Source organism: Rhizobium aouanii, from assembly GCF_037002925.1.
GTDB lineage: Bacteria > Pseudomonadota > Alphaproteobacteria > Rhizobiales > Rhizobiaceae > Rhizobium > Rhizobium aouanii.
Genome location: NZ_JBAMYD010000032.1, coordinates 1 through 45,569, shown reverse-complemented (window position 1 = coordinate 45,569; position 45,569 = coordinate 1). Strand labels below are relative to the sequence as shown.

Below are 45,569 nucleotides of genomic sequence, written 5' to 3'. Positions count from 1 at the left end.
GACAAGCCCGAGCATGACGGAAGAGGGGTTGGCGCGTCCTCTCACACCTGTTGTTGGGTGTGCGGCATCCTCCAACGGCCCTCATCCTGAGGCGCGCAGCCCATAGGGCGGAGCCTCGAAGGACACGCCGCAACGCTGCTCCTTGCATCCATCCGACGCCGGCGCACCGAGAGACAAGAACGTTCGTGCTGTTGCATCGACCGATCGGTGTCGCTGGTTCACCGCGTGACGCGGGCTGCCGAGGTTGCGGAGTAGCGGTCGCCATGGATCTCGATGCCTGAGAAGACCGCGTCGATCTCGGTCAGTTCCTCCGATGTGAAAGCGATGTCGGCGGCAGCGATATTCTCTTCCAGCCGGTGCAGCTTGGTGGTGCCGGGAATGGGAACGATCCAGGGTTTGCGGGCCATCAGCCAGGCGATGGCGATCTGGGCTGCGGTGGCGTTTCTGCGGGCGGCGATCGCTTCGATCGCATCGACCACCGGCTGGTTCGCCTTGCGGTTTTCGGCCGAGAGGCGCGGATTGGTCTTGCGGTGGTCGTTGCCGCCTTCGAAACTGGTGTTCTCGTCCATCTTGCCGGTGAGGAACCCGCGGCCGAGCGGGCTATAGGGCACGAAGCCGATGCCGAGTTCTTCGACGATGGGCAGGATTTCCTTTTCCGGCTTGCGCCACCACAGCGAATATTCGCTTTGCAGGACGGTGACGGGCTGGACGGCATGGGCGCGACGGATGGCTTCGCTTCCTGCTTCGGAGAGGCCGAAATGCAGCACTTTGCCGGCGCCGATCAGATCCTTGACCGTGCCTGCCACCTCTTCGATCGGTACGGCAGGGTCGACCCGATGCTGGTAGAAGATATCGATGCGATCGGTGCGAAGTCGCTTGAGGGCTTCTTCGACGACCACACGGATGCGTTCCGGCCGGCTATCCAGGCCGACTTCCGGCCGGCCATCTTTGAAGCCGAATTTCGTCGCGATCACCACCTCATCACGGATCGGCGCCAGCGCCTCGCCGACGAGATCCTCGTTGGTGAACGGCCCGTAGGCCTCTGCCGTGTCGAAGAAGGTGACACCCCGGTCGTGGGCCGCCCGCAAGAGCGCAATGGCATCACCACGCTCCATCGCCGGCCCGCGATGGTAGTTCAGCCCCATGCAGCCGAAGCCGATCGCCGATACGTCAGGGCCTCTTTGGCCGAGCTTGCGCTTGATCATTTCAAGTCCTCCTTCCCAGGTTTGATCGCAAGATAGGGCAAAGCCCGGCGGCGATTAGCCGGAGATATCGGCACGAACTTATGAGGTCCGCTCATGAATTTCCCGGCTCGCTCTGAGAGGACAGGCCGGGATCGGGTGAGAGGATCCCGGCAATGTCTGCCGCTTGCGCCGAAAGCTGAGGGGCTTGCGTTATGACGCCAGGCGAACCATGCCGCTGCGCATAGCCTCGATCACCGTGCGCAACGTGTCTTCCCTGTCGTGCCCGTCCGTCGAGACGACATGTTGCTCGAACGGGCCCAGTGAGGAGAATTGCTGATGGAGTGCGGCAATAGGGCCGGGGTCGGTCAGCGTGTCGCCGCCACGCTCCCGGCAGCGCCGGATGGCGACATCGAGCGGCGGACGCAGAACCACGTAGTGGAGGGGTGCCGCGATTTTCCGAAACGGTTCCAGGAACCACGGCCCGACGATGCCGTCGACGACGACGAAGTAGCCGCCGCCGGCATAGCCTGCCGCCGCCTTCGTCAATATGTCGACGACAACGATATTCTGTTCATGCGCTTCCGGCAGATAGGGCGGGATCACGCCGTTCTTGATGAAGTGCCAGAAATCGTCGGAATGAAGATGGACCTTCGGCGAGCCGGGTTCGCGGGCGAGCGCCTCGGCCGTCGTGGTCTTTCCGGAGCCCGGTGGCCCGGTGAGAATGAGAACTTCGCCCGTGTGATCCATCGTGGCATTTTCGCACGAAGCAATCCAGTCGACAACGGGCAGCCAGCACGCGGCCGGCCGCAACCTCGGCATCTGCGGCAAGCCTGATGACGAACGTGTGATGTCGATGCGGTGGCCAAAAGAACAACTCTGAGGACCCGTCGGTTGCCGGTCGCAAGACGAAGACTCGGAGCACAGCGGGGCGGCTTTGTCTGTTTTTCCACCGCGGCGATTTCGACTATGATGGGACGCTGGAACGATCGGGAGGGCACGGCATGATCGATCATATCACCATCGCAGTGGGTGACCTGCAGAAGAGCAAATTGTTCTATGAGCGCGCTTTCGAACCTCTGGGTTATCGCCTCTCCTTCGGGAAGGAGGGCGTGTTCTGGGCCTTCGATGTCGGCGGCAGCCTGTTCGAGATCCAGCACACCGACGACAAGCCGCCTCTGACGCGTTTGCACGTTGCCTTCCGGGTTCGGAGCAGAACGGAGGTCGAGGCGTTTTATCGGGCCGCGCTCGAAGCAGGCGCTCGGGATAATGGCGCGCCCGGCCCGCGGCCGGAATATGAAGAGAACTATTATGCCTGCTTCGTTCTCGATCCCGACGGATACAATATCGAAGCGATGCTCAATGAGCCGGCGCCGCAAGGGTGAGGCGCAGGCTCCGCCCAACGATTGCAATCGAGGGGAGGTGGATATGTCGAGTTTCAGGAACGCCGTCGTCTCTTTGCCCGGCAAGGAGCGCGTGGCGAGCACGCCCTTCGGCGCGAGGATCGTCATCCATGCCACCGCCGCCGAGACAGACGGCGCGTTCGGGATGTGGGAAACCTTCACGCCGCCGGGTCATGGTCCGGCCCCGCACACGCACACCCGGGAGACGGAAGTCTTTCGGGTCATTCGCGGTATTTATCGATTCCAATGCGGCGACGAGGCGTTCGACGCGCCTGTGGGAACCGTCGTCGTTCTGCCGCCACATGTACCGCACAGTTGGCGAAACATAGGCGACGAACCCGGCCAGATGTTCGGCACGGTCACGCCGGGCGGCTGCGAGCAATTGTTCATCGATATCGAGGCTTTTGGTGCCGATACGCCCGAGAAAATCGCGGTGATCGAAGCGCGACTGGGGATCATCAACGACATCACGCTGGCCCTGGGATTGACAGGCCCGCAACCGCGCTGACCGATCATCACGATGTCAATCGGGTCTGTCTATTGTCGGCGTGATCGCTTTCGCGGCACGGCACTCTCTCAAGCGTCCTGTCGCTTGGAAATTCCGTATGTCCTAATCGCGCTGCGTCCATGTCACCGACGCGCGCATATGGTCTTGAGGAGGCACATTTGATGCTTACGATTGGGTCGATTGTCTGGGGTGTGAGGGATGTTGCGCGCGCCATCGAATTCTGGCGCGCGGCCTTGAATTATAAACCTTTGCGAGAGCCGTCGGAAGATTGGGCCATTCTTGTCCCGGTCACGGGCGAAGGACAGCAGATGGCGATCACGATCGTTTCATCCGACCCCACCACCCACCAGCGCCATCATCTCGATCTCTATGCATCCGATCAGCAAGCCGAGGTCGAGCGGCTGTTGTCTCTTGGAGCGCAGCGGGTGGATTGGCGCTATCCCGAAGGCGCGGACTATATCGTTCTGGCTGATCCTGATGGAAACAGGTTCTGCGTCGTTCAGAAGGAGATAGGGTCGCCCGGCGTCAGCAATCCACCCATGTGAACTTCCGACCTGATTGCAGTCGGCGGCGGCCTCGCTACTCCCACGCCATCGCGTGGCCGTTCGACGGAATCCGAGCTGGCCGGAAGCTAGAAATGACTTCATTGCCTGATGGGACTCTTGAAGCGGCAACCCGGTGGATTGGGAGTGAGATTGACCGCAATGGAGCTTATTGGTGCGACAACCTCCAACGCTCCCCATCCTGAGGCGCGCAGCCCATAGGGCGTAGCCTCGAAGGACATGCCGCAGCGCTGCTCCTTGCATCGACGTTGCCGCCACGCCGAGCACCCGCCTCGTCCTTCGAGGCCCCTGCGGGGCACCTCAGGATGAGCCTCTCGTGGACGCCGTCGCCCGCCACGCCGCCGGCGGGGTGGCGAAGGCGCGGGAGAAGGCGCGGTTGAAGGCGGCTTCGGTGGCATAGCCGGCGTCATAGGCGATCGCCGCGATCGGCTGACCCGATGTGGCGAGCGCCACGCTTGCGAGGTAGAGCCGCCAGTCCCTGATATAGCGGATCGGCGATGTCGCGAGCATCGCCTGGAAGCGTTCGGCCAGCGCGCTGCGCGACATTCCCGATGCCGCTGCCAGTTGCTCCAGCGACCAGTCGCGCCTGGAATCGTCGTGGATAAGGGAGAGGCAGCGCGATAGCGCCGGGTCGGCGAGTGCCGCCAGCCAGCCGATCGCATGCGGCTCGGCCATCATGATCTGGTGGCGCAGGATCTCGATGAAGAGGATTTCCGTCAGTCGCGGCAGCATCGAGACGCCGCCGGCGCGTGGCCTGTCGACCTCCTCGACCATCTGGCGGATGGTGGCGCGCAGCCAGTCACCGTCATTGGCGGTCCGCGTCCTGACATGGATAAGGCTCGGCAGGGACTGCCGAAGCGGCGCGAAGCTCAGCCCATCCCACTGCAGATAACCGCAGAGCAGCCGCACGCCTTGTGTCTCGTCGCCGTAACGCAGCACGGGAATCTCACGCCATGGCTTCTGCGGCAGGTCGCGGGTCGGCAGTACCAGCGTGCCGTCTCTGCCTGCACCGAGCTGATGGCCGGTGCCGAAGGGGAAGACCAGCACGTCGCCGGCCTCCAGCTCGGTCTCTTCGCCTTCCGTCTTCAGCCAGCAGCGGCCCTCCACGAGGATGTGAAACGGCATCGTGCCCGAGGCCTTGGCCGAAAGGCCTGCCAGCGACGGCGTGGCATCGGTCTGCCAGTCGCCGGTCGGCATGAAGCAGAATTGCAGCGATCCCGAAAGGCGGATCGTCGACAGCAGCGCCGACAGCACATCGTCACGCGCCACGCCGCCGGCATCGTCTGGATTTTCGGACAAGGCTTCACGCATCCCGGCCAAATACGCGCGCCGCGCGTCCTCCTATCATCGACACGTTCACTGCAACTCGATTGGGAGAATACTATGCAAACTCAATGCGACAAACTGGTCGTGCTCGTTACCAAGGGCATCGAATCCGAACTGTCCTCCGTCGCCTTCACCATTGCCAATGGCGGCATCACCGCCGGGCTGAAGGTCTCGGTATTCCTCACCAGCACCGGGATCGACCTGGTGCGCAAGGGCGGCCAGCGCATGACGCATGTGCCGCCGCTCGATCCGCTTGCGAGCCTGATCGAGAGTTTCCAGCAGCGCGGCGGCACGATCTGGGCCTGCCCGCCCTGTGTGACTTCCCGCGGCTACAACAAGGAAGACCTGCTCGACGGCGTCGTCATCGTCGGCGCCAGCGCCATGCATGCCGAGATAAAGGAGGGAGCTGCGACGCTGTCGTTTTGACTGGGGAAAGCCGGGTCGGGCGGGTGTTGAGGACACCGGCATCCTCAAACTTTCCTGATCTGCGGCATTCTTGCGCTCGGAAATATACTTGTGTGATTGGGTCGATATACATGCGATACTGCATGATGAGGGCGGCGCGGGGCTTTCGGGGGCTTTAATGACATGCGTGAAGGTCAATGAACTGCTATCGGTGGCGGGGCAGCCCGACGCCGCAGCCTTCGCCGCTTTCGCCGCAGACGGCTTTGCTGCCGTCATCAATGCCCGGCCTGATGGCGAGGAGCCGGGCCAGCCGGGCAATACGGCGGAAAAAGCTTCCGCCACGGCCGCCGGGCTTTCCTACAGCTTCGTGCCGGTGAAGGGGCACGAGATCACTGAGGCCGATATCTTCGCCTTCCAGGCGGCGATGGCGCAAGCGAAGGGGCCGGTCGTCGCCCATTGCAAGAGCGGCACGCGGGCGCTGACGCTCCATGCGCTGGGTGAGGTGCTCGACAGGCGAATGAAGCCCGGGGATGTCGAGGCCTTCGGTCAAAACCTCGGCTTCGATCTTGCCGGCGCGCGACGTTTTCTGGAGAAGCGGGCGGGGCAGGCGCCTCATGTAAAGGCCTTCTTCGAGCCCCGCACCTGCAGTGTGCAATATGTGGTTTCCGATTCGGCGACGAAACGCTGTGCCGTCATCGACCCGGTGCTCGATTTCGACGAGATGTCGGGGGCGACGGGGACGGCCAATGCCGATGCCATCCTCGCTCACATCGAAAGCGAAGGGCTGACGGTCGAGTGGATCCTCGACACCCATCCACATGCCGATCATTTCTCTGCCGCGCATTATCTGCATGAAAAGACCGGTGCGCCGACGGCGATCGGCACTCATGTCACCGATGTGCAGAAGCTCTGGAAGGAGATCTACAACTGGCCGGCGCTTAAAACCGACGGCTCGCAATGGGACCGGCTGTTTGCCGATGACGATACGTTCGAGATCGGTGCGCTTAAAGCCCGCGTGATGTTTTCGCCCGGGCACACACTCGCCTCGATCACTTATGTGATCGGTGATGCCGCCTTCGTGCACGACACGGTGTTCACGCCGGATTCCGGCACGGCACGCACGGATTTCCCGGGCGGCAGCGCTGCCGCCCTCTGGCAGTCGATCCAGACCATCCTGTCGCTACCCGAGGAGACCCGCCTCTTTTCCGGCCACGATTATCAGCCCGGCGGCCGGCACCCGCGCTGGGAAAGCACGGTGGCGGCGCAGAAGCGCGCCAATCCGCATATTGCAGGCATCGACGAGGCCGGCTTCGTGGCGCTGCGCCAGGCGCGCGACCGCACGCTGCCGAAGCCGAAGCTTATGCTGCACGCGCTGCAGGTGAATATCCGCGGCGGGCGGCTGCCCGAGCCGGAGGGGAATGGCAGGCGGTATTTGAAGATACCGCTGGATGCGTTGTAGGGGCGGCCGGTGCTGGCAACCGCCGCATCGTTCAAAGCGCGTTTTTTATATCGGTCTTAGCGAAGTCATCGCCCACAAATAGCAGCCCGCACCCATGTTCCCGAGCCACCTCGTAGGCGAAGCAGTCGCCGAAGTTCACGCTTGCGGGATGGGCGCCTTTGCCCCAGCTGCGGTAGGTTTCGGCGATGCGGCGGGCGGAGGCAGGGGTGACGGCGACGATTTCGAAGCCGAGGCCGTCGATCAGTTGTTCCATCTCGTCGCCGACGTTGCGACGGGCCGAGACGATCAAGGCTTCGGCGACCGTGCCGGCGGAGATCAGGAGATCGTCTTCGGCTTCGAGGACGGCAATCAGGGCATCGGCTTGCGGTTCGCCAAGCACGATCGCCATCAGGGCGGAGGTGTCGACGGCGATCATTCGGGCAGGCCGTCATCGCCATAGAGGAAATCCTGGCTGCGTGCGGCCGGCGGTCCGTCGGCGGCTTTGGCAATGGCGGAGGCCCGGACCGCTTCCATGAGCATCCGGCGGGATTTCCGATCGGGCGCTGCCCTCACTGGAACCAGCTTCACGGCGGCATGACCGTGCCGGGTGAGGATGACCTCGTCCCCGGCTTCGGCACGCCGGACCAACTCGGTCAATTGCCCCTTGGCATCCGTCACAGACACTCGCATCGTTCGCGCTCCCCAGGACCAGTGCGGCCCGGTTTCTTCTGGAAAATTAGACCATTCGCTGGACCATATCAACGGATAATTTCGCAGGTCGCGCTGGCGCGGGGACAGTTCGCGCACCGAACTGCGGCATGAAGCCATGCAAGCGTCGTCAGCATGGTGGGTTCGATCGGCTTCGTCGGCCTCGTCATCCCCATGCCGCCCGCTTCCTCGTCGGACCGGTGCATAGGCGGCTGCTGCCGGCAACGGCGCTCGGCGACGCGATCTAATGGTCGGCGCCGATATCATTTCGCGCATCATCATCGGCGCGCCCGAGGAGGTGCTGACCGAGGATATGATCGGCCGGGTCTTCGGCGTTCGCGCCCATGTCCAGAAATCGGCCGTGCACGGCCGGCATCATATCCAGTACGTCATGGATTGACGGATGGTCGGGAATTTCGATCTCAAGGAGGAGATCCGCGATTATCGGTCGAGACAGCCGGAGACCTTCGACCTCGCTTTCGGCCATAGGATCGCCAGCAGTCACGAGGCCGGCGCTGTCTTGGGCCCCTTTCTCTTCATGCATGCCGTCCTGCCAAAACCGCTGGGCATTTTCCGGCGACATGCGTGAGTACGAAGGTCTAAAGCGGCGGAAACCGCATCACCTCTCGCAGCAGCTCGATGGCCTCTGAGACCGAAGGCCCTCTGATCGGCGGCGGCACTGCGCGTTCGCAGAACTCGCGCCAGACAAACAGCGTCAGTTCTGCGCCATCCGTTGCGGTTTCCCCCGGTCCTCCTGCAAAATTCTCGAGCAGGCGATATCGAGCGTCGTTCCAGAACAACTCCTCCACCCAGTCATATATCGGGATCACATGGAAGTGGATCGGATAACCGGGCATATGCCCGTACCGGCCGATATAGACGCGCTGAGCATTCAATTGCCGTTTCAGCGTACTCTGAGCCCTTGCAAGCAACGGGCCGAATTCGGCCAAAGCGTCTTCAGGCAGATCCGACAGATCGTTGGTGTCGGTCTTGGAACTGATCATGAGGTAACCGGGAAGGGCGGAGTTCATGCGGTGGTTCACAAGCCATCCGGCCGTCTCGACAACGTGAAAGTGCTGAGGGATCTCCACGGACTGCCTCTTACTCCTGATGCACCCCTCAGAGGCTTCGATGAATCCACTAGAGGCGGGTATCTTGGCGACGTGCGAAAGGACGCTGTAACACATTGGATTGCTGCATCATTTTATTCTTAAATCGACTCCGATTTAAAGTATGGGTTGAGATGGCAGCCGGCAACGGTTATCTCAACCCGACCGGCAAGCGGATCCTCCGCGAACGACAAGGCGCATAGCTCCCATGATCCCCGATTTCCTCGTCACCCATTCCGGTGGCTTTCATGCCGACGAATTGCTGTCGAGCGTCATCCTGACCCGGCTTTTCCCGCAGGCTCGTATCGTTCGCAGCCGGGCGCCGGAGTGGATCACGCCGGGCGAAGACCGGATCATCTACGATGTCGGCGGAGCCTATGACCCTGCTGCCCGGATATTCGATCACCACCAGCGCGGCGCTCCGTTGCGCGACGATGGCCAGCCCTACAGCTCGTTCGGGCTGATCTGGAAGCATTACGGCCGTGATTATCTCGCAGTCTCCGAGCTTCCCGAAGCACATGTCGAGGCGATGCATGGCTCTTTCGACGCCGGCTTCGTGCTGCCGGTCGATCTGACTGATAATGGCGCGCTCAGCCCTTCGGGGCCGCTGGCCGGGCTGACGCTGCCGGCTCTGCTGGAAACCCTGAAGCCGGTTTTCGACGAAGCGGATCCTGAGGCCGATGATCGCGCCTTCCACGCGGCCCTTGCCATTGCCCGCAGTTTCGTCGAGGCCAGGATCGCCCAGAGTGCCGCAAAATTGCGAGCCGAGGCGATCGTGCATCGGGCAATCGAGGCTGCGGGGCAGGGGCATGTTCTGGAATTGCCGCGGGGCATGCCCTTCCGTCCCGCCATCGTCAAGGCGGGCGCCGATCACCTGCTGTTCGTCGTCCACCCGCGCGAAAAGGATTGGTGCGTGACCGGTATCCGCCGCGCAGAGGAGGGGTTCGAGCTCCGGGCCGACCTGCCGGCGGCCTGGGCGGGGCTCACCAATGACGCATTGGAGGCGGTTTGCGGCATAGAGGGCGCAAGCTTCTGCCACAACGGCCGCTTCATCGCCGCCGCCAGGACCCGCGAGGCCGCTCTCGCCATGGCCGAGCTGGCGGTAAAGGAGGCGCTTTCGATCGGGGCGCAGTCAAATGGCGGCGGCTGAGGTCGCATTGAAGGTCACCAGTCCGACATTGAATAATATTTCCCCACCTTCGCCGTCTGCGCGAATCTGCGGGCGCCCTACGGTGCGAGATCGACATGGTGGACGCCGTGCGGCAGCGGCACGCGGCCGAGCCGCTTAAGCGCCGGCCGGTCGCCTTTTGCGACGCGGAAGACCTCGAGCCCCGAGCCGGCCTCGGGCCTCGCCCCGTCATGGCCCTGAAACACGGTGGCGAGGAAGTGGTCTCCTGTCCGATCGAAGGCGCCGCCTTCCGGCAGGGAGCCCTCGAAGGGATAGTCAGCGAGCCTGGAGATGGCGCCGGTTGCCGGGTCGAAGCTTAAAAGCGTGACGCTGGCGTCGCGGTGGAAGCGGGCAGAGCCTGGCGGGAAGGCTGTGCCGCGCATGTTGACGGTGGCGACGAGCCGTCCGTCCGGGCTGATGGCGATGCCCTCGGAGGAGAGGCCGGTCTCGGCACCGCCGAGGAGATCGTGGCGAGCCGATTGTGGCGATGTCGCCGGATCGGCGAGCCTGATGACGCTGATCGTCGACGGTGTCTGCGGAATGCGGCCCTCCAGGCTCGTGGCGGTGAAGTTCCGGCCCCAGTTGGCGGTGAGATAATGGCGCCCGTCCGGTGTGAAACGGCCGACGAAGGGATCAGCGCCGACTTCCACGACATTGCCCCAGGGGCGCAGAATGGGCGCGTCGTCGGCTCCGGTGACTTCGAAGAAGGCGACCCGGTTTTGCGTATCGATATTGACTGCCAGGAAGCGGCCTGAGGGATGCCAGTGGACGTTGGTCGCGGTCACGCCGCCGCGTGGTGCCGGCTCCGATCCCGTCACCCCGAGGTCGGCGAGGTCGAACCGGGCAAGGCGGCTGAAGCGGCCATCGCGATAGGCGACGATCTGGACGAAGCTCGCCTCCGGCGTGTTCGAAACGACGGCGACACTCTCTCCATCAGGGCTGAGGGACAAGGCCTCGGGGAAGGCTTCGATCTCCACCGTGTCGGAGAGGCGGAGTGCTGCGCCGTCCGAGAGGTCGACCGCGAAGAGCCGCCGGCCCGGCGGCAGGTCGCTGATCCTGTTGCCGCCCTCCGGACGTTCGCCCAGCCTTTCCGTGACGAAGGCGGTTTGCCCGTCTTCGCTGAGGGCTAGGATTTCAGGCGCCGAGGTCACCGAATTGGAGACCGGTATCGAGCCGGTGACGATCTTGTCCCCGGCTGGCGACATGATCGTCAGCAGGTCGCGATAGCCGGCATTTTGCGGCGCAAGCTCAGCGGTGCCATAGGTCCGGGCGACAAAATCACCGTCGGAGATGACGGCGATCCGGCTCGCCGAGATGCGGCCGAGAATCTCGGACGCGGCTTGCGCGCCTTCGGCAGCCTGCATGCTCTGGGGCGCGGCGAGGCTGAAGGTGATGGCGAGCGTCGCGGCGGTGAGGACTGGTCCGTTCATGATCCTGCTCCCTTGTTGGCGGTCCTTTGAAAATGCCGCCGATGCTGATAACTTTCCAATCGTAATCCTGTCGCCTGTGATAGGTAGTTCGCATCAGGAGGCTGTCCTGGACATCCGCACGCTCGCCTGTTTCGTGGCCGTTGCCGAAGATCTGCATTTCCGCCGCGCGGCGGAACGGATGAACCTGACCCAGCCGGCGCTCAGCCAACGGATCCGGATGCTGGAAGGCGAGGTCGGGACCGATCTCTTCGAGCGCGACCGCCGCGGCGTGGCGCTGACGCCGGCGGGCGCGGCCTTCCTCGGCCCGGCCCGCGAGGCGGTGCTGCATGCCGGCATGGCGAAGGCCGAAGCCCTGCGGGCGGTGCGCGGCGAGGTCGGGCGCCTGCGGCTCGGCTTCACGCCGATCGCCTTTTACGGCGTCCTGCCGGAGGCAGTGCAGGCATTTCGTGCCCGCTACGCGCAAGTCGATGTCGATCTCATCGAGATGAGTTCGCCTTTGCTGGAAGCGGCCCTTGCATCGGGCGACATCGACCTCGGCGTGCTGCATCCACCGCTTTCGCGGGATCTGCTCTTCCACTCCCTGCCGGACGAGCCGTTCGTGCTGGCGCTTCCGGCGACGCACCGGCTGGCGGAGCAGCCGGTCATTCGTGTCGTTGATCTTGCCGGCGAGCCCTTGCTGGTTGCGCCGCGGGCGATCGGCCCCAGCATATACGACCGTGTGATCGCCCTTTTCAGGGATGAGGGCATCAGCCCCCGGATCGTCCAGGAGGTGACGCCGATGACGACGCTGGTTGGCCTCGTTGCGGCCGGAACCGGTCTCGGCTTCGTCACTTCGGGGATCGCGAGAGCCGCCCGGCCAGGGGTCGCCTACCGCCCCGTCCTGCCACCGCCGCCATCCCTTCCGACCGCCGCCGCATGGCGCCCGCCGGCTTTGTCGGCGAGCGGCGAGCGCTTCCTGGAGATCGTGACAGGGTTGGTCGGGCAGGGCGATTTGCCGGAGTGGACGTCATGAACGGCGGGAGGCGCGGCAGCGAAGACCCGTGCCGCAATTGCGGAAGCGATTGACTTGCACCCGCGAAGGACTAAGCTTTATGCCATAGCAACCACCACCCACACGCGAGAGATAGCGGAGGATGTGAGTGGCTGGCGACCTTGAGGAGGATGAGGTTTGCCGTGGATTACCGTGTTGTTCTGCTGATCGCCACAGCCGTCATTGCTCTTTCCCCTGCTAACGCCGGGGCGCAGGAGGGCGATGCGACGGCGGGTGCTGCCGTTTTCAAGAAATGCGCGACTTGTCATGTCGTCGATTCCGATACGAACAAGGTTGGTCCGTCACTGAACAAGCTGTTCGGCCGGAAGGCCGGTACGCATCCGGGTTTTGCCTATTCGGCCGGAATGAAGGCGGCCGGCGAAGGTGGTCTCGTCTGGGACGAGACGGTGTTGCGCGACTATCTGCACAATCCGCGAGCGAAGGTGAAGGGCACGAAGATGGCCTTTGTCGGGGTGAAGAACGAGCAGGAGATCACCGATCTCATCGCCTATCTCAAGCAATATTCCCAATGACGGACCCAAAATGACGCGCCGCGGTCTGCGTCGCATGGCTAAATTGCCGTAATTGCCGATATTTTCTATCTGTGCGATAATAAACACGGACTTTTTGCGGAATGCGGTTTCACGGTCGACCTGCTCGAGGAGGAGCGGACATGGCTGTCGTGCTGATCCTCGTCCTGATTGTCGTCGGCTCCGTGCTGTTCCATGTGCTGAGCCCGTGGTGGTGGACGCCGATCGCGTCCAACTGGACCTATATCGACACCACCCTCGTCATCACCTTCTGGATCACCGGTATCGTCTTCGTGGCGGTGGTTTCGTTCATGGCCTATTGCGTCTTCCGCTTCCGGCACAAGCCGGGCAACCGGGCACATTACGAGCCCGAGAACCGCAGGCTGGAATTGCTGCTGGGAGGGGGAACGGCGCTCGGCGTTGCGGCGATGCTGGCGCCCGGCCTCATCGTGTGGAACCAGTTCATCACGGTGCCTGCCGATGCCGCATCGGTCGAGGTCGTCAGCCAGCAGTGGCTGTGGAGTTTCCGGCTGCCCGGAGCCGACGGAAAGCTCGGCCGCGCCGAGACCGGCGACGTCACACCCGAAAACCCGCTCGGCCTTGATAAAAACGACGCAAGCGGCCTTGACGACGTCATCATCGAGGGCGGCGAACTGCATCTGCCGATCGGCAAGCCGGTGCACATCTTGCTGCGCTCGGTCGACGTGCTCCATGATTTCTACGTGCCGGAATTCCGCGCCAAGATGGACATGATACCCGGCATGATCACCTATTTCTGGTTCACGCCGACGCGGACAGGGACCTTCGACATCCTCTGCGCCGAACTCTGTGGCGTCGGCCATGGGCAAATGCGCGGCACCGTCGTTGTCGAGGAGGATGCGGACTACCAGACCTGGCTCGGGCAGCAGCAGACATTCACCCAGCTTACGGCGTCATCGGGAGAGATGCCGCCGGCAAACTGAACCCCCAGCGGTCGCAGACCGCTGGGAGACGAAGGGGAGAGAGATCATGGTCGAGATTCCATCCGACAGCGCAGGCGCCATCCCCTCTGCTGAAGTCGAGGATGTCGAGCTCTATCATCCGAAAAGCTGGTGGACAAAATATGTGTTCAGCCAGGATGCCAAGATCATCGCCGTCCAATATTCGCTGACGGCGATCGCAATCGGCCTGGTGGCGCTGGTGCTCTCCTGGCTGATGCGGATTCAGCTCGCCTTTCCCGGCTATTTCACCTTCATCGATGCCGATCATTATTATCAGTTCATCACCATGCACGGCATGATCATGGTGATCTATCTGCTGACCGCACTGTTCCTCGGCGGCTTCGGCAATTACCTCATTCCGCTGATGGTCGGCGCGCGCGATATGGTGTTTCCCTACGCCAACATGCTGAGCTATTGGATTTACCTGCTCGCAGTGCTGATCCTCGCCGCGGGCTTCTTCGTCCCCGGAGGCCCGACGGGGGCCGGTTGGACGCTCTATCCACCACAGGCCGTTCTCTCCGGCACGCCCGGCGGCAAGGACTGGGGTATCCTGCTGATGCTCTCCTCGCTGATCGTCTTCATCATCGGCTTCACCATGGGCGGGCTGAACTATGTGGTGACCGTACTGCAGGGGCGCGCTCGCGGCATGACACTGATGCGCATGCCGCTCACGGTCTGGGGCATCTTCACCGCGACCGTGATGGCGCTGCTCGCCTTTCCCGCGCTCTTCGTCGCCTGCGTCATGATGATGTTCGATCGCCTGCTCGGCACGAGCTTCTTCATGCCCGCCATCGTCGAAATGGGCACGCAGCTGCAGCATGGCGGCGGCAGCCCGATCCTCTTCCAGCACCTCTTCTGGTTCTTCGGGCATCCGGAGGTCTATATCGTCGCATTGCCGGCCTTCGGCATCGTCTCGGACCTGATCAGCACGCATGCGCGCAAGAACATCTTCGGCTACCGCATGATGGTCTGGGCGATCGTCATCATCGGCGCGCTCAGCTTCGTCGTCTGGGCGCACCACATGTATGTCAGCGGCATGAACCCGGCCTTCGGCTTCTTCTTCGCCACGACGACGCTGATCATCGCGGTGCCTACGGCGATCAAGGTCTATAACTGGGTGCTGACGCTGTGGCGCGGCGACATCCACCTGACGCTGCCGATGCTCTTTGCGCTCGCCTTCATCGTCACCTTCGTCAATGGCGGCCTGACGGGCCTGTTCCTCGGCAACGTCGTCGTCGACGTGCCACTGTCGGACACGATGTTCGTCGTCGCGCATTTCCACATGGTCATGGGGGTGGCGCCGATCCTCGTCATCTTCGGGGCGATCTATCACTGGTATCCGAAGGTGACGGGACGCATGCTGAACGACGTGCTCGGCCATATCCACTTCTGGATCACCTTCCTCGGCACCTATGCGATCTTCTTTCCGATGCACTATCTCGGCCTGCTCGGTGTACCGCGCCGCTACTTCGAGATGGGAGAGACGGCCTTCGTTCCGCCTTCGGCCCATACGCTGAACATCTTCATCACTGTCATGGCGCTGATCGTCGGGGCCGGGCAGATGGTCTTCCTGTTCAATCTGGTCTGGAGTCTTTTCCGAGGCAAGGAGTCCGGCGGCAATCCGTGGCGGGCAACGACGCTCGAATGGCAGACGCCGCAGACGCCGCCCGCCCACGGCAACTGGGGAAAGGATCTGCCTGTCGTCTACCGCTGGGCCTATGACTACAGCGTGCCCGGGGCGGCCGAGGACTTCATTCCGCAGACGGTGCCGTCAGGCGGCGGCGTCACACGGGAGGTCCACGCATGAACGTCATGCTGATCTTCCTTGCCGCAGTCGCCGCCATTATCTTCTGGTGGCTTTCCGGGCAGCGGTTGACCTCGAAGCCTTGGCTCGAAACCGGGTCGGTGCAGTTGCCGGGTCATGACGGTGCCGAGCGGCAAAGGCTGTCGGCGCCGGCGGTGAAAATCGGGCTCTTCGTGTTTCTCGGCGTCGTAGGCGCCGTCTTCAGCCTTGCCGTCAGCGCCTATTTCATGCGCATGGCGTCGACCGACTGGTGGGCGACGCCTGTTCCCCGGCTGCTCTGGGTGAATACTGCGGCACTGGCCTTGAGCAGCGCTGCCCTGCAATGGGCGAAAAGAGAAGCAGGGCATGGCCGCATGGAGGTGCTGCGACCGGCGCTTGCTGCAGGACTTGCGCTTGCCATCATCTTCCTCGTCGGACAAATCCAGGCATGGCGGGAGCTGACGGCGGCCGGGTACGTGCTTGATGATAACCCCTCCAACAGCTTTTTTTACATGCTGACGGGGTTGCACGGCCTGCATATCCTCGGCGGGCTTGCCGTGCTCGCGCACACGACGGTCAGGGCTTTTTCAACGGCTGTGGCGACGGACAGGCTGCGCCTCAGCGTCGATCTTTCCGCCATCTACTCGCATTTCATGCTCGCCGTCTGGCTCGCTCTCTTCGCGCTCTTTGCCGGATGGGCGAATGATTTCGTCGATCTCTGCCGCACACTGCTCAGTTAGGAGATTTGCAGATGGCACAGACTATCGAGACACACGGCGAGGCAGACCTCCGGCCGGCCGGCCTGCGCGGCGTCGCCGCCGATTTCAGCTCGGATCAGCGCGCCTTCAAGACCGCCTCCTGGGGCAAGGCGATGATGTGGATCTTTCTCTTGAGCGACACCTTCGTCTTCGGCTGTTTCCTGATCGCCTATATGACCGCCCGGATGTCGACGCCGGTCGCCTGGCCCAATCCGAGCGAGGTTTTCGCGTTGCATATCGGCGGCCAGAACGTGCCGCTGATCCTGATCGCGATCATGACTTTCGTGCTGATCTCGAGCAGTGGCACCATGGCGATGGCGGTCAATTTCGGCTATCGTCGCGACCGCCACAAGACTGCCATGCTGATGCTGCTCACGGCCCTTCTCGGCGCAGGCTTCGTCGGCATGCAGGCCTTCGAATGGACGAAGCTGATCACCGAAGGCGTGCGTCCCTGGGAGAACCCATGGGGGGCGGCACAGTTCGGATCGACCTTCTTCATGATCACCGGTTTTCACGGCACCCACGTCACGATCGGCGTCATCTTCCTGCTGATCGTCGCCCGCAAGGTCTGGCGAGGCGATTTCGACGTGGAACGGCGCGGCTTTTTCACCAGCCGGAAGGGCCGCTACGAGGCCGTCGAGATCATGGGTCTCTACTGGCACTTCGTCGACCTGGTCTGGGTCTTCATCTTCGCGTTTTTTTATCTGTGGTGAGGTCGTCATGAACGAGACAACGGCGCATGCACACATCCAGGGACAGCAGCCCCAAACCGGGCAGCAGCACCCGATCCGGCTCTATCTCTTCGTCTGGGGCCTGCTCTTTGTGCTCAGCGCCTTATCCTACATGGTCGACTATCTCGGCATCCAGGGTTATCTCAGGTGGACGCTGATCCTCATCTTCATGATGCTGAAGGCTGGGCTGATCGTCGCCGTCTTCATGCACATGGCCTGGGAACGGCTGGCGCTCGTCTACGCCATACTGCTGCCGCCGCTGCTGGTGCTGGTTTTCGTGGCGCTGATGGTCTCGGAAGCGGACTACACGATCTTCACCCGGCTGGCGTTCTTTGGGGCTGCGCCGTAGGCATCGGGTGGGATGACCTTTAAATAGATTCCTGGTCGTCCAACGAATCGTTAAAAGGCATCCGACAGAATGCAGTGGCTTCTCCAGCAGTTCGAAGATACCAGCAAGCTGGCCGAGGCGCTCGACCAGCTTGGAATCACCTACACATGGCACAAGGTCGTACCGTTTGTCGGCGAGCTCATCCCCAAGCCGGTCGTTGCGGATCCGGGTTCAGTGGTCATGTTCGGCTCCTACACGCTGTGGAGGAACGCCCAGGCGAACGGTTACCGGCCGGGTGTCTTCAAGCTGCGTCCTTTCGTTCGCGAACAGGTGTGGCATCCCTACCTCCTCAATGGCGCCGATGCGCTGTTCCTGACACTCCGGGATGTCCCCCAGCGTCTGGCGGATGACGGCAGGGACTGGTTCCTGCGCCCGGTCGACGACAGCAAGGAGGAACCCGGCAACGTCAAATCGACCGGCGAGATCATCCGTATGGCAGAGAGGGTGCTGGTGCTCGACGAACATGAAATCCCGAACGGATCGCTTCGTCACGACACGCTCCTGATGCTGACCGAGCCTGTTCGCATCCTTAGCGAATGGCGTCTCTGGGTGGTCGACGGTCGGATCGTCACCTATTCGCTCTACAAAGACGGATCACATGTCGTCCACCGCCACGAGATCGATGACGATGCGCTGCACTTCGGGCAGCGCATGGTCGACATTAACCCCGGCTACTCGCAAGCTTATGTCATCGATATCTGTCGGACCGAGGAGGGACTGAAGCTGCTCGAGACGAACTGTCTCAACGCCGCCGGGTTCTACGCCGCAGACCTCGTGAAGCTGGCGGCGGCGATCGACGGTCTGGGCCGCACCTGACGTCTTCCCGGCGAGGGGATGACGCTGTAGGGTTGCAGAATGTGCGCCCGACCATCCCGCCTGGAGGCTCCTTATGGCTGAGATCCTGTTGTTCCATCACGCGCAGGGGCTGACCCCAGGTGTGCGTTCGTTTGCCGACGATATCAGGGCAGCCGGTCACATCGTGCACACGCCTGATCTGTTTGACGGGCGCACGTTCCCAAGCATCGAAGCGGGGATCGCCTATATCGGCGAGATCGGATTCGACGCCATGCGGGAGCGCGGCGTGCGCCTCGCCGACGACTTGCCTGCCGGGCTCGTCTATGCCGGGTTCTCGTTCGGTGTGCTGCCGGCGCAGAAGCTGGCGCAGACACGGCCCGGCGCCCGCGGGGCACTGCTCTTCTACTCCTGCCTGCCGATCAGCGGCGAGTGGGCCTTCGGGCCTTGGCCGGCCGGCGTTCCGGTGCAGATTCACGGCATGGACAACGATCCGATTTTCGTCGGCGAGGGCGACATCGACGCCGCCCGCGAGATCGTGGAGAAGGTCGAGGACGCGGAGCTTTTCCTGTACCCAGGCGATCAGCACTACTTCGCCGACAGCTCGCTGCCGTCCTATGACGCGGACGCGACCGCGCTGCTCACCCTCCGCGTGCTCGAATTCCTGAATCGCGTCTGATCCAGACATTCCGTGGGAGATTCGGTTTGGCTCCGGTATAGCCGTCCTGAGATAGATGCCGTTCATCCTGCAGCGTGGCTTCGGCGCGGAGCGGACTATTCCGACACCACGCAGAAATTGTTGCCTTCGGGATCATTCAAGACCGTGTAGCCATCCGCTTCCCGGACGAAGCTCGCTCCGAGGGATAAGAGCCGTTCTACCTCCCTGGCCCGATCGGGGGTGGCAATATCGAGATGCAGTCGGTTGCGGGCGGGACGTTCCCCCTGGCGAAGTTGGAAGCAAAGGCGGGTTCCGGGACCTTCGACCATCACGGTCGGGTCAGTCTCGGGTGTCAATCCGAGAGCGGCAAGGCGGTCCAGTTCGTCGTCGTCATATGGCATCACGTCGTAGCCATCGAGCGCCTCCGCCCAGAACCGGGCGACACGCGAGGGAATGTCGCAATCGATGACGATTTCTTTCAGCCTTGCCATGGAATCCTTCAAGAATTGTTGGGCCGGCGACGGCAAACGCGTTCGACGAGCGCGCCACCGACGGCCGGCAGCAATGCGAAAAGTAAGAGCTGCGGTGTCTCCGTCAGCGCCAACAGGCCAGACATGAGGAAGGCGACCAATAATCCTGCCAGCACCCCGGCTGCATAGGGAAGATAATCTTTCAAGAAAGCCTCCGTCTTGTGCTGATCTCAAACAGAAGGGCATTATTGGCTTGAGATAGAGATCTTTGCGGTATCGGCAATGGCTGGTTGCGGCCGACCTCACGTCGTCCGATCGGTTTATGCGGACTGCCACCACGCTGGTTTACGCGACAGGTCGATCCAAACGACGTGAGCCGGTGCACGTGTTTTGCAGGAGACGACCGATTTCTTTCGCGCTATGAAGACTGACCGCATATCCCCGCTACATCCGACACCGAGGTCCTTCACATGGCTTTGAAAATCCTTTTCGTTGGCGGTACCGGCCAGATTTCATATCCATGCGTCGAGCGCGCCGTGGTTCAGGGCCACGATGTCAGCGTCTATAACCGCAGTTTGAGAGGCGACCCATTGCCTGCGGGGGTTACCTCGATCGTCGGCGATCTCGCGGCGCCCGCCTATGCGGACTTGGCCAAGGCCAATTATGACGTCGTGTGCCAGTTCATTGCCTTTACGCCCGATCAAGTCGCGCGTGACATCGATGTGTTTGCCGGGCACTGCGGCCAGTACATCTTCATCTCTTCGGCTTCGGTCTATGAAAAGCCGCCGCGCCATTATGTGATTACCGAGCAGACACCGGCGATCAACCCCTACTGGCGCTATAGCCAGGACAAGATTGCCTGCGAGACGCTGCTCAAGAATTCCGAGAATCTCGCCTGGACCATCGTCCGTCCCAGTCACACCGTTCGCACCGGCCTGCCGATCATGATGGGCGACAGCGATGTCATGGCGAGACGCATGCTGGACGGCGAGCCCACTATCGTAGCCGGCGATGGCCACACGCCCTGGACACTGACCCGCTCGGTTGATTTCGCGGTGCCCTTTGTCGGGCTTTTCGGCAAGCCGGCGGCGTTGAACGAGATCTTCCACATCACCTCCGACCGCGCCCACATCTGGAACTATATTCAAAAGACGATCGCCAGATTGCTTGATGTCGAGGCCAAGATCGTACACGTGCCGACGGACACCCTGGTCCGGTACAATCCGGAGTGGATTGGGCCCCTTCGGGGCGACAAGGCATGGTCGGCGATCTTTGACAATTCAAAGGTCAAAAGCGTGGCGGGCGACTTCACCTGCGCCGAGAGCCTTGATGAAATTCTGGCGGAACCGATCATGCATCTCAAGCAGCGCCTGGCCAAGAACCGTCCGCCAAGGGGCGATCTTGATGCTTTGGTCGATCGGATCTGCGCAGCACAAAGCGCTCTCGGCTAGAGCCTTTCCGGGCTAGATTGCAGCATTCTGTTGGCTCAAACGGAGTCGGATGGTCGACCGGCCGGCGCGTGTCGTAGCCAAGCTCTACGGCCAAGCCGGCCGGTCGATCAGCCGGCCCGTTTCAGCCAACCCGAAGGGCCGGGCATCTTTCCGCCAGGATCAGAGGCGATCGGCTCGGACGTACCAAGAGGTATGCCCGTCGCCGCCCTGACAAAAACCTGCTCCGGCAGAATGCTGCAATCTAACCCGGAAAGGCTCTAGGCAGGTCCTCGTAGCGCAACTTTCCGAAAGACACGGCGCAGGCGGTCGTGCCCGCGCTGATCACCCGGACTTGCGATGTCGCCGATCTCGACAGCCTGTCGGATTGGCTGGAAAACAACCATACCGACCTTAACGGCGGATTGAGACTTGTGGTCGGCGACCCAAAGGGTCGGACAAGGTATCACGGCATGCCGCTCACAAAAAATCCCAGCCTAAAACGCGTCCTAAAACATGATGGAGGTCGCGCCGGCTGAGGATCTCGGCAATGATGGCCGTCCATTCGCCACTCCGATCCTATCAGGCCATGCTGTTCATTCCGCTTCCCCTCGTCGTTGCCCTGCTGCTGCTCATCCTCTTCGTCACCGTCCTCAGGCGTGACGAGGAGGCGCAGCCCAACCTGCCGTTTCTGGCACTGATCCTGCTCGCCGTGCTGCAATCCGTCCTCTCCGGCCTGCGCTGGGGCTACGGGGTGCAGGCGGCAGGCGTGATCGCGCCTGTCACCGCGGCGATGGTGCCGCCGCTTGCCTATGCCGGGGTTTCCAGGCTGGTGAGGACGAGCCGGCGGCCGCTGCCGACGCGCATTGCACTGCATGCAGTGCCCGCCGCGGTCATCCTGCTTTTGATGGTGTTCCGGCGGGATGCGATCGATCTCGCGCTGGTGCTTGTTTTCGTCGGTTATGCCCTGGCGATCCTGCTTCTGATGCGGCCGGGCGCGGATGCGCTTCGGCTTGCGCCCTTCGAGGGAGCGGTGCCGGCCTATCGGGCCATCATCTTCGCGGCGGCGGCGCTGTGCCTGTCGGCCTCGGTCGATATTTTCGTCTTTTCCGATTTCGCGTGGGCGCATGGCGAGCATGCGCTGACGCTGATCAGCCTCAGCAATCTCGCGGTTCTCGTCATCCTCGGCATTGCGGCCGCCGCCGCCAGCCGAAGCCGGGCGCCAGCCGAGACGGTGGAGGCGGTGCTGAAGTCCGAAACGACCGAAGACAAGGAGACGATCGCCACGGTCGATGCGCTGATGGAGGCAAAGAGGCTCTATCGCGACGCCAATCTCAATCTCGACCGGCTGGCCCGCAAGGCCGGCATTCCCGCCCGCCAGATCTCGGCGGCGATCAACCGGGCGATGGACAAGAACGTCTCGCAATATGTCAACGACTACAGGATCGGCGAGGCCTGCCGGCTGCTTGCCGCGAGCGAGAAATCGGTGACCGAGGTGATGTTCGAGGTCGGCTTCCAGACCAAGTCCAACTTCAACCGCGAATTCCGCCGCGTCACGGATATGACACCGCTTGCCTGGCGTGAGAGGAAGGGCGGATCCGGCGTCTCTTCGGCTTCGTCTTAAGGTACGTTCTCTCAGCTCCCGCCTACGCAATCACCCGCCCTCGTGGTTCGAGACGGCCCCTCGGGCCTCCTCACCATGAGGGCTAATCGCAGGTGTCTTGCCGCGCGGAGTGATCGGTGTATCTCAGATCGTGGGAGGAGGCCCCGGCCGCATTCCAAGCCGCCACCTCTCTCCAGCCTCATCCTGAGGTGCCCCGCAGGGGCCTCGAAGGACGGGGCTGGCCACCGCGTCGCTCTAACAATGCGGATGTTGCCGTTGGTGCAGAGCCCACCCGCCCTCGTGGTCCGAGACGGCCCTTCGGGCCTCCTTACCATGAGGACTGATCCCAGGTGCCTTGCCGCGCCAAGTACACAATCGCGATCGAGGACTGTCAGAAACGCGTTCGAGGTCGCGGTTTTGCTGCCGTTGGTCATTCTGGCGGCATGAACACGACATCAGAACATGACCGAGACCTTGCCGCCAAGCTGAGATCGCTTTCGATCGAGCCCGCGGCCTTCAAGACAGAGCCGCCGGATCGTCAGACCCAGCGGTGGGTGATCCCAAGAGCAATACTGGCCCTTGCCGCGACGGCATCGCTGGCGGTGGCGCTTCTCTATCGGCCCGATACGCTGGAGCGCATCGAGACTGTGCTTGAGGGTCTCATAGGCAAGGACGAGGCCGCAATATCCGTCGATGGAACAGACGTGCCCGCCGCCGGTCCTATCCGGGCTCTGCCCTCCAATAACCCAGCGGACAGAGCATTGCCGTCCCGGGAAGTCACCGGCTCCGGCTACGTCGTGGCACCTGATATCGCCACCATCTTCTCCAAATATGAGGGCCGGATCGTCGCCGTCGAGGTTGAGGCGGGCGACAGGGTCGTAACAGGCCAGGTGCTGGTGCGGCTCGATGATGCCGGCGCCCGCTTTGTGCTTCAGGGGGCCGAGATCGCCTGGCAATCGGCGGGGCTGGCGCTTGCGGCGAAGACTATCGAATTGGCGCAGGCGCGGTCTTCCCTCACGCGCACCGAGCGGCTGGCCGGGCGCGATGCGATGTCGGCGCAGACGCTGGAGGAGGCGAAGACGGCGTTCGACACCGCCGAAAATGCCGCCCTGCAGGCACGGCAGGACGTGGCCAAGGCCGATCTCGATATCGACAGGGCGCGCGAGCAGGTGGAGGCGCTGACCGTCCGGGCGCCGATATCAGGCACCGTCACGCGGCTTACCGCACATGTCGGCGACACCGTGCTGTCGCGCGAGGACAGCGTCCGGGAGAATGAAAGCCTGCTTGCGATTGCCGACATGGCAACCATGGTCATCGATGCCGATGTGGCCGAGGCGAATATCGCGTTGATGCGGCCGGGCTTGCGTGGCGAGGCGGTGCTCGACGGCTTTCCCGACCGGCCCTTTGCGGTCGAAGTCTCGAAGATCGCGCCGATGATTTCGCGGGAGAAGGGGACGGTGACGCTTCGCCTGTCACTCTCCTCGCCACCGCCAGACATGCGCCCCGCCATGGCCGCGCGCATCCGCCTTCTTGTGGGTGAGGCAGGGGATAGCACAGACCATCAGCAAGGAGCAGAGCGATGACCGACACTCAAGAACCCTATATCGCGCTTCGCGGCGTCAGGAAGGCATTCAGGATCGGCTCGGAGACGATCCCGATCTTTTCCGGGCTCGACCTTTCCATAGCACGCGGCGATTTCGTCGCCGTCATGGGGCCGTCGGGCTCGGGGAAATCGACGCTGCTCAACATGCTCGGCGGCATCGACAGCCCCGACGGAGGGGAGATCAGGATCGGCCGCAGCCATATCGAGCAGATGGGCGAAGGCGCCAGAGCCGCCTGGCGGGCACACAGCATGGGCATCGTCTTTCAGTTCTACAACCTGCTCCCGATGCTGAATGCGGGCGAGAATATCGAGCTGCCGCTGCTGTTGAAGCCGCTCAAGCGCAAGGAGCGGCAGGCGCGCGTCGAGACCGTTATGGATCTGGTCGGGCTCTCCGGGCGGCAGCGGCAGTTTCCATCCAGCATGTCCGGCGGGCAGCAGCAGCGCGTCGGCATCGCCCGCGCCATCGTCGGCGATCCCGACCTCTTGCTCTGCGACGAACCGACCGGCGATCTCGACCGGAAGTCTGCAAACGATATCCTGGAGATGCTCGGCTTTCTTAATCAAGAACTGCGGAAGACCGTCATCATGGTGACGCATGATCCGGAGGCTGCGGCCTTTGCCCGGCGGACGCTGCATCTCAACAAGGGCGAATTCGTCGAGCAGGAGAGGATCGTCCAATGACCTTCTTCCAGCTGATGCGCCGCAATGCCTGGCGCAGGCCGCTGCGCGCGACGCTTCTGATGTTCTCGGTCGGCGTCGCCTTCCTGATCTACGGGCTGACGGCGAGCTTCCTCAGCGGCTCGCAAGGGGCGGCCGGGGCGAGCGATACGCTGCTCGGCGTCTTCAACAAGGCGGGGCGAGCGCAGCCGCTGCCGCTTGCCTATCTCAACCGGATCGCTGGAGACGGGGATGTCGCCGCCGTCGCCTATATGACGCGCATGCGGGGCTTCGTCGATGTCGAGAAGAACGTGGTGATGACGAGTGCCGTCGATCCGCGCTTGATTGCTGCGGCCAATGGCGATGAACTCGGGTTGACGCCTCAGCTGATATCAGCACTGGAAGAGGGCCGCGACCGGGTGCTGGTCGGGCGGGCGCTGGCGGAGGCGCAGGACTGGTCGATCGGCCAACGCATCGGCGTCACCAGCCAGCTGGCTAGGGAAGACGGCAGCCGCGACTGGAGCTTCGAGATATCAGGCATATTCGAAGGGGCGGATGCCAGCACCGACACCTATTTCATGCTCGCCCGCTATGACGCGATCAATGCGGGCCGCGCACGCGGCAAGGACACGGTCGATGGCTTCGTGGTGCGCCCGAGGGACGGCGTCTCATCTGGCGTGCTGGCCGCCCGGATCGATGCGCTGTTTGCCAATTCGGCGGCACCGACCCGCACGCAGTCGGAAAAGCAGTTCCTCGAAGCGTTCCTCCGGCAGTTCGCCGATGTCGGGCTGATCGTCAGCCTCGTCGTCGGCGCGGCCTTCGTGACGATCCTGATGATCGTGGTGAACACCATGCTCTTTGCCGTGAGGGAGCGCAGCTTCGAAATCGGCGTCATGAAGGTGCTTGGCTTTTCCAGCGGGCGGATCATGGCGCTGATCCTCGGCGAGACGCTGTTCGTCTTCGCCGCCGGCGGGGCGGGCGGGCTTGCGCTTGCCAAACTCGCGACGCTGTTTGCCGGGCCGGAATTCGGCCTCGCCTTCACCTCGTCCGTGCTGCTGAAATCCGTCGCCATCATCGCCGGTCTCGGCCTCCTGACTGGATTGCTGCCTGCCGCCAATGCCATGCGCCTGCCCATCGTCAACGCCTTCAGATCGAGATAGTCCAATGTCATCAGCGCTCAAGCAGATCTTTCTCATGATCAGAGTCAATCTCGGCAGCCTGCCGCGGCGGGTGTGGATCTCGCTGTCGATGGTACTCTCGGTGGCGCTCGTGGTGGCGGTGCTTGCGGGTTTTCTCGCCATGGCCAGGGGCTTTGAGGCAGCCCTTCAAGGCGCGGGTTCTACCGGCATCGCCGTCATTCTCGGCGGCGGCACCAACCAGGAGACCGGCTCGGATGTGCCGGCCGAGGCGATCCGCAGCCTTGCCGCCATGAGTGGCGACACGGGCATTGCCCGCGACGGTGCGGGCGGGCTGGCACTGTCGCGCGAGACCGTCGTTCCCGTCGATGTCAGGGCAAGCGACGGTGCCGACCAGACGTTGTCGCTGAGGGGCATGGACGTGGCAGGCCCTGGCTTGCGCGAGCGCGCCCTGCTTTCCGAAGGCCGGCTGTTTTCGCCCGGCGCCCGGGAGATCGTCGTCGGCGTCCGCATCGCCCAGACTTTCCCCGGCTTTACCGTCGGCGAGACGGTGCGCCTCGGCGCGGTCGACTGGAGGGTCGCCGGCCACTTCACCTCAGGCGGCAGCGCCTTCGAATCCGAGATCTGGGCGGATCTCGAAGCGGTGCAATCGGCCTTCGACCGGCAGGGGCAGGTGCAGAGCCTGCGGGTGCGGCTCGATGGCGGGAGCGATCCCGCGAGCGCATTGGCGACGTTGCGCGCGCGCCTGTCCGGTCTCTCGGGTCCGCCGCTCACCGCCGTCTCCGAGGCCGATCTCTATGCCGCGCAGGCTGAGCGCACCGAGAGCCTGATCCGCTTGTTCGGCTGGCCGATCGCGCTCTTGATGGCGGTCGGCGCCACGGCCGGGGCGCTGAACACGATGATGAGCTCAGTCTCCGACCGGACCGTCGAGATCGCCACGCTGCGGCTGCTCGGCTTCGGCCGCCTGCCGGCCTTTACTGCCACCTGGGTCGAGGCCGCGGCTCTCTCGATCGCGGGTGCCGCCCTCGGCATCCTCGCCTCATGGCTCGCCTTCAACGGCTGGCAGGCCAGCACGATGGGCGCCAACAATACCAAGATGGCCTTCCAGCTCGACGTCACCGCCGACGTCGCGCTCACCGCCGGCCTGCTGGGACTTGCCATCGGCATAATCGGCGGCGCGTTGCCGGCACTTGCGGCGACACGGCTGCCGCTGACCTCGGCTTTGCGGGCGAGAGGGTAGAGGCTGGCTGTCTAAATCTTCCAGGCGGGTCACATCATCACGGCGACCGTCCTGATCGGCCCGAAGGAGACATCCGCAACAGGCGGAGCGCCGCCGCCTCATCTGTGCAGCCCACGGAAACTATGGCATAACTAAGCCATGGCAATGAATGTCTTGGCGGTCCATCGCGACACGGTCGGGACGGAACAGGCGGCAGGCAATTCGCTTGCCGCCGCCTATTCCGTGGGCGTTCTCTGCTGGCTGCTGTCGGCCGGCGTCTATATCGCGGCGAAATGGGTTTCTACCGAGATGCCGCCCTGGGCACTCTGCTTCTGGCGCGTGCTGATCGCCTTCGCGATCCTGATGCCGATCGTGCGCCGGCATTTTGGCGACATGGTCGCGCTGATGTGGGCTCGCCCGCTCGAACTGCTTCTCATTGGCGGTGTGGGACTGGCGATCTGCCAGGGCATGATTTTTGTCGGCCTCGAACATGCCGATGCCACCACTGCCGGCATCATCATCGCCCTGATCCCGATCATCACCATGATCCTCGCCCGTTTGATGCTGGCCGAGCCGATGGGACGCTGGCAGATGATCGGATCGATCCTGGCCTTTCTCGGGATCGTGGTCATCATCATCAAGGGCAGTCCGGCCGCGCTGATGCGGCTCGACTTCAACCCGGGTGAACTGTGGATCGTCGCCGGCGCGTTCTGTTTCAGTCTTTATACCGTCCTGCTCCGCCGCGCGAAATTCGACATGAATCGTCTTGCGCTCCTGGTGCTGCTGCTCGGTGCGGCGGTGCTGATGGCGCTGCCCTTCTACCTGTTCGAGCTATTCTCAGACGAGCGCTCGACGCTCAACGGCAGCGGGCTCATCGCGCTCGCCTATGTCGCGATCCCCGGCGGGGCGGTCATGTACTACCTCTTCAATCGCAGCATCGAGGCACTGGGCGCGGCTCGGGCGGGCGTCCTCCTCTACATTCAGACCATCTTCATAGCCGTGCTCGCCTATCTGATCCTTGGCGAGCAGTTGCAACGCTATCACCTCGAAGGCGCGGCACTCATCATCGCCGGCTTGCTTCTCATCATCCTGCTGAAGCCGAAGATCAAGGCCGAAGCGGCGGCTGCATAATTCCTTAAATCCTAATCGATTTAAGGATAAAATTATGCAGCAATTCAAAGTGCTACAGCGTCCTTTGCGCGTCTGAAAAGACGCGCGGCGCTGTAGGGCCTGAGGTCTCCCCATCGCTGCGACATGGTTGCCGCTGACGTCGGCTTTGAGGGCGAGGGGGTAGGGTTTCACCTTGGAGTGCGCCTTTCGCTTACGCTCAAGGCGTTCGCCGCTGGCGCTCCTCACCCCTGAGCGCAAGCGAAGGCAAGAATCACATGACGCACAGACGGAAGGCGACGTGTGCCTCGCGCAAACACACCGCGATTTATTCACCTCGAAGTCGCCGATTTCTCGGCCCAAGTTGTAACTTTTGTCACACCAGGCAATTGCCTGTGGAATGAAGCGCGCGAACCCGCCCGCTGCCCCATTGACAACATCTTATCGCCTTTTTGCCGTGGCCGGTTGCCCCCGCCGCATCCGACCGGCCGATCCTGGTCGATCCCGGCGGCGACATAGCGATCCGACGAACAGGGCAACATGGCGATATGACAGTCTACTATGTGAACTCAGTAACTGGCTCCGACCGCAACAGCGGAACGGCCCAGAAATCGGCTTTTGAGACTTTGTCCAAAGTGGAATCCTTGAAGCTGAAACCCGGCGACAGCGTGCTTCTTGCCAAGGGGAGCGTGTTCAACGAGCAGTTCGATATCAAATATTCCGGCAGCGAGAGTGCGCCGATCAAGATCGGCAGTTACGGGACGGGTGCGGCACCCGTCATCCACAGCAGCGGCGACGGCATCCATAGTCTCTATGCCTCGAACATCGTCATCGAGAACCTGAAGATATCGAATATCGGCGGTTCGGGCATCTATGGCGGCAGTGTCACGAACTGGACGGTCCGCGACGTCGAGATCGCCAAGACGGGATTGTCGGAAAACGCAGGCGCCGTCACCTTCCGGAGCAGCAAGAACGTCACGGTCGAAGATAGCAAGATATCGGGCGTTAAAGGCGACGGCTTCTGGATCGAGAAGGTCGACGGCGTCAAGCTTCTCAACAACACCGTTACCAGCGCGAACGGCTCGACGGCCGATGCCGTGCAAGTGAACGACAGCAGCAATATTCTGATCAAGGGCAATCATCTCGACCAGACCGACGCCAGCACTCCGAAGGGGGTGATAGCTCTGGTGCGGGCAACGAATGCCGTGGTCGAGGACAATGTGCTCACTGGCGGCGGCTTCGGCATCAGCGCGCCCGCTGGCAAGAACGTCGCCATCCGCGACAACGACATATCCGGATATCACGGTTACAGCTGGTCCTTCGCCGTCGGTCTCGGCGACCAGGGCAATGCGCGGGACTATGATATTTCAGGCAACCATATTCATGACGGCGCATGGGGCGTTGCCGTCAGCGGCCCCAGCGGCGCCAGCTATACCCGCACGAATATCAAGGTCCACGACAACGTCTTCGACGACCTCTCGCAGGCGGCACTGAAGGTCGACAGGCCGGCATCCGGCTCCTTCTACAACAATACGATCGAGACCGGCACCAAGGCCACCAGCATATCGCCGGCCATTGCCGACGCGCATACCTTCACGGTCAAAGGCAACCATACGGTCGCCAATGTCGAGACGGCGCTGGCAAGCCCGGTTGCGAAGACCGCGGCAGTCACGGAGGCCTCCGCGGATCCGGCGGTTGTCGCCGTCCATGACAATTTGAAAATCTTCACCGATACGGGCGACGCCCATCGCGGCAATCTCCTCGATAACGACAGCTCGGATAACGACACCCTGGTGCTTCGGCGCTTCGGGGACGAAACCGTCGGCAAGCATGGCCTGACGCTGACCGGGGAATATGGTGAGATCCATGTGGACCGGGAAGGCAACTATGCCTACACGCTCGATGAAACGAAGCTCCCTGACCATAGCGGACATGTGAGCGAGTCGTTCAGCTACGGGATCAACGATGGAAGCTCGCATCATAGCGACGCGGATACGCTGACCGTCTTCATCCATCTGGATGGCTTGCTGAGCTGAGGTGAGGGTGCCGGGAGCGACGCTATGTCGGCAGGCGTTCCGGGGAGGCGTGGCTCCCCCGGGGAAGCGTTGTTCTCGCCATCAAATGGCTCCGCAGTGTCCCTCATCCGGCTGCCGCCGCCGGGTGAGGGTAAGGGGCTGCAATACGGCCTCAACCTTTCCTGCTTGCGACTGACCTGAAACAGGACATCTCATCTCTGCGACCATACGTCGCCGAGGTGTACGATTATCGTTCATTCACCTTTCGGTCGTTATTTAGTAGATTGTTTTCGTATAAGTTGTCATTTCCAGACTACGCCTCCGCCAGGCGTTCTCGAGACCAAGGCAGGCCCACAGGGTCTGCCAACCGTCGTGAGGGCAATATCGAAGGCCTTTTGACATGGCCTTTAGCCCCGACCGCATCCGATCCACGCGTCGCAGCCGATTCAGACGGCTGCGCGGGCAATTCGAGAACAAGGCGATATGGCAATCTATTATGTGAATCCAGCGATAGGCTCCAACAGCAACAATGGAACGAGCGAGGACACGCCGTTTTCATCGTTCTGGGCGGTGGAAAACTTGAAACTACAGCCGGGCGACAGCGTGCTGCTCGCCGCCGGAAGCGTGTTCAACGATCAGCTCGACCTTAAATACTCCGGCAGCGTTGCGGCTCCGATTACGATCGGTAGTTATGGTGTCGGCGATGCGCCGGTCATCCACAGCCCCAATGATGGCATCCACAGCCTCTATGCATCGAACATCGTCATCGAGAACATCAAGATCTCCGACACCGGCGGGGCAGCCATCTATGGTGGCAGTGTTTCGAACTGGACGGTCCGCAACGTCGAGGTCGATCACACCGGATTGGCGGGCAAATCAGGTTCCATCACCTTCAGGACCGGGTCGAACATCACCATCGAAAACAGCACGATCAACGACGTCAACGGCGACGGCGTCTGGATCGAAAAAGTCAACGGCGTCAATTTTAACAACAACACCGTCACCAACGCCCACGGCACGGCGGCAGATGCCGTCCAGATGAACGACAGCAGCAATATCGTGATCAGCGGCAATTATCTCGACCAGACGGGGGCAGCTACGCCGAAGGGTGTCATCGCGCTCGTTCGGACCGTAAATGCCTTGGTCGAGGACAACGCGATCATCGGCGGTGGCTTCGGGATCGGCGCACAAGCCGGCACCAACATCGCTATTCACGACAACGATATTTCAGGTTATGGCGGCTACAGCTGGTCCTATGCCATCGGTCTCGGCGACCAGGGCAATACGCGGGACTACGACATTTCAGGTAATTACATCCACGATGGTGTATGGGGCGTGGCGGTCAGCGCCTCCGGCACGACCAGTTACGTTCGCGAGGGTATCGAGATCCACAACAACGTCTTCGACGATCTGTCTCAGGCAGCGTTGAAAGTCGACAGGCCGGCATCCGGCTCCTTCCACGACAATGTCATCGCCAGCGATGTCAGGCCATACAGCATCTCTCCCACTATCATCGCCGCGAACACCTTTCCCGTCAGCAACAACACGACGCTCGACGAGGCCCAGGCGACGATGCTTGCGAGCAGCGATAGTCTCGCGGTCGGCGATACGACGCACACGGACACGGCGCCTGCGCTTGTCGCAACCCATGACAGCCTGAAAATCTCCTCCGATTTGGATGGCGCCCATTACGGCAATCTCCTCGAAAACGACAGCTCGGCCAATGGAACCCTGCTGCTTCGCCGCTTCGAGGGCGAATTCGTCGACAAGGACGGTGTGACGCTGACCGGCCAATACGGCACCATCCATGTCGACAGTGACGGCGACTATAGCTATACGGCCGACGCGGCGAAGCTCGCCGGGCTTAGCGGAGATGTCAGCGACACCTTCTATTACAAGATCTCCGACGGGACTTCGCTGCATTTCGACACGGATACGCTGAGCATCTCCATCCATGTGGATGACCTGCTGGGATGATGCGGTACCTATCTTGGACGGAGGTCAGTCCGGTGCTCGCGGTGGTCTCATTGATCGCCGAGCAGGATCCTGATGACGTCGACTTCGATTTCCGCGCAGATGATCTCGTATTCAGTGATGATTGCGGGATCGGCCGATCTATCCCGGCGCATGCGATCGAGGACGGCGCAAGCCTCGCCGTAGGCGCCGCATAATTCATAAAAATGGGGCTGGCTCGCCGCAACTGCTCTGATCGTTGCCCGCGTCGCAGGCAGCCTCATCATCAGCCTGGCCAGCCCCTGTTCCGCGGCTTGCCGGGCGAGGTGGGCTACGCCTTCTTTCCTGACCATGCCGTCATTCCCCGCTGCCTGTGTTTTTCCGATCCAGGGGGTACGCAATACTCACCCCCCGAGTAGTACGCAGGAATGCTGCATCTGGTTTCATGCCGGATGAAGGATTAGAGCCTTTCCGGGTTAGATTGCAGCATTCTGCCGGAGCAGGTTTTCGTCAGGGCAGAGGCGATTGGCGACGGGCATACCCCAAGGTACGTCCGAGCCGATCGCCTCTGCCCTGGCGGAAAGATGCCCGGCCCACCGGCCGCACTGCTTCGCCATGCGAAGCAATAGGTGCGTCTGGCGATTCTGAGTCTTGCAGATTTGCCAGGCAAATCTGCGGGGGTTGGCTGAAACGGGCCGGCTGATCGACCGGCCGGCTTGGCCGCAGAGCTTGGCTACGACGCGCGCCGGCCGGTCGACCATCCGACTCCGTTTGAGCCAACAGAATGCTTCAATCTGACCCGGAAAGGCTCTAGTGGCGCAGTGCCGCAAACAGCCGGTGCTACCAGCGCAGGAGGCGGGGGCCGAGCAGCGCGCCGGTTGCGCCGGTCAAGAGGATGCCGAGCGAATACCAGAGGGTGACGAAGGGCAGGCCGTTTTCCGTGCAGAACCAGGAATAGACCCAGGCGCCGGATGCACCGGCGGCAATGCCGGCGATGAAGCCTGTGATGCCGAGGTTGCTCGGGGCACCACCACGGAGAACCCAGGTATTTGCGATCAGGATCGGCATGGCAAAGGCAAAGATCAGCAGCGGGCAGTGCAGGGCGGAGGAACCGAGCACCAGCACAGGATAATTTGCGGCCGGCGACACGGCGAGCTGGATGACCGCCATGACTGCGAGGGCGAGTATGATGGCCGCGGCAATCCCGAAAAAGCGGCCCTCTGAGCCATCCGGCCGGGACAGGCGGTAAACGGCTGCGAAGGCGGCGACTGCAAGCAAGGCATTGTAGGCGGACTTGATCCAGAAGACCGGCAGCATCAGCGCCTGCGCCATATCGGTGCGAAGGCCGAGGACGATAAGCATCAGCAGCAGCGAGACTGCCAGAGCAGGCAGGATGGCGAGCGCGAAGCGGCGTTCGAGCGCATGTCTCGGCACCGGCTTCAGATCCCGGACAAGGCTGTCGATCACGTCCTCAGTTTCTCTCACATCCCACCTCGCAATCTTGCCGCCAGCGCCTTGATGCCCCTGTGAACGCCGACCTTGACCGCCGATTCCGACTGTCCGGTGCGGCTTGCCGTGTCGGCCACCGACTGCCCCTCGAGTTTGACCTGACGGATCAGCTCCTGCTGGTGCTGCGGCAGGCCGTTCAACAGCCGTTCGACATCCATGCGCGCTGCGATCGCATCCTCCCTGAAATCGTCTTCGATCTCCTCGTGCAGTTCTATTTCCGCCTTGTAGCGGCCGCCATGCTTTCGGTGGTGGTCGATCAGCTTGTAGCGGGCAATCGAGAAGAACCACGCGGTGAACGGCCGCTCCCTGTCATAGGTCGCCCGGCGCGAATGCAGCGCCAGCAACGTCTCCTGCACAAGATCTTCCGTGTCGGATTTCGCGGTAGTGCCGATCCGCCCACCATAATAACCGACGAGCAGAGTTCGCAAGGTCACGAGCAGACGCCGGTAGGCTGCCTCGTCCCCATCGAGGGAAAGAAGCATCAGCATCTTCAGTGCTTGTTCCGAATGGGCGCTCGTCATGTCGTCTGCAATATCATTCGGGTAGATGACGCTTTGGTTACAGGCGGGTTCAAAAATCTTCCGGCGGCAATTCAAAGTGTACAGCGTCCTTTGCGCGTCTCCAAAAACGCGCGGCGCTGTAGCGCTATCACATAAGCGTGAGGCTGTAACCGCCTTCGCAAGGGGATCGAATTCAGGACTGTGAGCCGTCGGCGGGTGCCGGCGGACATGTCATCGATCCGAGAGCCAGCACCTTCGTCATCGGCCTCTCGCTTGCCAGCGCCGCCAGCGCCCAAAGCAGCGATACCATGAAGAAAGACAGCATGAAGACCGACACGATGTCGAAGGACGCCATGTCCAAGGACGCAATGTCGAAGGACGCAATGGCGACCGGCAGCACCAAGGCCGACTGCATGCACAGTGCCGGCATGGAAAAGGACACGATGATGAAGGACTGCGACGCGATGAAGTAGGTTTAGCCGCTGCCGCTGAAACTTTATCGTCGGCGGCCGCGTCCTTTCTCGCGAAGACCTTTTATGTCGATCCGGAAGGAACTACAATGGTTACGACCGATGCCGGCATGGCGAGCGGACGCACGCTCTTCTACCGCCATGGGCTGCTGGTGCGCCTCTCGCACTGGGTGAACGTGCTGTGCATGACGGTGCTGCTGTATAGCGGCCTGCAGATATTCAACGCCCATCCGGCGCTTTATTGGGGCCAGTATGGCGCCGACGACGATCCGTCCTTCATTTCCATGGAGGCGGAACAGGAAGGCGATGCGCTGAAGGGCGTGACGCGCATCGGCGGATTGAGTTTCGACACGACGGGCATTCTCGGGGTTTCGAATGTCGACGGCGAGGCTGCGGTGCGCGGTTTTCCGAACTGGCTGACCTTGCCGAGCTACCAGGATCTGGCATCGGGCCGGCGCTGGCATTTCTTCTTTGCCTGGCTGTTCGTCATCAACGGCTTCATCTATCTCGCCTATGGTTTCGTCAGCCGGCATTTCCGCCGGGATCTGCTGCCGGCGGCCGAAGAGCTGAAGCCTTCGCATCTCGGCCATGAGATCGTCAGTCACGCCCGGCTGCGCTTTCCCAAGGGGCCGGAGGCCCGCCACTACAATACGCTGCAGAAACTCGCCTATGTCGCCGTGATCTTCGTGCTGCTGCCGCTGATGATCGGGACAGGGCTTACCATGTCGCCGGGCTTCAACGCGGTCGCGCCCTGGCTGCTCGATCTGTTCGGCGGCCGGCAATCGGCCCGCACGCTGCATTTCCTGACCGCCTTCTCGCTCGTCTCCTTCGTCGCCGTGCATGTGGCGATGGTGCTGGTCTCGGGCGTGTTCAACAATCTGCGTTCGATGGTCACAGGCTATTACGACATCGGGCAGGGAGGAAAGTCATGAGCCGCATCATCACTAGGCGTCGCTTCCTGATCGGCGCGACCATGACGGCATCGGCGCTGGGGATTGCCGGCTGCGATGCCCTCGTCGAAAACGATCGGACGAAATCGGTGTTGAAGATCGCCGAAGGCCTCAGCATGAAGACGCAACGCTTCCTGCTCGGTGACGACGCGCTCGCCCGGGAGTTCACCGAAGCTGATATCTCGCCGACCTTCCGCGCCAACGGCACGAGCATGCCCGACAATGCCCGCTATATCGACTGGATGAACCAGCGGTTTTCGGGCTGGAAGCTCGAGGTCGGCGGACAGGTCGACAAGCCGATGCAATTGTCGCTGGCCGAGCTGAAAGCCCTGCCGGCCCGCACGCAGATCACAAGGCATGACTGCGTCGAGGGCTGGAGCGCGATCGGCAAATGGACCGGCGTGCCGCTCGGTGCATTGCTGCAGGCGGCCGGTCTGAAACCCGAAGCCCGCTATATCGTCTTCCACTGCGCCGACGAATATGAAAAGACGCTCGACGGCAGCGGCTGGTATTATGAAAGCATCGATCTCGTCGATGCGTTTCATCCCCAGACGATTCTTGCCCACACCATGAACGGCCGCGATCTCGAAGTCGCCCACGGCGCGCCGCTCCGGCTTCGGGTGGAGCGCCAGCTCGGCTACAAGCAGGCAAAATACCTGACCGGCATCGAAGCCGTCGCCGATCTTGGCCAGCTCTACGGCGGCAATGGCGGCTTCTGGGAAGATCGCGGTTATGAATGGTATGCGGGAATCTAGGCGGGATGCCCTGGCGAATGGGGGCGCGGGAAGCCCCGCCGCTCCCGCGCTCAGGCTGAGAGGCCGATGGTGATGGTGGCGGACAGCACGCCGCCATCGAGTTTTTCGAAATCGAACATGTGATCGGCGGCATCCTCCGGGATGAGGCCGTCCTCGTCGTTGCGCGTAGCGCGGGCAGGGCGCCCGAGATAATCAGGATGTTCGCCGTAGATGATGTCGCTCAGCGCATCGTCGAAATAGATCTGGCTGACGAGAAGCTCCTTGCCTTCGGCGAGAATGCGGCAATGAACATGCGGCGTGCGGCCCTTGTACCATCCGGGATAGGCCGTCAGGAAACTTGCCTGCCCTTTGGCATCCGTCAGCTGGCGGCCACGAAAGGCAAGGCCGCTGATCGCCTCGGCATCGCTGAAGGTGCACATCTCGGCCGCCTCGCGGCCGGAATAGATGCCGCGGTGATCGGTATGCCAGATCTCGATATCGGCATTTTCGACCGGCTGGCAATCGGCCGCGTGGACGATCCGAACGGCCAACCGCAAAGGCAGCCCGGCCTTTCCTTCCGAAACGTCCTGACGGGCCGGGACATTGTTGACATGGCAGGGGCCAAGGGTCTGGGCGACGGTCACGACGCAATTCGGACGGATACGGAAGAGCGGCTCGGGCAGCTTTTCCAATGTAACCGACTTTGTCCCGCCGGTCAGGAAATCCGTTCCCTTCCAGTCGAATGTCCTGGTCGCAACAGTGACATGCCGCCGCGGCCAGATTGCTGCAGCAGCCACGGATGATGCGACAATGGCCGCACCTCCAAGCACAAGGGTCCGCCTCTTCATCTGTCTTCCTCTGCCTCAAGACGGAGGATTTAAGGAGGATGCGCAGGAAATTCCAATTAAATTTGGGCAATGATTGACGGCAACGAAGCCTCTGTCCCGGCGAGAACTCTAGTCAATTCTGAAATCGATAGGACGGACAAATTGACAGCCAATTCTATTGAAAGATAAGTGCTCCGCACTGATCCTGTGAGGGCGGCTGTTTTGCAGCGTGCTGCCGCCAAACCGGTGCTCCATGCCCACTTCGACGTCGTTCTCGAAGCGGTTGCCACAGGGCGCCGGGAGCTCATCCGTCTTCATCCCGCCAGCGACATCGACGACGAGACGCTGGACGTGCTGGAACAGGACCTCGATCTCGAAGAGCTGAGCGCGATCTCGGCCAAGACGTGAGGTCCAGCGCCTGGCGCCTTCGACATCATCGTCAACGGATTGCGATATCGAGGCTGATACAAGCGCGGTCCGGACGCCGCCGCCGAGCACATCATGCTCTAAATGGCGATCTGTTCGCCGAGTTCGACGACGCGGTTGGACGGCAGGTTGAAGTAATCGGAGGGATCGATCGCCAAGCCCTCCAGCCCCATGAATATGCGCTCCTGCCAGGCGGGCAAGCCGGTGTTCGGCGTCCTGACGAGGTTCCGGCGGCCGAGGTAGAAGGAGGTCCTCATGATCTCGAACTTGAAGCCGCTTTCCCGGCAGAGAGCCAGCGCCCTGGTGACGTCGGGGTCGTCCATGAAGCCGAAGGTGATGTCGAGGCGCACGAAACGCGGCGAGAGCTGGCTGATCTTGATGCGGCGGCTGTCAGGGACATAAGGTTCGTCCTCGGTCCAGACGGTCAGAATGACGTTCTGTTCGTGGAGCACGTGGTTGTGCTTGAGATTGTGGAGCAGCACATTAGGCGTGCGATCCGGGACGCTGGTCAGGAAGACTGCCGTTCCCGGGACGGTGACGGGGGAATGCTCCGACTTTCGCTCGATCGACCTGATGAAGGAATCGAGCGGGATCTCGTTGTTGGCCCGCACTCTCTTCAGATAGGCCTGGCCTCGGGTCCATGTCCACATCAGGATCATGATCGCCAGCGCAAGGGCGACCGGAACCCAGCCGCCATCGTGGATCTTCAAGAGGTTCGCCGCCAGGAACAGGACTTCGATGATGAAGAGCGGCAGCAGCAAGACGGCGGCGAGCACGAGGGAGTAGCCCCAGACGGCCCGGAGGAACTGGAAGACCAGCATGGTCGAGATCACCATGGTTCCGGTCACCGAGATGCCATAGGCCGTCGCCAGCGACTCGGAGTCGCCGAAGGAAAAGATCAGCATCAAGACGCCGACCAGCAGGAGAAGATTGACGCTCGGGACGTAGATCTGGCCGGTGTTGGTCTCCGACGTGAACTTGATCCTGAGCCTCGGCAGGAAACCGAGGTGAACCGCCGAGCGGGCCAGCGAAAATGCGCCTGTGATCACCGCCTGGCTGGCGATGATCGTCGCCATCGTCGCCAGAATAACCACCGGCAGCAAGGCCCAGTCGGGATACATCAGAAAGAACGGATTGGTGGCGGCTTCCGGATGGGCGAGAACGAGCGCGCCTTGGCCGAGATAGTTCAGTAGCAGCGCGGGAAAAACGAGCACGAACCATGCCATCTGGATCGGGCGCCGCCCGAAATGCCCGAGATCCGCATAGAGCGCTTCGGCACCCGTCACCGTCAGGAAGACGGCGCCGAGCACGATGAGGCCGACGCTGCCGGCATGGGCCAGGAACGAGAGCGCGTTAAGCGGATTGAGCGCCGCCAGAATCCGCCAGTCGTCGCCGATATGGACCAGGCCGCCCGCCGCCATGGCCAGAAACCACAACACCGTGATCGGCCCGAAAAGCTTCGAGACGGCGGCTGTTCCCCTCGACTGGACGGCAAAGAGAACAATCATGATCGCAGCCGACGCAAGCGGGACGTATTCGGCAAAGGCGGGTGTGATCAGTTTCAGGCCTTCGAGTGCCGACATGACCGACAAGGCAGGCGTAATCATCGCATCGCCGATAAAGAGAGCGGCGCCAATCAGCCCGGCGAAGAAGAGCACCGGCACGTTTCGCCCCATCTTCTTCATCAAAAGGGCGAGAAGCGACAGCGTGCCGCCTTCGCCGTCATTGTCCGCCCTGAGAAGGAAGAGCACATATTTGAAGGTCACGATGACCGTCAGCGTCCAGACCATCAGCGAAATCAGCCCGATGATTTCCGGCTCGTGTGTGCCGTCGGTCGCAAAGGGCCTCAGCGCCTCGCGAAAGGCATAGAGCGGGCTGGTGCCGATATCGCCATAGACGACGCCGACCGCGCCGACGACCAAACCAACAAAGCCCTTCCGGCCGGCGGCATCCCCCGTCTTATCCAAATGCGTCGACGTCATGGTTCCCCGCTCATGCCATTTGCCTATGAGCACAAACATATGCCGCATTGCAGAACGGCAAGCAAATTGATGCCGGTGCTAAATTTTTTTGTGAGGAGCGGAGGCGGATGCGGGGATGGGGAGGGTGGCATTGCGATCCGTTCAAACGTCCTCAATTCGCATCCTCTTGTGATTGTGCTGTCGCATGGTAATAAGGATGCATGACCTGCGCCCTGAACTTTTCGAGCGTCTATTACACCCTGCTTCCATAGAGAGCGGCGCAAGGTCATATTCCTGACACTCAAGACGCCGCACGGTCGGCGGCACGTGTGTCAACAGAAGGTCTCCGGCCTCTCGGCCTAAATGGAGACCCTCGTGATACTATCCTCTCAGTCCACCGGACCTGGATCCGACTTTCTTCGCACTTTGAGCGAACGCGGCTTCCTGCATCAATGCACCGACCTGGCGGCGCTCGACAGCTGGCTTTGTTCAGGGGCCGGCACCGCCTATAACGGGTTCGATCTCACCGCCGATAGCCTGCATGTCGGCCATCTCATTCCGATCATGATGCTCCGGTGGTTCCAGAAGACGGGTAACAAACCCATCGCTTTGCTCGGCGGTGCAACAAGCCGCCTGGGCGATCCGAGCTTCCGCGACACGTCGCGTCCTCTTCTCAGCCAAGAGCAGATCATGAAAAACCTGATCGGCATCCGGCGGGTCTTCGAGCGCTTCCTCGCTTTCGGGGACGGCCCAACTGATGCCATCATGGTCAATAATGCCGACTGGTTGGGCGGGCTCAACTATCTCGATTTCCTGCGTGATATCGGGCCGCATTTTTCAGTCAACCGGATGCTCACATCGGAGAGCGTGCGCCAACGGTTGGAACGGGCGCAATCGCTGTCATTGCTGGAATTCAACTACATGGTCATGCAAGCCTATGACTTCCATGTCCTCGCAGAAAGCCGCGGCTGTCTGCTTCAACTAGGTGGCTCCGACCAGTGGGGCAATATCGTCAGCGGCGTCGAATTTGGGCGACGGATCGGTGGACGCGCCCTGTTTGGATTGACTGCTCCGCTGCTGACGACATCATCGGGCGCGAAGATGGGCAAGAGCGTTTCGGGGGCGGTTTGGCTGAACGCCGACCGATTGTCGGCCTATGAATTCTGGCAATTCTGGAGAAACACCGGGGATGCCGATGTGGGTCGTTTTCTCAGGCTGTTCACCGAGTTACACTTGGATGAAATTGCGCGCCTGGAAGTGCTTCGGGATTCCGAGATCAACGAAGCAAAAAAGATACTTGCCGACCAGGTCACCAGCCTGTGCCACGGAGCAGATGCCGCCGCGCAAGCTTCCGAAACCTCCCGGCGCGCCTTCGAAGCAGGCGAAGTTCCGGCGGGTCTCCCGACGGTCATTCTCGCGGATAGCCTTCGCAGTGCCTTTCCGCTCGTAGACGCCATGGTCGTTGCCGGGCTCGCCAAGTCGAAAAGCGAAGCACGTCGATTGATCGTCGGCGGCGGTGTGCGGGTGAACGGCGGCAGCGTGAAGGACGAGGCAATGCGGCTTGGCGACTCCGACGTCCAGGACGGGATGATCCGGCTCTCGGTCGGCAAGAAGCGACACGTCCTCCTTCAGCCGCTTTAGCGTTGTGTATTCAATTCGGGGAGCGGGGCAAACTCCAAACACCTTGTCGCGCCCCCCGCGATACTCCAGAACAGGATGATTTTAGGCCCGTTCGGCCTAAAATCTGAATCCTGCTCTAAATTAGATGTTAGAGCATGATGTCGTCCGAAAACCGCTCACACTTTTCGGCATCATGCTCTCGGTCAATCAGCGCACAGGCGTGCAGGTCCCAACGTCATCAGGCTTGACGCGGCCGGATTGAAGATCGCTCCATTGCGGTATCGACGGATCAGGGCCGCCGATCCTTGCCTCGAACGTGGCTCGGTCCACCTTGATGAGCCGTCCTGACGACGTGATGCCCACCATCTCCTTTTTGCTGACATAAGCCAGGCTGGCATTCAGCCGGCAGAAGAACCGCTTATTGCTGTTCGAGTTGACCCAGCCGTAGCCGCCGGCCTTGCCTTTGGTGAGTTTGCCGACGGCATAGCCCTGCTTTTCGAGCTTCGAAAAGGATTCCGCCTGCGCAAAGGCAAAGCCGATCACCGCGCCGACGACCAGTCCGACAAAGCCCTTTCAGCCCCGGCACGTGCACCCGTATTGTTTATATGCGTCGATGTCATAGTTCCCCTCTCGTGCCACTTGCCTATGGCACAAACATATGCCGATTGCAGAACGGCAAGTAAATTGAGGTGAGTGCGACTTTTTGTGAGAAAGGGGGAGTGGATGTGGACGGAGCAGCTGCGCGTCACAGAAATACCAGCGGCCGCCAAGCACCAGTGAATCAGCCGCGGCTGCATCATGCTGACAGGGGCTGTCAGCAAGGGTGGTTGACAATCCTGAGAGCGCGGCTTTTGAGCTAGCGCCATTTCGTCGGAAAGTCCGGCTATCGGCGGGATCGCTCTGCTTCGATCCCGCCCCAATCGGAGCAGAGTGTCGAGATGAAGCCGCACCACCGCATTTTCTTCATTCAGTTTGCCGTGGCCCTTTCCTTAGGCGCGTTTGTGTCGCGGTTGCCCGACCTTCAGGTCAAGTTCAGCCTGACCGAAGGAGAGCTGGGTCTTTTGCTCGCTGTCATGTCCTCCGGGGTTCTCTGCGGGTTGACGTTCTCGGTGAGGTTCATCGAGAGGCTCGGTGCGCGTACCACGGCTTTCGTTACCGTCTTCGGTGCGGCGCTGTTTTTCGCGCTGATCCCCTGGATGCCTTCAGCTCTCGCGGCGGTACCGTTGTTCTTCATTGCCGGCATTTTCACCGGAGCATTCGAGATCAACGCCAATATCGAAACCGATCGCCGTGAGGCGCTGCTTGGGTACCGCATCATGAGCCGGGCCCACGGCATGTGGAGCCTCGGCTTCTGCATCACCGCCCTTGTTGCCGCCGGCATGCGGCAGGCTGCCGTCTCCATCGAACTGCATAGTTTCATCATCCTCGTCACCGTCTTGATTGCGGGGTCGATCGTTTTCTCCGGGATCGAGAACGCGCCCCATCGGCAGGACGCGCACCCAGGAGATAGTCCGCCCATCGCTTTTCCGACGATCGGGCTGCTGCCTCTTTGCCTGATAGGCGCAGCTCCACTTCTCGCCGAAGGCGCGAGCGTCGATTGGTCGGCGATCTATATGCGTGACGTATTCGCGGTCGAACCCTTCATCGGTGGGCTCGGCGTGACCATTTTCTCCCTGTTCATCGCCATTGGACGGCTCGGCATGGATCCTGTCATCGACCGCTTCAATCCACGCCCGGTCGCAATAATCCTCCTCGGGATCGCGACCGCCGGTCTCGTCATGGTTGCGACGGCGACACATCCTGTTGTCGCGCTCGCAGGCTTTGGCCTGACGGGTATCGGCTGTTCTTCGGTCTATCCGCTTGCCATCTCGGCTGCGGCCCGACGTACGGATCGGCCCGCGCCGGTCAATGTTGCGGCGCTGGCGCAGACGACGTTCCTCGTGTTTTTCGCCGGGCCGCCACTGCTCGGTTTCGTTGCCGAGCATTTCGGCATTCGCTTTTCGTACGGGATGGTCGTCCCGGTTATCGGTGCCGCACTCCTGGTCACCAGGGCGCTTGCCGCTGATCCTGCCCCCATGGGCCAGCCCGAACCGGTGCAACCTCACGGTTGATATGCCGCACCGTCGGTCTGCTGTCCCAAAGTCGTTGATGTCCGCAACCGGCCGCAAGTAACCCCGGCTTTCGCCCGGCGAATGAAGCGAGCGCAATGTATTTTCCGTCACGTCGAAGTATTATGAGTGATCCTCATAAATATAGCCGTACAGGTGATGACCTAAGTTTGCGCGCGGTGGTCCACCCCTGGCAAATGGTCTTACCGCTCAAGCACTTGCGGGCGCGGTCCATCTTATCTGAATGAACCTGGTTTGGATGGAGAACTGCAGCCTGTCCGGCTTGTACAGTAGGCATTTTCGGGTTTTCGCCCGCCGGGCCCGGTCGCAAAGGGAGGCTCGCCAGCGGCTGTCGGCGCCTCGCTTCGGACAGATTTTTGCCGCCAAAATGCCAGTATTAGTTGTTTCTAATTCACGCCATAATTCACATCTACGTTGCGCCGCCTGTTTTATTCTTCGCCACATTTTGGATTTTCAAGATTATACAAACAATGGTGGGTAACTATGAAGGTTATTCTCGTCATCGTCCTCACGGCGCTTGCCGTGCCCTGTGAGGCGGACATGCTCGGCACGGCGTCCAGGTACAAGAGCATGCACGAACGCTCCATCTCCTTCCTCAGCATCAATCCGCGCAGGGTATCGTGGTGCGGGGCGTTCCTGGCCTTTGTCGCCAAGCGATCTTCGCGGCAACCGCCGCCCAACCCCAACATGGCGGCGTCCTGGAGGAAGTTCGGCAAGCCGGTCGGTGTCCGCTCCGCCAGGCGAGGGGATGTCGTGGTGATCCGCACCGGCCGGCGCTTTCATGTGAGCCTGTTCGATCACATGGACCAGCGCCGGCAGTACGTCTACCTGTTCGGCGGCAACCAATCCAATCGAGTCCAGCTGTCCAGATATCGCGCCAGCTCGGTGGTCGCCGTGCGACGATGATGTCGGGGTGAGAACTCACCCTCCTTCAAACCTCGGTGGCGGCGGGAAAACAGGCCTTACGCCTTGCGCGCCCTGATGTGGAGGAAGATCGGCGCGATACGGGTATCGGCGACCGTTGGCTCGGCGAGCGCCACCTCGACTGACGCCATGGGCTCGCCGAAAGCTTCGATCGTCAGCCCCGCTTCGACTATCATCGACACCCAGGTCGACAGCGTCCGGTGAAAACGCGGAATGGCGAACGGCGTCAGCGTCGCCCGTTCTTCCTTGGGGATGGAGGAAAAGATCCAGCGCTCGACCCGGCCGTCGCTCTCGTCGAAATAATCGGCGATCTCCACCGCGACGGGCTTGCCGGCCTCGTCACGGATATTGCGGCGTGTCGGCGGCACGAAACAGGGGTGCAGGATCGAAAACTGCAGGAAGCCGCCCGATTTCAGGACGCGGTGGATTCCTTCCAGCACCTGGCGCTGATCGGCCATGTCCATCATCGACATGAAGGCGGTGACGAAATCGAAACTCGCCTCCGGGAAATCGATGCCCTGGCCGTCGCCGAGCACATAGTCGATGCCGAGCGGCGCTTGCGTCTCGGTCTCGCGGGCATAACGAATGAAGGTCGGGGCGATGTCGAGACCGATCATGCGGGCGCCGAGGCGGGCGACGGCGCGGGTGTTGGAACCTTCGCCGCAGCCGAGATCGAGCCCGGCAAGGCCCGCCACCGGTGGCAGCATCTTCAGAAAGGCCGGTGTGTTCAGCGCGTCGCGATATTTGTCGTAGCCCGCGCGGCTATAGATCGTCCAGGTCTCGGCATTGCTCTCCCAATGGGCGGCGACATCATTGGCGTTCATGGCTCTCCTCCTTGTGCGATCGGAACGGGCGGGGAGCTATAAGCGCAGCGGATTACAATGGGAAGACAGGCAGTCTACTTTAAGTGGTTCACGCCCATGGATCATGACCAAGTTCGCGTGCACTATCATGTGATCGAGAGGATAGGGGGCTGCTGTGTCCGACGAAGTGATCATCCGCGAGCTGGTCGGCCTCGATCAGACGATGGCAATTTTCCCGCTGTACAGCCAGGTTAGTCGCCTGAGTCAGGCCGTGGTTTGCCAACGGCATTCAGCCATGTTCGCACAGAGCAACTACCGCTGCATAGCAGCATACATCGACGAACGGATGGTGGGTGCGTCGGGTTTCTGGACGGGCACTCAATTGTGGTGCGGCAAGTATATCGAGGCGGACAATGTGGTGGTAGACAGCGCCGTGCGCGGTCAGGGCATCGGCGGCAAGATGATGGCGTGGATCGAGGCGGAGGCGGAGCGGACTGAATGCGCTGTGGTCCGTATCGCCATGGTTCTGGGAAGGGAGCGTACGCACCAGTTCTACGCGAGAAATGGCTACTTCGACGACGGCCTGCTGATGGTGAAAGCCCTAACCCGAATCTCTCAAAGTAAGGGGTGCATCGGG

At 61.8% G+C, this 45,569-nt stretch carries 47 protein-coding genes and 2 pseudogenes; 33 read left to right on the top strand and 16 right to left on the bottom strand.

Annotated elements, in window-relative coordinates:
• Positions 1-218 precede the first annotated feature (218 nt).
• A complete protein-coding gene (locus V8P77_RS33760) occupies positions 219-1,205 on the bottom strand; it encodes an aldo/keto reductase (RefSeq protein WP_335916656.1) in 987 nt (328 codons plus the stop codon).
• A 189-nt stretch (positions 1,206-1,394) separates the two neighbouring features.
• Positions 1,395-1,931 (bottom strand): ATP-binding protein, encoded by a 537-nt coding sequence (locus V8P77_RS33755; RefSeq protein ID WP_335916655.1) that lies wholly within the window; start codon positions 1,929-1,931, stop codon positions 1,395-1,397.
• 254 nt (positions 1,932-2,185) lie between these two features.
• On the opposite strand from V8P77_RS33755, the gene V8P77_RS33750 reads away from it, so the two are divergent.
• The 3 genes from V8P77_RS33750 (at position 2,186) to V8P77_RS33740 (ending at position 3,637) form a co-directional block, all read left to right on the top strand.
• Entirely contained in the window at positions 2,186-2,566 is a 381-nt protein-coding gene (locus tag V8P77_RS33750; RefSeq protein ID WP_335916654.1) for a VOC family protein, read from the top strand.
• 43 nt (positions 2,567-2,609) lie between these two features.
• Positions 2,610-3,092: a cupin domain-containing protein gene (locus V8P77_RS33745; RefSeq protein ID WP_335916653.1), complete on the top strand. Its 483-nt coding sequence runs from the start codon at positions 2,610-2,612 to the stop codon at positions 3,090-3,092.
• Positions 3,093-3,253: 161 nt separating this feature from the next.
• Entirely contained in the window at positions 3,254-3,637 is a 384-nt protein-coding gene (locus V8P77_RS33740) for a VOC family protein (protein ID WP_335916652.1), read from the top strand.
• A 318-nt stretch (positions 3,638-3,955) separates the two neighbouring features.
• Here V8P77_RS33740 and V8P77_RS33735 read toward each other — a convergent pair whose 3' ends face one another.
• Entirely contained in the window at positions 3,956-4,966 is a 1,011-nt protein-coding gene (locus tag V8P77_RS33735) for an AraC family transcriptional regulator (RefSeq protein WP_335916659.1), read from the bottom strand.
• Between the two features lie 72 nt (positions 4,967-5,038).
• Here V8P77_RS33735 and V8P77_RS33730 point away from each other — a divergent pair, with 72 nt between their 5' ends.
• The gene (locus tag V8P77_RS33730; RefSeq protein ID WP_028741005.1) at positions 5,039-5,407 is read left to right on the top strand and encodes a DsrE family protein; all 369 of its coding nucleotides are present in this window, start codon (positions 5,039-5,041) and stop codon (positions 5,405-5,407) included.
• Positions 5,408-5,564: 157 nt separating this feature from the next.
• A complete protein-coding gene (blh, locus tag V8P77_RS33725; RefSeq protein WP_335916651.1) occupies positions 5,565-6,845 on the top strand; it encodes a bifunctional sulfur transferase/dioxygenase Blh in 1,281 nt (426 codons plus the stop codon).
• Positions 6,846-6,876: 31 nt separating this feature from the next.
• Here the strand turns inward: blh and V8P77_RS33720 are convergent, their stop codons facing one another.
• Positions 6,877-7,260: a type II toxin-antitoxin system VapC family toxin gene (locus V8P77_RS33720; protein WP_335916650.1), complete on the bottom strand. Its 384-nt coding sequence runs from the start codon at positions 7,258-7,260 to the stop codon at positions 6,877-6,879.
• Positions 7,257-7,514, bottom strand: coding sequence for a type II toxin-antitoxin system Phd/YefM family antitoxin (locus V8P77_RS33715; protein ID WP_062944069.1), 258 nt, complete (start codon positions 7,512-7,514; stop codon positions 7,257-7,259). Before V8P77_RS33715 ends, V8P77_RS33720 begins: the two co-directional genes overlap by 4 nt.
• A gap of 301 nt (positions 7,515-7,815) precedes the next feature.
• On the opposite strand from V8P77_RS33715, the pseudogene V8P77_RS33710 reads away from it, so the two are divergent.
• Positions 7,816-7,932 (top strand): annotated as a pseudogene (locus V8P77_RS33710) (histidinol phosphatase); the annotation flags it as partial.
• A 199-nt stretch (positions 7,933-8,131) separates the two neighbouring features.
• On the opposite strand, the gene V8P77_RS33705 reads toward V8P77_RS33710, so the two are convergent.
• Positions 8,132-8,623, bottom strand: a complete 492-nt coding sequence (locus V8P77_RS33705; protein ID WP_335916649.1) for an HIT family protein — start codon at positions 8,621-8,623, stop codon at positions 8,132-8,134.
• Positions 8,624-8,849: 226 nt separating this feature from the next.
• On the opposite strand from V8P77_RS33705, the gene V8P77_RS33700 reads away from it, so the two are divergent.
• Entirely contained in the window at positions 8,850-9,791 is a 942-nt protein-coding gene (locus V8P77_RS33700) for an MYG1 family protein (RefSeq protein WP_335916648.1), read from the top strand.
• A 77-nt stretch (positions 9,792-9,868) separates the two neighbouring features.
• Here V8P77_RS33700 and V8P77_RS33695 read toward each other — a convergent pair whose 3' ends face one another.
• Positions 9,869-11,239 (bottom strand): lactonase family protein, encoded by a 1,371-nt coding sequence (locus V8P77_RS33695; protein WP_335916647.1) that lies wholly within the window; start codon positions 11,237-11,239, stop codon positions 9,869-9,871.
• Between V8P77_RS33695 and V8P77_RS33690 the strand changes: the two genes are divergently transcribed.
• The 9 genes from V8P77_RS33690 (at position 11,238) to V8P77_RS33650 (ending at position 18,910) form a co-directional block, all read left to right on the top strand.
• A complete protein-coding gene (locus tag V8P77_RS33690) occupies positions 11,238-12,251 on the top strand; it encodes a LysR family transcriptional regulator (RefSeq protein WP_335916646.1) in 1,014 nt (337 codons plus the stop codon). The genes V8P77_RS33695 and V8P77_RS33690 overlap by 2 nt on opposite strands.
• A gap of 161 nt (positions 12,252-12,412) precedes the next feature.
• Positions 12,413-12,802 carry a c-type cytochrome gene (locus V8P77_RS33685; RefSeq protein ID WP_335916645.1) on the top strand — a complete coding sequence of 130 codons (390 nt, stop codon included), beginning with the start codon at positions 12,413-12,415 and terminating at the stop codon, positions 12,800-12,802.
• A gap of 140 nt (positions 12,803-12,942) precedes the next feature.
• Positions 12,943-13,761: a cytochrome c oxidase subunit II gene (locus tag V8P77_RS33680; protein WP_011652557.1), complete on the top strand. Its 819-nt coding sequence runs from the start codon at positions 12,943-12,945 to the stop codon at positions 13,759-13,761.
• Between the two features lie 46 nt (positions 13,762-13,807).
• Positions 13,808-15,586: a cytochrome c oxidase subunit I gene (gene ctaD, locus V8P77_RS33675; protein ID WP_335916644.1), complete on the top strand. Its 1,779-nt coding sequence runs from the start codon at positions 13,808-13,810 to the stop codon at positions 15,584-15,586.
• Entirely contained in the window at positions 15,583-16,302 is a 720-nt protein-coding gene (locus tag V8P77_RS33670; protein WP_335916643.1) for a cytochrome c oxidase subunit 3, read from the top strand. The genes ctaD and V8P77_RS33670 overlap by 4 nt, the downstream gene beginning before the upstream one ends.
• An 11-nt stretch (positions 16,303-16,313) precedes the next feature.
• Complete coding sequence (locus tag V8P77_RS33665; RefSeq protein WP_335916642.1) at positions 16,314-17,033, top strand: heme-copper oxidase subunit III family protein; 720 nt, start codon at positions 16,314-16,316, stop codon at positions 17,031-17,033.
• A 7-nt stretch (positions 17,034-17,040) separates the two neighbouring features.
• A complete protein-coding gene (locus V8P77_RS33660) occupies positions 17,041-17,400 on the top strand; it encodes a cytochrome C oxidase subunit IV family protein (RefSeq protein ID WP_335916641.1) in 360 nt (119 codons plus the stop codon).
• A 69-nt stretch (positions 17,401-17,469) separates the two neighbouring features.
• Entirely contained in the window at positions 17,470-18,255 is a 786-nt protein-coding gene (locus tag V8P77_RS33655; RefSeq protein WP_335916640.1) for an ATP-grasp domain-containing protein, read from the top strand.
• 73 nt (positions 18,256-18,328) lie between these two features.
• Positions 18,329-18,910 carry a dienelactone hydrolase family protein gene (locus V8P77_RS33650; RefSeq protein ID WP_335916639.1) on the top strand — a complete coding sequence of 194 codons (582 nt, stop codon included), beginning with the start codon at positions 18,329-18,331 and terminating at the stop codon, positions 18,908-18,910.
• A gap of 95 nt (positions 18,911-19,005) precedes the next feature.
• Here V8P77_RS33650 and V8P77_RS33645 read toward each other — a convergent pair whose 3' ends face one another.
• Entirely contained in the window at positions 19,006-19,380 is a 375-nt protein-coding gene (locus V8P77_RS33645) for a VOC family protein (RefSeq protein ID WP_077978584.1), read from the bottom strand.
• Between the two features lie 8 nt (positions 19,381-19,388).
• Positions 19,389-19,565: a hypothetical protein gene (locus V8P77_RS33640; protein WP_020050553.1), complete on the bottom strand. Its 177-nt coding sequence runs from the start codon at positions 19,563-19,565 to the stop codon at positions 19,389-19,391.
• 264 nt (positions 19,566-19,829) lie between these two features.
• Here V8P77_RS33640 and V8P77_RS33635 point away from each other — a divergent pair, with 264 nt between their 5' ends.
• From V8P77_RS33635 to V8P77_RS33595, 9 genes are all read left to right on the top strand, one after another.
• Entirely contained in the window at positions 19,830-20,810 is a 981-nt protein-coding gene (locus tag V8P77_RS33635) for an SDR family oxidoreductase (RefSeq protein WP_335916638.1), read from the top strand.
• Between the two features lie 526 nt (positions 20,811-21,336).
• Positions 21,337-22,410, top strand: coding sequence for a helix-turn-helix domain-containing protein (locus tag V8P77_RS33630; RefSeq protein ID WP_335916637.1), 1,074 nt, complete (start codon positions 21,337-21,339; stop codon positions 22,408-22,410).
• A 329-nt stretch (positions 22,411-22,739) separates the two neighbouring features.
• Positions 22,740-23,972: an efflux RND transporter periplasmic adaptor subunit gene (locus V8P77_RS33625; RefSeq protein WP_335916636.1), complete on the top strand. Its 1,233-nt coding sequence runs from the start codon at positions 22,740-22,742 to the stop codon at positions 23,970-23,972.
• Positions 23,969-24,673, top strand: a complete 705-nt coding sequence (locus V8P77_RS33620) for an ABC transporter ATP-binding protein (RefSeq protein ID WP_335916635.1) — start codon at positions 23,969-23,971, stop codon at positions 24,671-24,673. Before V8P77_RS33625 ends, V8P77_RS33620 begins: the two co-directional genes overlap by 4 nt.
• A complete protein-coding gene (locus tag V8P77_RS33615; protein ID WP_335916634.1) occupies positions 24,670-25,809 on the top strand; it encodes an ABC transporter permease in 1,140 nt (379 codons plus the stop codon). The genes V8P77_RS33620 and V8P77_RS33615 overlap by 4 nt, the downstream gene beginning before the upstream one ends.
• 4 nt (positions 25,810-25,813) lie before the next feature.
• Positions 25,814-27,025, top strand: coding sequence for an ABC transporter permease (locus tag V8P77_RS33610; protein WP_335916633.1), 1,212 nt, complete (start codon positions 25,814-25,816; stop codon positions 27,023-27,025).
• Between the two features lie 138 nt (positions 27,026-27,163).
• Entirely contained in the window at positions 27,164-28,135 is a 972-nt protein-coding gene (locus tag V8P77_RS33605; RefSeq protein WP_335916632.1) for a DMT family transporter, read from the top strand.
• A gap of 524 nt (positions 28,136-28,659) precedes the next feature.
• Positions 28,660-30,147 carry a right-handed parallel beta-helix repeat-containing protein gene (locus V8P77_RS33600; RefSeq protein ID WP_335916631.1) on the top strand — a complete coding sequence of 496 codons (1,488 nt, stop codon included), beginning with the start codon at positions 28,660-28,662 and terminating at the stop codon, positions 30,145-30,147.
• A 462-nt stretch (positions 30,148-30,609) separates the two neighbouring features.
• On the top strand, positions 30,610-32,103 hold the full coding sequence (locus V8P77_RS33595) for a right-handed parallel beta-helix repeat-containing protein (RefSeq protein ID WP_335916630.1): 1,494 nt from the start codon (positions 30,610-30,612) through the stop codon (positions 32,101-32,103).
• 47 nt (positions 32,104-32,150) lie between these two features.
• On the opposite strand, the gene V8P77_RS33590 is transcribed toward V8P77_RS33595, so the two are convergent.
• From V8P77_RS33590 to V8P77_RS33580, 3 genes are all read right to left on the bottom strand, one after another.
• The gene (locus V8P77_RS33590; RefSeq protein WP_335916629.1) at positions 32,151-32,432 is read right to left on the bottom strand and encodes a nodulation protein; all 282 of its coding nucleotides are present in this window, start codon (positions 32,430-32,432) and stop codon (positions 32,151-32,153) included.
• 487 nt (positions 32,433-32,919) lie between these two features.
• On the bottom strand, positions 32,920-33,564 hold the full coding sequence (locus tag V8P77_RS33585; RefSeq protein ID WP_335916628.1) for an NrsF family protein: 645 nt from the start codon (positions 33,562-33,564) through the stop codon (positions 32,920-32,922).
• Complete coding sequence (locus V8P77_RS33580) at positions 33,561-34,109, bottom strand: sigma-70 family RNA polymerase sigma factor (RefSeq protein WP_335916627.1); 549 nt, start codon at positions 34,107-34,109, stop codon at positions 33,561-33,563. Before V8P77_RS33580 ends, V8P77_RS33585 begins: the two co-directional genes overlap by 4 nt.
• A 212-nt stretch (positions 34,110-34,321) precedes the next feature.
• Between V8P77_RS33580 and V8P77_RS33575 the strand changes: the two genes are divergently transcribed.
• From V8P77_RS33575 to V8P77_RS33565, 3 genes are all read left to right on the top strand, one after another.
• Positions 34,322-34,561, top strand: a complete 240-nt coding sequence (locus V8P77_RS33575; RefSeq protein ID WP_335916658.1) for a pentapeptide MXKDX repeat protein — start codon at positions 34,322-34,324, stop codon at positions 34,559-34,561.
• 86 nt (positions 34,562-34,647) lie between these two features.
• Positions 34,648-35,490 (top strand): cytochrome b/b6 domain-containing protein, encoded by an 843-nt coding sequence (locus tag V8P77_RS33570; protein WP_335916626.1) that lies wholly within the window; start codon positions 34,648-34,650, stop codon positions 35,488-35,490.
• A complete protein-coding gene (locus V8P77_RS33565; protein ID WP_335916625.1) occupies positions 35,487-36,263 on the top strand; it encodes a molybdopterin-binding protein in 777 nt (258 codons plus the stop codon). The genes V8P77_RS33570 and V8P77_RS33565 overlap by 4 nt, the downstream gene beginning before the upstream one ends.
• A gap of 50 nt (positions 36,264-36,313) precedes the next feature.
• Here the strand turns inward: V8P77_RS33565 and V8P77_RS33560 are convergent, their stop codons facing one another.
• On the bottom strand, positions 36,314-37,090 hold the full coding sequence (locus tag V8P77_RS33560) for a dioxygenase family protein (protein WP_335916624.1): 777 nt from the start codon (positions 37,088-37,090) through the stop codon (positions 36,314-36,316).
• 219 nt (positions 37,091-37,309) lie between these two features.
• On the opposite strand from V8P77_RS33560, the pseudogene V8P77_RS33555 reads away from it, so the two are divergent.
• A pseudogene (locus V8P77_RS33555) lies at positions 37,310-37,477 on the top strand (Na+/H+ antiporter); the annotation flags it as partial.
• A 98-nt stretch (positions 37,478-37,575) separates the two neighbouring features.
• On the opposite strand, the gene V8P77_RS33550 reads toward V8P77_RS33555, so the two are convergent.
• Complete coding sequence (locus V8P77_RS33550; RefSeq protein ID WP_335916623.1) at positions 37,576-39,477, bottom strand: potassium transporter Kup; 1,902 nt, start codon at positions 39,475-39,477, stop codon at positions 37,576-37,578.
• Positions 39,478-39,819: 342 nt separating this feature from the next.
• Between V8P77_RS33550 and tyrS the strand changes: the two genes are divergently transcribed.
• Entirely contained in the window at positions 39,820-41,097 is a 1,278-nt protein-coding gene (gene tyrS / locus V8P77_RS33545) for a tyrosine--tRNA ligase (RefSeq protein ID WP_373694628.1), read from the top strand.
• A 186-nt stretch (positions 41,098-41,283) separates the two neighbouring features.
• Here tyrS and V8P77_RS33540 read toward each other — a convergent pair whose 3' ends face one another.
• On the bottom strand, positions 41,284-41,619 hold the full coding sequence (locus tag V8P77_RS33540) for a hypothetical protein (protein ID WP_335916622.1): 336 nt from the start codon (positions 41,617-41,619) through the stop codon (positions 41,284-41,286).
• A 395-nt stretch (positions 41,620-42,014) separates the two neighbouring features.
• On the opposite strand from V8P77_RS33540, the gene V8P77_RS33535 reads away from it, so the two are divergent.
• A complete protein-coding gene (locus V8P77_RS33535) occupies positions 42,015-43,187 on the top strand; it encodes an MFS transporter (RefSeq protein WP_335916621.1) in 1,173 nt (390 codons plus the stop codon).
• A gap of 501 nt (positions 43,188-43,688) precedes the next feature.
• Complete coding sequence (locus V8P77_RS33530; RefSeq protein WP_335916620.1) at positions 43,689-44,111, top strand: TIGR02594 family protein; 423 nt, start codon at positions 43,689-43,691, stop codon at positions 44,109-44,111.
• A gap of 56 nt (positions 44,112-44,167) precedes the next feature.
• Here V8P77_RS33530 and V8P77_RS33525 read toward each other — a convergent pair whose 3' ends face one another.
• A complete protein-coding gene (locus tag V8P77_RS33525; protein WP_335916619.1) occupies positions 44,168-44,953 on the bottom strand; it encodes a class I SAM-dependent methyltransferase in 786 nt (261 codons plus the stop codon).
• A gap of 154 nt (positions 44,954-45,107) precedes the next feature.
• Between V8P77_RS33525 and V8P77_RS33520 the strand changes: the two genes are divergently transcribed.
• The coding region (locus tag V8P77_RS33520; RefSeq protein WP_335916618.1) for a GNAT family N-acetyltransferase at positions 45,108-45,569 on the top strand (462 nt) is incomplete at its 3' end.

Excerpts from the sequence above, each read along its gene's own strand:
- V8P77_RS33745 (WP_335916653.1), top strand. The coding sequence starts at position 2,610 with ATGTCGAGTTTCAGGAACGCCGTCGTCTCTTTGCCCGGCAAGGAGCGC.
- V8P77_RS33620 (WP_335916635.1), top strand. The coding sequence starts at position 23,969 with ATGACCGACACTCAAGAACCCTATATCGCGCTTCGCGGCGTCAGGAAG.
- V8P77_RS33660 (WP_335916641.1), top strand. The coding sequence starts at position 17,041 with ATGAACGAGACAACGGCGCATGCACACATCCAGGGACAGCAGCCCCAA.
- tyrS (WP_373694628.1), top strand. The coding sequence starts at position 39,820 with ATGGAGACCCTCGTGATACTATCCTCTCAGTCCACCGGACCTGGATCC.
- V8P77_RS33755 (WP_335916655.1), bottom strand. The coding sequence starts at position 1,931 with ATGGATCACACGGGCGAAGTTCTCATTCTCACCGGGCCACCGGGCTCC.
- V8P77_RS33570 (WP_335916626.1), top strand. The coding sequence starts at position 34,648 with ATGGTTACGACCGATGCCGGCATGGCGAGCGGACGCACGCTCTTCTAC.
- V8P77_RS33700 (WP_335916648.1), top strand. The coding sequence starts at position 8,850 with ATGATCCCCGATTTCCTCGTCACCCATTCCGGTGGCTTTCATGCCGAC.
- V8P77_RS33650 (WP_335916639.1), top strand. The coding sequence starts at position 18,329 with ATGGCTGAGATCCTGTTGTTCCATCACGCGCAGGGGCTGACCCCAGGT.
- V8P77_RS33740 (WP_335916652.1), top strand. The coding sequence starts at position 3,254 with ATGCTTACGATTGGGTCGATTGTCTGGGGTGTGAGGGATGTTGCGCGC.
- V8P77_RS33600 (WP_335916631.1), top strand. The coding sequence starts at position 28,660 with ATGACAGTCTACTATGTGAACTCAGTAACTGGCTCCGACCGCAACAGC.
- V8P77_RS33615 (WP_335916634.1), top strand. The coding sequence starts at position 24,670 with ATGACCTTCTTCCAGCTGATGCGCCGCAATGCCTGGCGCAGGCCGCTG.
- V8P77_RS33565 (WP_335916625.1), top strand. The coding sequence starts at position 35,487 with ATGAGCCGCATCATCACTAGGCGTCGCTTCCTGATCGGCGCGACCATG.
- V8P77_RS33665 (WP_335916642.1), top strand. The coding sequence starts at position 16,314 with ATGGCACAGACTATCGAGACACACGGCGAGGCAGACCTCCGGCCGGCC.
- V8P77_RS33595 (WP_335916630.1), top strand. The coding sequence starts at position 30,610 with ATGGCAATCTATTATGTGAATCCAGCGATAGGCTCCAACAGCAACAAT.
- V8P77_RS33680 (WP_011652557.1), top strand. The coding sequence starts at position 12,943 with ATGGCTGTCGTGCTGATCCTCGTCCTGATTGTCGTCGGCTCCGTGCTG.
- V8P77_RS33750 (WP_335916654.1), top strand. The coding sequence starts at position 2,186 with ATGATCGATCATATCACCATCGCAGTGGGTGACCTGCAGAAGAGCAAA.
- V8P77_RS33550 (WP_335916623.1), bottom strand. The coding sequence starts at position 39,477 with ATGACGTCGACGCATTTGGATAAGACGGGGGATGCCGCCGGCCGGAAG.
- V8P77_RS33715 (WP_062944069.1), bottom strand. The coding sequence starts at position 7,514 with ATGCGAGTGTCTGTGACGGATGCCAAGGGGCAATTGACCGAGTTGGTC.
- V8P77_RS33655 (WP_335916640.1), top strand. The coding sequence starts at position 17,470 with ATGCAGTGGCTTCTCCAGCAGTTCGAAGATACCAGCAAGCTGGCCGAG.
- V8P77_RS33630 (WP_335916637.1), top strand. The coding sequence starts at position 21,337 with ATGATGGCCGTCCATTCGCCACTCCGATCCTATCAGGCCATGCTGTTC.
- V8P77_RS33610 (WP_335916633.1), top strand. The coding sequence starts at position 25,814 with ATGTCATCAGCGCTCAAGCAGATCTTTCTCATGATCAGAGTCAATCTC.
- V8P77_RS33670 (WP_335916643.1), top strand. The coding sequence starts at position 15,583 with ATGAACGTCATGCTGATCTTCCTTGCCGCAGTCGCCGCCATTATCTTC.
- V8P77_RS33605 (WP_335916632.1), top strand. The coding sequence starts at position 27,164 with ATGGCAATGAATGTCTTGGCGGTCCATCGCGACACGGTCGGGACGGAA.
- blh (WP_335916651.1), top strand. The coding sequence starts at position 5,565 with ATGACATGCGTGAAGGTCAATGAACTGCTATCGGTGGCGGGGCAGCCC.
- V8P77_RS33635 (WP_335916638.1), top strand. The coding sequence starts at position 19,830 with ATGGCTTTGAAAATCCTTTTCGTTGGCGGTACCGGCCAGATTTCATAT.
- V8P77_RS33695 (WP_335916647.1), bottom strand. The coding sequence starts at position 11,239 with ATGAACGGACCAGTCCTCACCGCCGCGACGCTCGCCATCACCTTCAGC.
- V8P77_RS33535 (WP_335916621.1), top strand. The coding sequence starts at position 42,015 with ATGAAGCCGCACCACCGCATTTTCTTCATTCAGTTTGCCGTGGCCCTT.
- V8P77_RS33560 (WP_335916624.1), bottom strand. The coding sequence starts at position 37,090 with ATGAAGAGGCGGACCCTTGTGCTTGGAGGTGCGGCCATTGTCGCATCA.
- V8P77_RS33525 (WP_335916619.1), bottom strand. The coding sequence starts at position 44,953 with ATGAACGCCAATGATGTCGCCGCCCATTGGGAGAGCAATGCCGAGACC.
- V8P77_RS33530 (WP_335916620.1), top strand. The coding sequence starts at position 43,689 with ATGAAGGTTATTCTCGTCATCGTCCTCACGGCGCTTGCCGTGCCCTGT.
- V8P77_RS33645 (WP_077978584.1), bottom strand. The coding sequence starts at position 19,380 with ATGGCAAGGCTGAAAGAAATCGTCATCGATTGCGACATTCCCTCGCGT.
- V8P77_RS33760 (WP_335916656.1), bottom strand. The coding sequence starts at position 1,205 with ATGATCAAGCGCAAGCTCGGCCAAAGAGGCCCTGACGTATCGGCGATC.
- V8P77_RS33690 (WP_335916646.1), top strand. The coding sequence starts at position 11,238 with ATGATCCTGCTCCCTTGTTGGCGGTCCTTTGAAAATGCCGCCGATGCT.
- V8P77_RS33580 (WP_335916627.1), bottom strand. The coding sequence starts at position 34,109 with ATGACGAGCGCCCATTCGGAACAAGCACTGAAGATGCTGATGCTTCTT.
- V8P77_RS33720 (WP_335916650.1), bottom strand. The coding sequence starts at position 7,260 with ATGATCGCCGTCGACACCTCCGCCCTGATGGCGATCGTGCTTGGCGAA.
- V8P77_RS33730 (WP_028741005.1), top strand. The coding sequence starts at position 5,039 with ATGCAAACTCAATGCGACAAACTGGTCGTGCTCGTTACCAAGGGCATC.
- V8P77_RS33735 (WP_335916659.1), bottom strand. The coding sequence starts at position 4,966 with ATGCGTGAAGCCTTGTCCGAAAATCCAGACGATGCCGGCGGCGTGGCG.
- V8P77_RS33590 (WP_335916629.1), bottom strand. The coding sequence starts at position 32,432 with ATGGTCAGGAAAGAAGGCGTAGCCCACCTCGCCCGGCAAGCCGCGGAA.
- ctaD (WP_335916644.1), top strand. The coding sequence starts at position 13,808 with ATGGTCGAGATTCCATCCGACAGCGCAGGCGCCATCCCCTCTGCTGAA.